This window comes from Paraburkholderia sp. XV, assembly GCF_020177535.1.
Classification (GTDB): Bacteria; Pseudomonadota; Gammaproteobacteria; order Burkholderiales; family Burkholderiaceae; genus Paraburkholderia; species Paraburkholderia caribensis.
This window is the reverse complement of the sequence record NZ_JAGUUD010000017.1, coordinates 1-57,671: the sequence shown is the minus strand read 5'-3', so window position 1 is coordinate 57,671 and position 57,671 is coordinate 1. Positions and strand designations below refer to the sequence as shown.

47 protein-coding genes and 4 pseudogenes are annotated in these 57,671 nt (G+C 59.8%); 17 read left to right on the top strand and 34 right to left on the bottom strand.

Annotation, left to right across the window (positions count from 1 at the left end; all coding sequences use genetic code 11):
• The first annotated feature begins 694 nt into the window (after window positions 1–694).
• Window positions 695–1,309, top strand: coding sequence for an NIPSNAP family protein (locus KFO72_RS11845; RefSeq protein WP_225032176.1), 615 nt, complete (start codon window positions 695–697; stop codon window positions 1,307–1,309).
• A gap of 69 nt (window positions 1,310–1,378) precedes the next feature.
• Here the strand turns inward: KFO72_RS11845 and KFO72_RS11840 are convergent, their stop codons facing one another.
• The 10 genes from KFO72_RS11840 to KFO72_RS11795 form a co-directional block, all read right to left on the bottom strand.
• On the bottom strand, window positions 1,379–1,633 hold the full coding sequence (locus KFO72_RS11840) for a hypothetical protein (protein WP_225032175.1): 255 nt from the start codon (window positions 1,631–1,633) through the stop codon (window positions 1,379–1,381).
• Between the two features lie 50 nt (window positions 1,634–1,683).
• Entirely contained in the window at window positions 1,684–3,114 is a 1,431-nt protein-coding gene (locus KFO72_RS11835) for a M20 family metallopeptidase (protein ID WP_225032174.1), read from the bottom strand.
• Window positions 3,115–3,145: 31 nt separating this feature from the next.
• The gene (locus tag KFO72_RS11830) at window positions 3,146–4,291 is read right to left on the bottom strand and encodes a porin (protein ID WP_225032173.1); all 1,146 of its coding nucleotides are present in this window, start codon (window positions 4,289–4,291) and stop codon (window positions 3,146–3,148) included.
• Window positions 4,292–4,364: 73 nt separating this feature from the next.
• Window positions 4,365–5,750, bottom strand: coding sequence for an MATE family efflux transporter (locus KFO72_RS11825; RefSeq protein WP_225032172.1), 1,386 nt, complete (start codon window positions 5,748–5,750; stop codon window positions 4,365–4,367).
• Window positions 5,747–6,388 (bottom strand): cysteine hydrolase family protein, encoded by a 642-nt coding sequence (locus KFO72_RS11820; RefSeq protein ID WP_225032171.1) that lies wholly within the window; start codon window positions 6,386–6,388, stop codon window positions 5,747–5,749. The genes KFO72_RS11825 and KFO72_RS11820 overlap by 4 nt, the downstream gene beginning before the upstream one ends.
• A gap of 78 nt (window positions 6,389–6,466) precedes the next feature.
• Window positions 6,467–7,264, bottom strand: coding sequence for an ABC transporter permease (locus KFO72_RS11815; protein WP_225032170.1), 798 nt, complete (start codon window positions 7,262–7,264; stop codon window positions 6,467–6,469).
• Window positions 7,261–8,151, bottom strand: a complete 891-nt coding sequence (locus KFO72_RS11810) for an ABC transporter permease (protein WP_225032169.1) — start codon at window positions 8,149–8,151, stop codon at window positions 7,261–7,263. Before KFO72_RS11810 ends, KFO72_RS11815 begins: the two co-directional genes overlap by 4 nt.
• A 5-nt stretch (window positions 8,152–8,156) precedes the next feature.
• Window positions 8,157–9,233: an ABC transporter ATP-binding protein gene (locus KFO72_RS11805; protein WP_225032168.1), complete on the bottom strand. Its 1,077-nt coding sequence runs from the start codon at window positions 9,231–9,233 to the stop codon at window positions 8,157–8,159.
• A gap of 3 nt (window positions 9,234–9,236) precedes the next feature.
• The gene (locus KFO72_RS11800) at window positions 9,237–10,358 is read right to left on the bottom strand and encodes an extracellular solute-binding protein (protein ID WP_225032167.1); all 1,122 of its coding nucleotides are present in this window, start codon (window positions 10,356–10,358) and stop codon (window positions 9,237–9,239) included.
• Between the two features lie 153 nt (window positions 10,359–10,511).
• Window positions 10,512–11,438, bottom strand: a complete 927-nt coding sequence (locus KFO72_RS11795; RefSeq protein ID WP_225032166.1) for a LysR family transcriptional regulator — start codon at window positions 11,436–11,438, stop codon at window positions 10,512–10,514.
• A gap of 171 nt (window positions 11,439–11,609) precedes the next feature.
• Between KFO72_RS11795 and KFO72_RS42275 the strand changes: the two genes are divergently transcribed.
• Window positions 11,610–12,404, top strand: a complete 795-nt coding sequence (locus KFO72_RS42275) for a transposase (protein WP_225032165.1) — start codon at window positions 11,610–11,612, stop codon at window positions 12,402–12,404.
• On the opposite strand, the gene KFO72_RS11785 is transcribed toward KFO72_RS42275, so the two are convergent.
• From KFO72_RS11785 to KFO72_RS11765, 5 genes are all read right to left on the bottom strand, one after another.
• Window positions 12,401–12,844, bottom strand: a complete 444-nt coding sequence (locus KFO72_RS11785) for an aldehyde dehydrogenase family protein (RefSeq protein ID WP_225032164.1) — start codon at window positions 12,842–12,844, stop codon at window positions 12,401–12,403. The genes KFO72_RS42275 and KFO72_RS11785 overlap by 4 nt on opposite strands.
• Window positions 12,831–12,953, bottom strand: coding sequence for a hypothetical protein (locus KFO72_RS42055; RefSeq protein WP_263627380.1), 123 nt, complete (start codon window positions 12,951–12,953; stop codon window positions 12,831–12,833). The genes KFO72_RS11785 and KFO72_RS42055 overlap by 14 nt, the downstream gene beginning before the upstream one ends.
• 58 nt (window positions 12,954–13,011) lie before the next feature.
• Window positions 13,012–13,785 (bottom strand): SDR family oxidoreductase, encoded by a 774-nt coding sequence (locus KFO72_RS11780; RefSeq protein ID WP_225032163.1) that lies wholly within the window; start codon window positions 13,783–13,785, stop codon window positions 13,012–13,014.
• Between the two features lie 1,014 nt (window positions 13,786–14,799).
• Window positions 14,800–15,123, bottom strand: a complete 324-nt coding sequence (locus KFO72_RS11770; protein ID WP_318248445.1) for a DMT family transporter — start codon at window positions 15,121–15,123, stop codon at window positions 14,800–14,802.
• Window positions 15,124–15,623: 500 nt separating this feature from the next.
• Window positions 15,624–15,836, bottom strand: a complete 213-nt coding sequence (locus tag KFO72_RS11765; RefSeq protein ID WP_225032162.1) for a hypothetical protein — start codon at window positions 15,834–15,836, stop codon at window positions 15,624–15,626.
• A 1,491-nt stretch (window positions 15,837–17,327) separates the two neighbouring features.
• Here KFO72_RS11765 and KFO72_RS11760 point away from each other — a divergent pair.
• Window positions 17,328–18,257, top strand: coding sequence for a LysR family transcriptional regulator (locus KFO72_RS11760; RefSeq protein WP_225032161.1), 930 nt, complete (start codon window positions 17,328–17,330; stop codon window positions 18,255–18,257).
• A 461-nt stretch (window positions 18,258–18,718) separates the two neighbouring features.
• Window positions 18,719–20,100: pseudogene (locus KFO72_RS11755) on the top strand (HdeD family acid-resistance protein).
• 275 nt (window positions 20,101–20,375) lie between these two features.
• Here the strand turns inward: KFO72_RS11755 and KFO72_RS11750 are convergent.
• The 4 genes from KFO72_RS11750 to KFO72_RS11735 all read right to left on the bottom strand — a co-directional run bounded on the left by KFO72_RS11750 (window position 20,376) and on the right by KFO72_RS11735 (window position 26,881).
• A complete protein-coding gene (locus KFO72_RS11750) occupies window positions 20,376–23,633 on the bottom strand; it encodes an efflux RND transporter permease subunit (RefSeq protein WP_225032160.1) in 3,258 nt (1,085 codons plus the stop codon).
• Between the two features lie 12 nt (window positions 23,634–23,645).
• The gene (locus tag KFO72_RS11745) at window positions 23,646–24,857 is read right to left on the bottom strand and encodes an efflux RND transporter periplasmic adaptor subunit (protein ID WP_225032159.1); all 1,212 of its coding nucleotides are present in this window, start codon (window positions 24,855–24,857) and stop codon (window positions 23,646–23,648) included.
• A 92-nt stretch (window positions 24,858–24,949) separates the two neighbouring features.
• A complete protein-coding gene (locus tag KFO72_RS11740; RefSeq protein WP_225032158.1) occupies window positions 24,950–26,494 on the bottom strand; it encodes an efflux transporter outer membrane subunit in 1,545 nt (514 codons plus the stop codon).
• A gap of 237 nt (window positions 26,495–26,731) precedes the next feature.
• A complete protein-coding gene (locus KFO72_RS11735) occupies window positions 26,732–26,881 on the bottom strand; it encodes a hypothetical protein (protein ID WP_225032157.1) in 150 nt (49 codons plus the stop codon).
• 556 nt (window positions 26,882–27,437) lie between these two features.
• Between KFO72_RS11735 and KFO72_RS42500 the strand changes: the two genes are divergently transcribed.
• The 3 genes from KFO72_RS42500 (at window position 27,438) to KFO72_RS11720 (ending at window position 30,626) form a co-directional block, all read left to right on the top strand.
• Entirely contained in the window at window positions 27,438–28,139 is a 702-nt protein-coding gene (locus tag KFO72_RS42500) for a winged helix-turn-helix domain-containing protein (protein ID WP_412101775.1), read from the top strand.
• 436 nt (window positions 28,140–28,575) lie between these two features.
• Window positions 28,576–29,343, top strand: a complete 768-nt coding sequence (locus KFO72_RS11725) for a response regulator (RefSeq protein WP_225032156.1) — start codon at window positions 28,576–28,578, stop codon at window positions 29,341–29,343.
• On the top strand, window positions 29,340–30,626 hold the full coding sequence (locus KFO72_RS11720; protein ID WP_225032155.1) for an ATP-binding protein: 1,287 nt from the start codon (window positions 29,340–29,342) through the stop codon (window positions 30,624–30,626). Before KFO72_RS11725 ends, KFO72_RS11720 begins: the two co-directional genes overlap by 4 nt.
• Window positions 30,627–30,795: 169 nt before the next feature.
• On the opposite strand, the gene KFO72_RS11715 is transcribed toward KFO72_RS11720, so the two are convergent.
• Together KFO72_RS11715 and KFO72_RS11710 are read right to left on the bottom strand one after the other, a co-directional pair.
• Window positions 30,796–31,683, bottom strand: a complete 888-nt coding sequence (locus KFO72_RS11715) for an alpha/beta fold hydrolase (protein ID WP_225032154.1) — start codon at window positions 31,681–31,683, stop codon at window positions 30,796–30,798.
• Window positions 31,684–31,756: 73 nt separating this feature from the next.
• On the bottom strand, window positions 31,757–32,530 hold the full coding sequence (locus tag KFO72_RS11710; protein ID WP_225032153.1) for an SDR family oxidoreductase: 774 nt from the start codon (window positions 32,528–32,530) through the stop codon (window positions 31,757–31,759).
• A 106-nt stretch (window positions 32,531–32,636) separates the two neighbouring features.
• Between KFO72_RS11710 and KFO72_RS11705 the strand changes: the two genes are divergently transcribed.
• Window positions 32,637–33,071: a winged helix-turn-helix transcriptional regulator gene (locus KFO72_RS11705; RefSeq protein WP_225032152.1), complete on the top strand. Its 435-nt coding sequence runs from the start codon at window positions 32,637–32,639 to the stop codon at window positions 33,069–33,071.
• Between the two features lie 694 nt (window positions 33,072–33,765).
• Here the strand turns inward: KFO72_RS11705 and KFO72_RS11700 are convergent.
• From KFO72_RS11700 to KFO72_RS11680, 5 genes are all read right to left on the bottom strand, one after another.
• Window positions 33,766–34,866: a zinc-binding dehydrogenase gene (locus KFO72_RS11700; protein WP_225032151.1), complete on the bottom strand. Its 1,101-nt coding sequence runs from the start codon at window positions 34,864–34,866 to the stop codon at window positions 33,766–33,768.
• Between the two features lie 733 nt (window positions 34,867–35,599).
• Window positions 35,600–36,955, bottom strand: coding sequence for a sensor histidine kinase (locus tag KFO72_RS11695; protein ID WP_225032150.1), 1,356 nt, complete (start codon window positions 36,953–36,955; stop codon window positions 35,600–35,602).
• A gap of 1,119 nt (window positions 36,956–38,074) precedes the next feature.
• Window positions 38,075–38,806, bottom strand: a complete 732-nt coding sequence (locus tag KFO72_RS11690) for a response regulator transcription factor (RefSeq protein WP_225032149.1) — start codon at window positions 38,804–38,806, stop codon at window positions 38,075–38,077.
• Window positions 38,807–38,816: 10 nt separating this feature from the next.
• Window positions 38,817–39,611 carry a MipA/OmpV family protein gene (locus tag KFO72_RS11685; protein ID WP_225032148.1) on the bottom strand — a complete coding sequence of 265 codons (795 nt, stop codon included), beginning with the start codon at window positions 39,609–39,611 and terminating at the stop codon, window positions 38,817–38,819.
• 330 nt (window positions 39,612–39,941) lie between these two features.
• The gene (locus KFO72_RS11680) at window positions 39,942–40,523 is read right to left on the bottom strand and encodes a methyltransferase (protein ID WP_225032147.1); all 582 of its coding nucleotides are present in this window, start codon (window positions 40,521–40,523) and stop codon (window positions 39,942–39,944) included.
• A gap of 1,073 nt (window positions 40,524–41,596) precedes the next feature.
• Between KFO72_RS11680 and KFO72_RS11675 the strand changes: the two genes are divergently transcribed.
• A complete protein-coding gene (locus KFO72_RS11675) occupies window positions 41,597–42,388 on the top strand; it encodes an alpha/beta fold hydrolase (RefSeq protein WP_225032146.1) in 792 nt (263 codons plus the stop codon).
• A 143-nt stretch (window positions 42,389–42,531) separates the two neighbouring features.
• A complete protein-coding gene (locus KFO72_RS11670) occupies window positions 42,532–43,632 on the top strand; it encodes an NADH:flavin oxidoreductase/NADH oxidase (protein WP_225032145.1) in 1,101 nt (366 codons plus the stop codon).
• A 140-nt stretch (window positions 43,633–43,772) separates the two neighbouring features.
• Here KFO72_RS11670 and KFO72_RS11665 read toward each other — a convergent pair whose 3' ends face one another.
• Window positions 43,773–44,681, bottom strand: a complete 909-nt coding sequence (locus KFO72_RS11665; protein WP_225032144.1) for a polysaccharide deacetylase family protein — start codon at window positions 44,679–44,681, stop codon at window positions 43,773–43,775.
• Window positions 44,682–44,890: 209 nt separating this feature from the next.
• Between KFO72_RS11665 and KFO72_RS11660 the strand changes: the two genes are divergently transcribed.
• From KFO72_RS11660 to KFO72_RS42270, 3 genes and pseudogenes are all read left to right on the top strand, one after another.
• Window positions 44,891–45,895 (top strand): AraC family transcriptional regulator, encoded by a 1,005-nt coding sequence (locus KFO72_RS11660; RefSeq protein ID WP_225032143.1) that lies wholly within the window; start codon window positions 44,891–44,893, stop codon window positions 45,893–45,895.
• Window positions 45,896–46,097: 202 nt separating this feature from the next.
• A pseudogene (locus KFO72_RS11655) lies at window positions 46,098–46,451 on the top strand (carboxymuconolactone decarboxylase family protein); the annotation flags it as partial.
• Window positions 46,409–47,341, top strand: coding sequence for an NAD(P)-dependent oxidoreductase (locus KFO72_RS42270; RefSeq protein WP_225032205.1), 933 nt, complete (start codon window positions 46,409–46,411; stop codon window positions 47,339–47,341). The pseudogene KFO72_RS11655 and the gene KFO72_RS42270, both read left to right, overlap by 43 nt.
• A gap of 88 nt (window positions 47,342–47,429) precedes the next feature.
• Here KFO72_RS42270 and KFO72_RS11645 read toward each other — a convergent pair whose 3' ends face one another.
• The 6 genes and pseudogenes from KFO72_RS11645 to KFO72_RS11620 all read right to left on the bottom strand — a co-directional run bounded on the left by KFO72_RS11645 (window position 47,430) and on the right by KFO72_RS11620 (window position 54,502).
• Window positions 47,430–48,926, bottom strand: a complete 1,497-nt coding sequence (locus KFO72_RS11645) for a M81 family metallopeptidase (RefSeq protein WP_225032142.1) — start codon at window positions 48,924–48,926, stop codon at window positions 47,430–47,432.
• A gap of 72 nt (window positions 48,927–48,998) precedes the next feature.
• On the bottom strand, window positions 48,999–50,156 hold the full coding sequence (locus tag KFO72_RS11640) for a porin (RefSeq protein ID WP_225032141.1): 1,158 nt from the start codon (window positions 50,154–50,156) through the stop codon (window positions 48,999–49,001).
• 37 nt (window positions 50,157–50,193) lie between these two features.
• On the bottom strand, window positions 50,194–51,540 hold the full coding sequence (locus KFO72_RS11635; protein WP_225032140.1) for an MFS transporter: 1,347 nt from the start codon (window positions 51,538–51,540) through the stop codon (window positions 50,194–50,196).
• A 403-nt stretch (window positions 51,541–51,943) separates the two neighbouring features.
• Window positions 51,944–53,088: pseudogene (locus KFO72_RS11630) on the bottom strand (M20 aminoacylase family protein).
• 341 nt (window positions 53,089–53,429) lie between these two features.
• Window positions 53,430–53,905, bottom strand: a pseudogene (locus KFO72_RS11625) (integrase core domain-containing protein); the annotation flags it as partial.
• Between the two features lie 429 nt (window positions 53,906–54,334).
• Window positions 54,335–54,502 (bottom strand): hypothetical protein, encoded by a 168-nt coding sequence (locus tag KFO72_RS11620; RefSeq protein WP_225032139.1) that lies wholly within the window; start codon window positions 54,500–54,502, stop codon window positions 54,335–54,337.
• Between the two features lie 16 nt (window positions 54,503–54,518).
• On the opposite strand from KFO72_RS11620, the gene KFO72_RS11615 reads away from it, so the two are divergent.
• The 4 genes from KFO72_RS11615 (at window position 54,519) to KFO72_RS11600 (ending at window position 57,327) form a co-directional block, all read left to right on the top strand.
• Window positions 54,519–54,950 carry a MarR family winged helix-turn-helix transcriptional regulator gene (locus KFO72_RS11615; RefSeq protein ID WP_225032138.1) on the top strand — a complete coding sequence of 144 codons (432 nt, stop codon included), beginning with the start codon at window positions 54,519–54,521 and terminating at the stop codon, window positions 54,948–54,950.
• 67 nt (window positions 54,951–55,017) lie between these two features.
• Window positions 55,018–55,581: an isochorismatase family protein gene (locus KFO72_RS11610; RefSeq protein ID WP_225032137.1), complete on the top strand. Its 564-nt coding sequence runs from the start codon at window positions 55,018–55,020 to the stop codon at window positions 55,579–55,581.
• 2 nt (window positions 55,582–55,583) lie between these two features.
• A complete protein-coding gene (locus KFO72_RS11605; protein ID WP_225032136.1) occupies window positions 55,584–55,913 on the top strand; it encodes a hypothetical protein in 330 nt (109 codons plus the stop codon).
• Window positions 55,894–57,327, top strand: a complete 1,434-nt coding sequence (locus KFO72_RS11600; RefSeq protein WP_225032135.1) for a DHA2 family efflux MFS transporter permease subunit — start codon at window positions 55,894–55,896, stop codon at window positions 57,325–57,327. The genes KFO72_RS11605 and KFO72_RS11600 overlap by 20 nt, the downstream gene beginning before the upstream one ends.
• Here the strand turns inward: KFO72_RS11600 and KFO72_RS11595 are convergent.
• The coding region (locus KFO72_RS11595) for a hypothetical protein (protein WP_225032134.1) at window positions 57,285–57,671 on the bottom strand (387 nt) is incomplete at its 5' end. The two genes, KFO72_RS11600 and KFO72_RS11595, sit on opposite strands and share 43 nt — an antisense overlap.

Below are 57,671 nucleotides of genomic sequence, written 5' to 3'. Positions count from 1 at the left end.
ACGATCAACGCGCTGCCAGTGGGTCATCGGTGGACTCGTACGCCAGGCGTGACGCTGATCGGCAACGCGGCTCATCGGTCGCCGCCGGCCGGCGACGGCGCGACTCTGGCGATGCTCGAGGGGCCAAGCTTGGCGAAGCCATCGCCGCTCGTCCTGGAGACATCGACCATGCGCTGACCAGGCGGCGATGTTCTCACGCAGCGAAGTCGCTGACGCGGGCGCAAAGCGGGTCCTGGACCTTTGCCTGGGTGAGCGCGCGCCCCTTCAGCCTCATCAGGTTTCTCAGCGCGGAACGATGAATTCGTGAGGTTATGTTTGCTGAGAACCCGGGGTCGCGGGCGCAGATCTCCCGATATCTGTCAGCCTGTGTCGGCCGCACGCCGGTTTCTGTGAAGTCCAGCATTTTTCGGTAAAGTCGCTTGGCAGTGTTCCCAACGGCGAGAAAGCTAAATCACCGTTTGCCCTGTGCGATCGTGCACTGTAGCTCCGCCGCCCATGCCCACGCTTCGAGGGAAGGCTTCTCGTAGCCATCGCGGTGCAATTCATGTGGCTGAGAGAACTCAGTCGGTGCGATTTCAGCCTGCAATCGGCAACCGGTGCGGTTTGAAAATGTGCTCCCGTCGCACTGTATCGTTCGCTATTCAATTGAGGCAAGCCGCAGGAACGCCTTGCCGGACCGATCAAGGAGATTGAGATGTTGTATGAGCTAATCACACTTTCGTGCTCTCTTCTGGAACAGGACGCCACATCCGATGGCGCGCGACGCTGGATATCTGACGCCGGTGCGACGGGTACCCTCCTTGGATCATGGCGAACGGAAATTGGCGAGCTCGGGCAAATCATCGTCCTGCGCAAGTTCGGGACCATCGACGAACTCCGGCATGAGCGCGAGCGGACTTATATGGACGAGCGGCCATTTCGTACACAGAACCCGCACGTCCGGATGGACATGGAAACCTATAGATTGTTTCCTTTTTTGCCAGAAGTCGAACCGACGAATTTAGGCAGATTTTATGAGTTTCGCCGCTATTGGCTGAAATCCGGGGGAATCCCGCCAACCATTACCGCCTGGGAGAAGGCCATTGGCCCAGCCAAGGCCTACACTTCTCATCTGGTCGCGAACATGTACGCACTCGACGGTCCACCTCGCATTGCCCACATCTGGGGATTTTCCAGCCTGGAGGAGCGTATGGCGTTACGGGCACATCACTATTCAGCAGGGCTATGGCCGCCGGTCGGCGGCCCTCAGCAGATCGAGAAGGCGACCTCAACGATCTGCCTGCCTGAAGCGTGGTCGCCGATGTGCTGAAGTAGCAAGCGCAAGCGATATGCCTATCATCAGTGAGCAGACGGACCGAGCAAATTTGATGTGGGTTCTTCATTTCTCGATCGGCGCGCGCAAGCAGCGAGCGTAGTCCGGCTCTTGTGCATCGGTGCAATAGGCACGCTGTTCGGGCCGATGACGCCACGATTCTGCTAGCGAACCGGCCTCGGACGTGTCGAATCCGAGTGCCTCGACAAGCGCGGATTTACTTTGATCGGCCAGCCCCGATGCGCTCTGCCAGGCGGGGATCACAGATTCCCAGAGTGGCTCGTCGATGGGCGCGAGTTCGCCATGGATACCTGACGACATGAACGACTCCTTGAAGCAGAGAAAATATCTGACAAATGACCCGACGAAGCTCAGGCTGTGCGATGCGTAACGCCGGACTTCAACGCAGGGGCGACGCCGTCCGGAATCGGCGATTGGTACCCAGGCCCGCCACCTCGCGCGATCAGTTCGGCTTTTGCTTCGGCAAGCCGCTGCGGCTTCGACAGCAGATCAATCGCAGTGAGGGCGAGTACTTTCGCGGCCGCTTCGAGGCCTTTGTGTGCAAGCGCAGACTTCCCCTGCGCAACCATTTGCCAGGAATGAAACGCGGTTCCATAGGCGTAACACGCCGTGACACACTGTGCGGTAGGTACGACCCAGCTTACGTCGCCGACATCGCTCGATGCAAAACTCAGCCTCGTCTGCTCTGGCCGATAAGCAAGCAGTGGTCCGATCGCGGGCATCTCTGCCGTGCCCGCTTCGGCGAGCAGCGCCTGACGTTCGTCGTCCGAAAACGTGCGCTGCACCGCACGCGCGGCGTCGACTTCATGCTGTTCGAACGTGGGCTCGCCGATTTGGATCAGACTGTCGTGCATGGCATCGGCGAGCGTGCGATTGAAGACCAGGTTCGAACAGGCCTTCTCGAACTCGATGTCGACCCGGCAGCCCGTCATCAGCGCAGCGCCGCGCGCGACGTCGCATACGCGCTCGTACAACCGGCGCGTGGTTTCATTCGACGGCGACCGGATCAGATACAGCACGGCCGCCTGCGCCGGCACAATATTCGGCGATGCGCCGCCGCTGTTGGTGATTGCGTAATGCACGCGCGCGTCGCCTGGCATGTGCTCGCGAAGATAGTTCACGCCGACGTTCATCAATTCGACGGCGTCGAGCGCGCTGCGCCCGAGATGCGGCGCGAGCGCAGCATGCGACGCAACACCGTTGAAGCGGAACTGCACCTGCAGGTTCGCGAGTGTGACCGCCGTCACGACGCCGGTTTCGTAGTCGGGATGCCAACTGAGCGCGGCGTCGAGGCGGTCGAACGCGCCGGCTTTCGCCATGAACGTCTTGCCGGAGCCGCCCTCCTCGGCCGGGCATCCATAGAAGCGGATCTGACCCGGCAGGCCATGCCGCGCCAGATAGCGCTTCACGGCCACCGCAGCCCAGTGCGCCCCGGCACCGAGCAGATGATGGCCGCAGCCGTGGCCATTATCGCCCGTCTCCGGAGCCGCAACCCGGGCAAGCGCGCCGGATTGCTGGCTCAACCCGGGCAGCGCGTCAAACTCGCCGAGAATCGCAATCACCGGGCCGCCGTCGCCGGCCTCCGCATGGAACGCCGTGGGCATGCCGGCCAGATCCGGCGTGATCCTGAAGCCCTCATCCTCCAGCATCTTGCGGTGGTAGCGCGCTGAGTCCCACTCCTCGTAACGCAGCTCGGCATACCGCCAGATTTCGTCGCTCAGTTCGATGAAACGTGCGCGCGTCTCGTCGAAAAACGGCGCCAACTCTTTCGTCAAATCCATGTAATCGCTCCCGCACCGCTCACCGGTCGACTCAGAAGTTGTGCTTGATCCCCAACAGAACGGCGGTTTGCCTGTCGCCGGCCGCTTCCGAGAAATTGTTGATCTCCGCATTTGCGAACTGGCTGCCATCGCTGTGCAGCCTTTGATATATGCCCGCAGCGTAGAGGCTGGTACGCTTCGACAGAGCATAGTTCGCGATCACGCCGATCTGGTTCCAGTGCGGTGCCTTCCCGCTCACCGTCGCGCGCGTGTAGGTGTACGCGCCCGACAGATCGAACATGGGCGTGATGTGATACACCGCGTTGATTTCGTAGTTGGTGAAGGCCAGTGAATTAGCGCCGGTAAATTCCACGTTCGACCACAGACTGGTCGGCTGATCGAGCGTGGTGCGTGTGATGTTCGCCCCGAGCGTGACCTTCGTGAAGTTGTAGAGCACACCTGCGCCGAACAGCGACTGCGAGCGCGTCGTAAAGTTGGCGTCATCGGTGTCGATTGCGCCCCTGGTACCACCGGTCACGTCGTCGCCGGGATTGTCGAGGTGTTCGTAGGCGAGCGCGATGCGCAGCGAGCCGTTCGTATAACGCGCGCCCGCGCCCCACATGCGGTTATCAGCAAACCCGGAGCCGTCTCCGCTGCTCGGCGAGCTCTTGTTGCTGAACGCGTACGTGCCGCCGACGGAAAGACCGTGGTACTCGGGGCTACGATACTTGACGGCGTTGTTGACGAGGAATGCACCCCAGATGTTGTCGTTGTCGTACGGATGTGCGAAATGCGAGCCGCCCCAGTCACCGCCCGAGGAAAACGCCCACAGATAATCTCCCATCGGATCGATCATCCGGCCCATCAGGAGCGTGCCCCATTGCCTGTTGGTCAGGCCTATCTGCGCCTGACTACCCCACATCGAACCGCTCGGCCACTGCGATCCGTTGACGATCGAAAACGAGTTGCGGAACTGGAACACGACGCTGGTGCCACCACTGATGTCCTCCGTGCCGCGCAAGCCCCAGCGCGTCGATTGTGTCGACCCGCTCGCCGCCATGAACGCGTGCGAGCCGCCGACGTCCGACACATAAGCGAGACCCGCGTCGATCTGGCCAAATAGCGTGACGCTCGATTGCGCGTGCGCTGCTGCGATCGGCAACGTTGCCAGCAAACCTGCGGAAATTGCCTTTTTCACGTAACCCCCTTTCATTTATATAGCAATCCGAATTAATATCAACCGTGTGACCCGCGCCTGCGTGCCATTCCTGTTATTCGTTCACCCAACCCGTGCGCGGCTGAGGGTGCTGGAAAATCTCGCTGCGCCATAGCAGCCATAACATCACCGAGGCCACGCACAGAGCCGCGAGCGCAATGCCTGTCCAGATTCCGACCACGGCGGGCGTGATCCAGCGCGACAACCCCCATGCCAGCGGCAGACCCACGCCCCAGTACCCACCGACCACGATCAGCATTGGCACCCGAGTCTTGTGCGTGCCGCGCAGCGCACCCGCGGCGATGGCTTGCAGCGCATCGCAGCCGATGTATAGCGCACCGAGCAGGAACAGTTCGTTCGCCAGTCGATCGATTGCCGCATAGCGCGCATCCGTGCGTTCGACGAACAGCCGCACCACGGCGTCCGGACATGCCACAAGCAACGTTGCGCACAAGGCGGCGTAAGCCGCGCCGGTCGCGAGCATGAAACCCGCCGTGTGCGCCGCATCCCGACGCTGGTCGCCGCCCCAGTGCTGGGCCACCCGCACGGTGGCTGTCTGGGCAAGGGCCAGCGGCACCATGAAGGCGGCGTTGACGATATTCAGCGCCAGTTGGTGCGCACTCAATGAGGCAGTGCCGAACCGGGCCACCATCGTCGAGAACAGCAGGAACAGCCAGATCTCGCTCGCGTAGCCGACCGCGATGGGCCAGCCCACGCGCACGATGCCGCGGATCCGTCCCAGCACTGCGCTGCGTGCGTCAGGAAGCCGCGCAACCACGATCAGAGGACACAGACGCACGCGAATCGCGTAGCTGGCCAGGCCGACAAGCATCGCCGCCCATGTAAGCGACCACGCGATGCCCGCGCCGTACACCCCCCAGATCGGAGCGCCCAACATCCCATACGCCAACATCGAACTCAGCACACCATTGCAGAGCGTGGCACCGACAGCGATCGCCATTACCGCACCCGTGCGCCGCACCGCGACGAGGAAATAGCGCAAGCTCGCCACACACAACGCGAACGGCGCCCCCCACGCGCAGGCACTGCAGTAGTCGAGCGCGGCCTTGACCACAGCAGGGGGCATGCCGAACAGCGCCAAAACAGGCGACACGTTGCTCAGCGCGAGCGCCACCGGCACACTACACGTGAGCGCAACCAGTATTGCGGCAATCAGGATTTGCGCACGCTCGGAGGCCCTTGCGGCTTGCGCCGCGAACGGCTGCAGTCCTGCAATCACGCCTTGCGCCACCAGCAGCAGCGCGGCGGCAACCGCCGCGCCTAATCCGCCGCCTGCCAGCGCCGTGCTGCCGAGATGCCCGAGCACGGCCGTTGAGATCGCCGTCATCGCCATCTGGCAGATCTGTACCAGTGCGAGCGGACCGCATAGCGTCACCAGCGCGCGCCATTCGCCGGACACGCCGGAGGCTCGACCTCTCATCCCCGGTCTCGCCGCTCGCCGTATTCACGAATCGCGTCGATCATCGCCGCCGCCGGCTGGATCGCGCCCGTCTGCAGATACTCCATTGCACGCAATGCGGCATCGTGTGCGCCGACGCTCGAACCGTGCACGCAGTCACCAGCAACACGGCACACATAGTCGCCCTGATGGGCATCGACGAAGGTGTAATGCACGCAGACATCGGTAAAGCCACCGACCAACAGCAGCGTTTCCGCCTTCAGCCCTTTCAGCAGAATCTCGAGATCGGTGCCGTAGAACGCCGAATAACGACGCTTCGGGACCTTGTAATCGCCAGGCACCATGCCCATCTCTTCGAACGCGAACTCGCTGCGCGGGTCGTCCTCGATGCAATGCACGCCTTCCATTCCGTCCAGTTCACGACCGAAGTCAATGCGGTCGGAGCGATGCACCTCCTTGACGAAGACAAGCGGGACCCTGGCGGTGCGCGCGGCATCGACGATGCCGCGCGTGCGGTGCAAACGCTCCATCCGGTCCGGCATGAACTCGAGTCGCGAGCCCGCTGGCACCTCCATATAACTGCCCTTCTGGATGTCGATCACCACCACCGCGGGCCGTCCGACGATCATCCTGAACGGCTTCCTGTCTGGCTTGTTCATTCGTATTCCTACTTAACTATTTTGTTGTTTCGTTTCTTAAACAGCATCGCAAACGCGTTCGCGATGCCGACCGCCGGCTTATTCGCGCCCGCCCATCAGGTTCGGGAGGTTGCCGCATGCGCCGATCGCACCGAAGCAAACTACTCCGAGCAGCATGAACAGCACCGCCCCCACGCACATGGTCGGCTGAAAGCCCATGCGCAGACTGTCGAACACCTTGATTGGCAAGGTCGTCACCGTGAAGCCGGATGTCATATACGCAATGATGTATTCGTTGATGCTGGAGATGAACACGAACACGCCAGCCGAACACAGATACGGCCACACCACGGGCAACACGATGGTGCTGAAGATATCGCGTTCGCGCGCGCCCAGCGTCCGGGCCGCCTCAACGATCGAGCGCGGGATCGTACCGAAGCCAAGCGTGATGATGGCGAGCGGCATCGGCAAGAACACGATCGCCTGGCTCAGGACCGTGTTCTCGACGTGACCGGGATGCCCCACCGCCCTCCAGAACACCATGAACACGACCGCCAGGACGACCGCGGGCAGCATGAGCGGCATGGCAGCGAGCGCGCTGACCAGACGCGTCAACCATGTCTGACGCCTCCATGCGGAGAACGCGATTGGCAGCGCGAGCGCGATGCACAGGACGGCAACCGCAACGCCGATTGCGAGAGACGTCATCAACGCGTCGCGCCACCCGTCGTCGGCGAGAAACGCGGCGTACCAGCGCAGACCAGGCTGACGGGGCGGGAACGTCATCAGCGGCTGCCGGTTCAGGCTGACGCCGGCGACGATGGCGACAGGCAGAACCATGAAGCCGGCCACCAATGTCAGGAATCCGTGGCGCAGTAATCGGGCGGCCGATGTCATGCCAGCCTCCGTGCACGGGTGAGCTTCCACACTACCACCGCGAGTGCGCCGGTCACCGCCAGCATCAGGACGGACAGCGCGGCCGCTCCGGGCAGGTTGTCCGTGTTGAGCGCGGCATCGCTGATCAGCACCGCCAGCGTCCAGTCGCGCGGCCGGCCGAGCACCAGCGGCATCACGTACGCGCCGAACGTCAGCATGCAGTCAAGAATCAGTGTGATGCCGATCGCGGAGCTGGTACACGGAATCACGACGCTCACGAACACACGCCACGGTTTCGCGCCCATCGTACGCGCGGCTTCGACCCATTGCCGGTCGAGCCGTGACAGTGCCGGATAAAGAATCATCACCGAAAACGGAATTGCCACGTACAGCACGCAACACACTGCTGCGCCGAATGACGGCACGAGCGAAGCGCTCGCACCGGTCATGCCTGCGGCGCGCAGCATGCGATATAGCCAAAGATTACGCGACAGCAGCACCTGCCACGAGAACGTGACGAGCACATCGGAAAGCGACAGTGTGGTCAGAATCAGGATCAGCCACAGCGTTTGTGCGCGGCGACCCATCTGCGCGAGAAGCCATGCGAGCGGGTAGGCAATCACGAGCGCGGCGAACGAAACGACGATCGCGAGATAGACGGCGTTCCAGGTGGCGCGAATGACGACCGACGCACCGAGCGCGTGATACTGATCCAGCGTAAAACCGACCCATAACTGCGGCGCGTCGCTCGGCGCGAAACTCGCTCGCAGCAACAGCACCAAGGGGATCACAAAAGCGACCAGCAACACGAGCCCCGGCAACACGATCGATGCAGAAGGCAGCCGCACCGGGTTCGCGCCGACGCGTATGGACGTCGGACGCAAGCTGAATAACGAGTCCGTTTCCATCGGCATCAGTTCGCGAGAATCGCCGCGCTGTCAGCGGGCAAACGCACCCGCACGCGCTCGGCGTGCTGGATGCCCGGCCATTGGCCCGGCGCGCCGACGCTGATCAGCTCGATGCCCTGGCACACGACGCGCAGTTCGACCAGATCGCCCAGATCGCGTACGAAGGTCACTTCGCCGGGCAGCGTACCGTGCGAAGCAGCGCCACCGTCTGCATCGGCGCGCTCGATCCGGGTATCTTCGGGGCGCACCGACACCGTCACGCGCGTGTTGCGCGAAGTACCGCGCGGAATCTTCGCCATCGGCAACGCCTGGCCGAGCACGCGTACATGCGTATCGTCGAGCACTTCGGCATCGAGCAGATTGCTCTGTCCGACAAAGCTCGCGACGAAGCGATTGGCCGGATTGCGATACACGTCGATTGGGGCGCCGACCTGCTGGATCTTGCCGTGCGCCATCACGACAATTGTATCGGCGATGGTCATCGCTTCGCGTTGATCGTGCGTGACGAGGATGGTCGTGATCTTCAGTTTCTGTTGCAGCATCCGCAGCTCAACCTGCATGTGGTCGCGCAGCCTGGCGTCGAGTGCGGAAAGCGGTTCGTCGAGCAGGAACAGCAGCGGCTCCTGGGCGATCGCGCGCGCGATCGCGACGCGCTGACGCTGGCCGCCCGACAGCTTCTCCACCGACTGATGCCCGATCCCCGGCAGCTTGATCAGCTCAAGCAGTTCGGCGACGCGCGCCGCGCGGTTCGCGCGATCAACGCCGCGCAGGCGCAGGCTGTACGCAATGTTCTCGGCGACGCTCAGATGCGGAAACAGCGCGAGCGACTGAAACACCATCGCAAAATTGCGCTGCTCGACCGGAACGTTTGTAATGTCACGACCGTCGACAAGGAGCCTGCCGGACGACGCCGATTCCAGCCCAGCGATAATCCGCAGCAAGGTGGTCTTACCGCAACCTGACGGCCCGAGGAAACACACCAGTTGCCCCTGGGGGACTTTGAGCGACACGTTGTCCACGGCGATGCCGCTTCGAAACACCCTGGTGACGTCGCGTACTTCGAGTCCAAAAAACGCGCTCATCGATCAGCCCATCAACATCTGGTTAAAAGCCTGGGCCATATACTGCCCGTTGGCGACGCGCGCTTCCGTGGCGATAAAGATAGGCTTGCGATCCGACGAAACCAGATTGAATTCCGCGTCAGTCAGCTTCAATCGGCTCCGTTCGATCACCGGCGCGCCGTGAACATGACGCGCGACGATTTCCTGCGCAGTCGGCGAGCAACTGAAATTGAGAAACGCGGCCGCTTCGTCGAGCTTCTTCGATGCGGACGGCTGACACCAGTAGTTGACGCCCTGCACACCGCCCTCGCGCGGAAACAAAGAGCGGATCGGAAAGCCTGCTTTGCCCAGCGAAATCGCGACGTCGTGAACGAACGCGCCGCCCGCCACTTCGCCGTTCTGCAGCGCCGTCTGCATCGTGCCTTCATCCTGCCACCAGAGCTTCACATTGCCTTTGAGCTCGGCGATCTTCGCCATCACCCTGTCGATGCCGGGCCGTGTTGAAAGGATCTGTGTCCCGCCGAAATACAGCGCCGATGCGATCTCGAACAGCGGCGACTGGCCGCCGCTTTGCAATCCCCATGTGTTGGGCCGCCTGCTCCACAGCACGCTCCACGTGTCCGGCAGCGAAGCGATTTCTGTCGGATTGAACGCGAGCGTGAAGTACCAGCCCATTGCGCCGACACCGTCGATGCCCGATGCACCATGCCCGAGATAATGCGGGTCCAGTCCCGTGACCGCCGGCAACGCATTCGCCGAGAACTGACGCCAGAGATTCTTCGCGCGACCGCGAATCATCTGCGGTCCCACTGCCATGCAGATGTCGAACGGCACGGTGCCCGCCTGGTTGGCCTGAGCGAGCTGCAGCATGAACTGCGGGCCCTCGGGTTGTTCGACTGCTTCCACCTTGATGCCTGTTTGCTGCGTGAACACTGGAAAAAAGTGCTGCTTGTAGGCCTCGAGAAAATCGCCGCCATACGTCGAAACGCGCAGCGTGCCGGACGTGGCGGGCGCTGCCGCAAAGCTCGCGCCGGCCACCCCACCCAATGCGGGCGCGCATGCGATCGCCGCGAACCGTTTGAGCGCGGCGCGCCGCGGCAGGTTCGCGCGAACGGCACCCTGGTCCCTGTTCTTCATATCGGTCATTGAGTCCTCGCTGATATGGCATTCTTCACGTTAGGCCGCGCTTCGCAGGCGGCACGGTGAGAAATTAACCGAGCAATTTTTTGAGAAACATGATGATGTGGACAACGTTAGTTACCAAGTCAGGCAACCAACGCTGCAACGACAGGGACAGGTCTACGCAACGGCGCAATCCGGTGCGATGTCCACGTATTCAAGAAAGGAGGAGACAGCAGGCGGGTTGCCATTGCGGCGAACGATGAGTTCGATCTCGCTGGACAGATCGAACTCATCGCTCAACACCTTGACGAAGCGCTTGCCCGTCAAGGCAGCGCGCGCGTAGTGATCAGGAAGATAACCGAAGAACAGGTCGGTGGAAATCAATGCGGCCACCGCTTCGACATGGTTGACATCGGCGGTCCGAAGAAAGCACTTACGCGCGTTCTCCAGCGCGCCGGGGCCCAGCAGCGAATAGCACGCGAACTCATACGGATGAAGATGTTCGCGTGTCAACGTATTGCCATGAAGTTTGTACGCCGGATGTTCTTCGGAACAGTACAGTCCGCACGTTTCGACGTAGAGGCGCCGGTGCACGAGCATCGGCAAATGACGTCGGCCGGCAATCACGCCAATGTCGAGCTCGCCATCGATCACCCCCTGCTCGATCGCGTAGGTCGGGATCATCCGCAGATCGATATGGACCGCCGGATGGCGCGTCTTGAACTGCTTGAGAACGTGCGGCACGCGAAAATTGGGGTCTGTGATCAACGTGTCGAGTACGCCGATCTTCAGATCGCCTGACAGTTCGCCGCTCAGCGCCTGAATGCGATCGTCGAAACGCCTCAGGTCAGCAAGCAATTCGCAGGCGGCCTCGTAGACGCGACGGCCTTCGTCCGTCAATGCGAAGCCACCTCGTCCGCGCTCGCAAACGCGGATCTTCATCCGTATTTCGAGGTCCTTCACGGCGCGGCTGATCGCGGGAAGACCCAGCCGTAGTTGTGACTCAGCACGTGCAAAGCCGCCGCAATCCACGATCGTGCAAAAGATCCACAGCAGTCTGAAATCCCCGTCCTTCAGCCGCGATCCAAACCAGTTCCTGCCCACGTTATTTCCGGCTCAGTAAATGATGGGGCCGGGGCTGGATGATCCGCGCCGGCTAGAGCGATGTAGAGGAAAGCAAAAACCGCACCAATGTTCGACGCCATGAAAAATCCGTTAAACGCACCTGGTGGGTGCGAGCATCATCCGAATTGGTGCACACAACGAGGGAAGGGAGTGCTTGATATCGCGATACAAATATGGTCATTGTCACAGAGCCTTCTGGCTGGATTGCCTGGTACGCTGGGGATGGCCGCCCAGTTCGACGCAGCCAGCATCGATACCCCGAGCGTTGCCTATATGCAAGCGTCGCCTGGCTCGCACCTGCCCTCCCCGACCGACAGTCGATGTCCCCGCAGCGGTCCGCCGATTGATCCGTCCAGTGTTCGGTCCCGGAAACTATTCTGCCTGGCGGAGTCAGCGGTTGAAGCCATCCGAGACCTGGTTCGTGCCTGCGAGGATGCGGTCAACGACCAGCGTAGGGTGCGACAGAGGCCGAAGTCTTTGCTGCTCCGTCACGGCCATGCCTTTACCGGCACGCGCTGGGGACCGAAGCGCGAGCTCAATCTTTCAAAGATCAGGTTCGAGAATGCCGCCCAACACATTGTCTTTACCGAGTATCGCGTGGCTGCTGCCCGGTTTGCCACCGAACTCGTCGATCGTCTCACTAAGTCGCTGCGCGCCCAAGCCGAAATGTGGCGCTGGTTGTCGACGGTTAAAGGCCTGATGACCCTGCGCAGTATCGACTTCATCTCCGCGCTTGTCATCGTCGCTGAACTCGGTGACTTGCGCCGCCTCCCCCACCCACGCAAACTCATGGGCTACCTTGGGCTTGTTCCGGTCCGAACATTCCAGCGGGACGTCAAAGCAACGAGGCAGGCTGACAAAGACGGGAAATACAACCTGCGCAGGACACTCGTCGAAGCGGCGTGGAATTACTGGTTACCGGCAAGGATCGGTGAATCGCTCTAACCGCGGCTGGAAGGGCAATCTCGGCACATCATCGACATCGCGTGGAAAGCGCAACTTCGGCTCGGCCCGAAATACCGCGGCACGAGATTGGCCAGCAGCGCCGCGGTACGCGGCGTGGTGTTGGCCGGCTTCAGGACCACTGTGTTGCCGGCAGCAAGTGCCGCGATTGCCGGATCGAGGAGGAGCAGGATCGGTGCGTTGAAGGGGGCGATCACCAGCGCGACGCCGTAGGGTTCCTTGTAGATGACGCCTCGATTGCCGGTCGCTTCCAGCCCATCCGGAATCTTCACCGGCTCCGGCGCCATCAGCGCCTTCAGGTTCTCGCGGTAATAGCGGATCACGCCCATCGGCACATTGAGTTCGAACAGTTGCTCGAAGGCAGGCTTGCCGAAATCCTCGTGAAGCGCCGCACAGAGCGCTTGCCTGTTATCGCAGAGCATACGGTTTCATGCTGTCGAGCTGACCAATCCGCCAATCGTAGCGTTTGGTCGCATCGGTCAGGAAATGCTCGCGTTGGGCGTCGAGGATCGACTGGAATGGATTGGTCATGGCGCCCTGCCGAAATGAAGCGTCGGCTGCTCGCATGGAGCAGCCGACGCGTGACAGCTTACTTCGTGGTATAGCCGCCGTTGACGAGGATGGTCTGGCCGGTCATCCACCAGCCTTCAGACACCATGAAGCGGATGCAGGGGACGATATCCTCGATGTCGGTCAGGCCGGTCCTGGAGAACTTCGACAGCGCAGCGGCCGTCTTGTGATAGGCCACTGCGTCGGCGCCCTCGGCCGGATAGAAGAACGGGGTGTCCATCGGGCCGGGACCGATGGCGGTCACCGAGATGCCACGTTCGCCGAACTCCTTGGACGCAGCCCGCGTGAAATGCTCGACCGGCGCCTTGGTGCCGGCATAGGCCGCATAGAACGGCGTAAAGGCGCCGAGCAGCGAAGTGACAACCGTGCAGATCTTGCCGTTGTCATTGAGATGCTTGCCGGCCTCCTTGATGAAGAAGAAGGCCGACTTGGAATTGACCCCGCTCATTTCGTCATATTCGGCTTCCGAGATCTCGACCATCGGCTTCTTGAGCACCTTGCCGACGGTGTTGATAGCGATGTCGGGCTTGCCGATCGCAGCGACCGCATCGGCGAAGAGTTTCTCCATCGCGCCCGCGGTGGTGAGGTTCGCCTGGAAGGCGATGGCCTCGGCGCCAGCCGCCTTCACCGCAGAAACGGTCGCATCCGCATCCGCCTTGCTGGCGGCGCTGTTGTAGTGGACCGCGATCGCCTTTGCGCCATGGCCGGCGAGATCACGGGCGATCAGACCGCCCAGGTTCTTCGCGCCGCCGGCGATAATGACGGTTTTGCCCTTGATGCTGTGATCGGTCATCGGATTTGCTTCCTTTGCTAATGCGGCGGCGCCCGTGCGCCTGCTTCCATCCGGATAATTATATCGACCAGAATTGGACGATTAAGTCGGTCATTCTGACATCACCTGTCAGAGGCTCCGGACAATCGGGGTTCCGATTTCCGTGCATCAACTGGATTAGCATGACTGGCTCCCAAATCAGTTCGATTACTAACTACTCTCAAGCGGGCGTGCAGCCCGTTCCCGCGGCGGACGGTTTGGGGGCCGTGCGCCGGAAGGCCAATCAGGAGCCGCGTATAGCCGACGAAAATCACGCCCTCGACGAAACGCATGGCCGCCGGCGCGGCGGGGCCGGCGGTCGGTGAACCCGAGGCGGCAATTTCCCTGCGACTGCCGCCCTCCACCCTCGATCGCCGGTGGGCAGACGGTCCGGGGTGGCAGATGCCTGACCGAAGTATTGAGCAGGACAGCGACGTAATCGACCATACCGGTCCGGGCCGCCGGGTGACGGCCAAGTTGACGGCGGCGTTCGCTCCGGTTTCGACACCCCGAGGAGTGGCCGACCAACCGTTCACTGCGGGCACCTCGATCGGGCCTGCTCCATCAGGTGCAACGGTTCTTCCTGGCCCGCCGTTGCGGGCGCCTCATCGACCAAGGGCATGCAGCTTCAGGCACCGGGTCGCCGACGGCAAAGCGCCTCACACTGCCCGACCCAGCATCCCATGCGGGCACGGTCGAGCGTTACGCCCTCGCGGCCGTCGAATCTCTCGAGACACCACTACACCGGTACTGTCGCAACGAGCTGCCGCCCTCGTCGGTGCTCGATGACCAGCTTCCATGGCATCGGACTAAATTCCGTTCCGTCATCGAGGACGGCGTAGCGCCGCTGGCAAGCATGACGGAGCAGCCGTGAAAGGCGATGGCTGCCGAGACGGTATTGGCGATGGAAACGGCGGTGCCTGATAGTGTTCACGTTGACATCGGCCCGCCAATGAGCGTCGCTGCGCAATCACCACTGCCTGGCGCCTAGAACCGTTAGTGGGAGGTTGACGAGGAAAAGAGATTGAGCGTGACCACGCCGATGACAATCAAAGCCATGCCGGTCGGGGCCGGAATATCGAGCTTCTGACCTTGGAATCTCCAGGCAATGATGGTGATAAGCACGACGCCGACGCCCGACCATATGGCATAGGCGACTCCGGTTGGCACCGTGCGAAGCGTGAGGGAAAGAAAGTAGAAAGACGTGACGTAACCGGCGCCGGTGACTAACGATGGGATCAGTTTGGTGAATCCGTAGGACTGCTTCATGAAAGATGTCGCTGTGACCTCATCGCAAATCGCGAGGATCGATAGAGATATGGCAAGGAGCGCTCCCTTGGTTTGTGGGGGAAGCGTGCGATTGTCGAATGATCGACAAGCTGCCGGTCGCCCCCGGAACGTTGAACCGGTCAGCGCCGTGGCGGGGCAGAACCTGTCACAAGACAGGTGCAGGGGATACCAACCTGCAACTCTATTTTCGGCTGCCATGAGCATAGCCGCTTGATCGAAATCTTCCAAGTCCTTGACAGTATTGGAATTCTGCGCGCTAAGCCGGAGCATGGGAAAGCACTGATCGCAACCTAAGCGTCCATCGCGGCAAGGTAGAACTGCATCTTGACGACGAACTCCGGCTCGAACTTTCCAATCTTTCGATCGCCATCAGCGCGCGATCATAGGTGGAACAGCAGACCGGTACGTTCGGACTGAATTTCCGGATCTTCATCTCAAGCGATCGCTTCGGAAAACCACTGCGCGATAATCCCGCCTTCGTGGTTCCGGAAAAGCATTTGGACCGGTAGGTGGTCGCCGCCGCTTACCCTTCACGTCTTCGGGTGTCGAGCTACCTCGAATCGCCAGCCTACGACCAGATCCGTGTCGCAAACAAACTCCTCAAACAACATGCCCTGTCCGTTTCGCTCAGGCATGCGTAGCATCTGGTTGCGCCGCGATCTGGAGACCATGTCGAAGTGCCTGAAGACCTTGGCAAGACCAAGTACGCCAACAATGACCAGCAGGACGCCCAGGAAGGACATGGTGGCCATCCGAGGCCATTGGGCGATGGACCAGTGACACGCACGCGCCCGCATTTGGGAACGCACCGACCATGCTGCGAACGGTTTGTTCGTTGCAGCCGCCATACCTGCGGCTCACCAGCTCGAACGGCAGATGCGCATGGCGGTTTGAGTATGACGGGTACGCGCGCCCGACCTTGAAGCGCGCTTTGCGCTGCAGATTGACGAAGCGGTGGCGGCAGCACTTCGCCAGTGTGCGCCATCTCAGACGTCGCTTCGCTGCACGTGGAGCGCAGCGGCGTGTCGCGCGGGAATCACGGATCTTACGAAACCGGTCACCCAGGTCTGGGCCGCATCCTTGCACTCGCCCATGAAAGACTTGGCCGAAGCTGAGCACACGCTCCGGCCGAAAGCGTTACGCGCCCTTCGCCCACTTCCTGTTCGCGAGCGGCTACTGATCGATGTTCCAGGATGCGGTTGGTCGAAGCAACGCGCTCGCCCGGGTTACCGATGCACGACGACGTGAGTGCACGCGGCATGCGCGCAGGATCGTTTTGCTCTCGCGAGTTCTGAAGCGCTCCCATGTCGTCAACTTGACCTATCCGCACGCCATAAGTTTCGGTATGTCAAGGCTATCGATCAGCCGTATCGCCTCGCGTCTCGCCATATCTGCCATTTCATGGAATGCCCCCGGGCAGGAAGTGTGGCAGCCGACAAGGGCAGGCAACCTGACCAGACAAGGTTATCCTGGCGATAGCCCATCGTGCGCCGAAGGTGCCTCCGTCCGCATCGAAAGGGAGTGAAGCCGATTATGTAGCCCTTGTACCGGACCAGACAGTTTTCCATTGTGTCGTGATTGAAAATTAAGGTCCGTTACGCTCCAGACAATTCGCTCCTGCTGCCCGTCCCCATGATGTCATCCAGCCACGCAAACGGGTGAAAACCCGCCGCGCGGCATCAAGGCATAGCTTGATAGACCGGGCTTATCGCAATATTCGGACGGCCAACGAGCGAGACGACATTGGAGAAGATGTTTTTCTATGCGGGCCGCCGAAGTCAAGTCGGTCTTGAGAGTAACCGCCTTTGCGCCCGCCGCCTTGCTGGCGACGACGGGTGCATTCGCCGCACCCCTTGTGCTTGCGCCTCTGCAGCGGATCGCCATTGCCCTGGCCCCTGCGCCGTGCAATCCGTTGCAGCCCGGCCGCCGCGGTTCCTGGCCCCGCCCGCGATTACGGTGATTTTCCTTCAATGGCTTGTATTGTCATGGTTCATCCTCAATGTCAAAGCAGCCCGCCGCAGGTTCCCTGCTGCAAGATGATATATTCCAGAGCACCCATTTAAAGTCACCATTTCTGAACATCACCGGTCATGATAATCGAACAATGGCGAAGGGCTCCGTGCATGATAGCTGTCGAAACCGACGACCTGCCTGCCTCGTGGGAGGCTGTGAACCTTCGGCGCCCAGGATGCAAGGACTAACGAATTTCGCATCTGCGAAAGGTGACCGCAAAAGTGGATCGCATTGACCTGTTCCGCGTCTTTACCCGAGTAGTCGAATGCGCGAATTTTACGCGCGCAGCGGACACGCTCGGCATGCCCCGTTCCTCCGTCTCTGCAGCGATCCAGGAACTGGAGGGGCGCATAGGTGCCCAACTGCTGCATCGGACAACGCGCAGAGTATCCCCGACCCAGGACGGTGCGGCGTTATACGAGCGCTGTTTGCGCCTGATTGCCGATTTCGAAGAGACCGAGAACCTGTTCCGGCCAACGTCGGTTGGACCGGGCGGCGCGCTGCGCGTCGATGTCCCGAGCCGGATAGGCCGGTTGATTGTCGCGCCAGCTCTACCCGAATTTCTCGCCACTTATCCCAGGATCGACATCACGCTTGGCATGACCGATCGTGCCATCGACCTTGTCGAGGAGCGTGTCGACTGCGTATTGCGCGTAGGCAAACTTCGCGATTCCGGCATGATCGCGCGTCCCATTGGTAGCCTGCCGCTGATCAACGTCGCCAGTTCCGTCTATCTGGGTCGCCACGGCGCGCCTCGCACGCCCGGCGACCTGGCGACACATCAGGTCATTCAATACGCGTCGCCGTCCAGCGGTCGTATTGCGCCCTGGGAATGGCTCGACGGCGAGACTCTGAAAACATTCACGACACAGGGCCGCGTGACCGTCAACAGCGCCGAAGCTTATATCGCTTGCTGCCTTTCAGGACTGGGCTTGATCCAGATTCCCGCTTATGATGTCCAGCAGCATCTGCGTGCCGGCGAACTTGTCGAGGTGATGCCCGAATTCCCGGCACCGCCGATGCCCATGAGCCTGATCTATCCTCAACGCCGCCATCTGTCGCGCCGGGTCCAGGTGTTTGCTGACTGGCTCGATGCAGTCTTAAAGAAGCAGTTCGTTTGCGTTTCAGATAGAGCAAGTGCAGTTCACTGAAAGACAGGTAACTGAACGTGCTATCCAGGGGGCGTTTGTAGAACTAACCGAAGCTCGGGAACGTGTCGCGAACGCCCAGCAGTAGGCGCAGCCTGCCGGTCATCCGGGTCAAGGGGCCGGCGCCCGAAGCTATCGCGCACGCATTCTGCGCAGTGGCTCGCAAACAAGGCATCATGACCCGATCCAAACGGGGCAGTTTGAGACGCCGGCCAGGGCGGATATCGGAGGACTCTTTCGAAGACATGTCATGATAACCTTTGTTCGGGCGAGGCAACGGAGTGAGCCTTGTACGTGCCTGGTGTCGCGCTTTCGCCGAAATGCAGGCCAGACGTTTTGCGGCCGGTGATCCGGGCGATGCAATGGAAACCTTTGGTGCGCGCTCCGCACAAGCCAGCTTTCGCCTGAGGGGGCGTCGCTTGTACGGGGTGTCGAGACCGCTGATCGGAAGAACCCAAAGCGTCATGGTCAAACTGGTGCTGCTTCTGCTTGGTGTCGATTACCTGCGCGAACGCTTCCGTGTGATTTTCGGGATCGGCGTACTCTGGATCGCGGCCGGTCTCGTGATTTTCACTGACGCGGTAGACAATGCGCTTTACTTCCCCATCACCTTCTTTGCCTGGCTATTTTTGGCGGAAGGTCTTGCTACGCTCGCTGTTGCGTGGACCGGTATGGGCGGTCAACGCATGCTGCGGTATATCAAGGGCTGGGCAGTCGTCGGCGCATCCGCATTGATTTTTGCCGGACATCATCACGGCAACATGATCCTGTCAATCATCTTCGGCTCGCTCTTTTTGGTCGACGGGCTACTTCAGTGCGTGTCTGCCTGGACGGTCCGCTATCGTCGCTGGAAAACCGCTTTCACATGGGGTACCGTCGAAGTCATTATTGCGGTATTTTTCTACCAGCCGTATCCGACGCATTACGTCGGCACGTTGCCCTATTGTCTGGGTCTGTTCCTGATCTTTGGCGGCCTGAACATGCTCTCGCTCGCCGGGCGCGTGCGCCGCCTCGACGGCAACCCCGCCCTGTCAGGTTCGCAGCGACCAGGTCTACATCCCGATCTAGACGTGGCGCGAGACGTGCAGCCGTTCGGACGCAAGGAATGGGACGGTCCGCCCACAGACAACGAGTGCGCACTGACCGTACATGTGTGGACGCCGACCGGTTCATCGAAGTCACCGGCCCGGCATCACCGATCATAGACCGCTATATCGCCGCCGTTGATGCGAACGGCAGGATATCGACTGGCCATGCTGCGCTCGAGAGCCCGGAAGGGATCTATATCAGCCTTTATCCCGCCGCTGAGCTAGACCGCTCGCCTGCCGACTTCAGCCGTATCCTGCGCGCGACGCCCGATAATGACGTGCCTGGCTTATTTCAGCCCGACTACGCGACCGAATCCAGTGCCTGGTGTCCGTCGACTGTACGCGTACGCATTCGCAACTACGATCCGGGCAAGTTGCAGGTTTTCTGGGAGCATTACCGCACGAACCCGACCTACAACCTGACGCACCGGAATTGCTCGAGTACCGTCAGTCAAGCACTGGAGGCCGCGCTGGATGGCGCAATCGCCAGGCTGCACGGCGGTCGCGTCGGCAGGACCGGCGTCGTGCGCCTACTGGTTAGCCCCGAACTCTGGATCGCTGCGCAGATACGAAAGCGGGCAGTAACGATGGCGTGGACCCCCGGTTTGACGCTGGATTATGCCCGCGCATTGAGCATGCTCGCAGACCCGCGCCCATTTGCGTGGTGGGCCGCAGCCCGCATCACGATCGGTCGCCTGCTGCGTCAGCATAGGGCATGGCGTGAGCAGGACGCCAGCTCCCAACGACGCGTCGAGTGACGTCGGCGTCTTCTGCGAAGAAATACGGGCTCGCAGACGTGTCCGTCCGGACAACTCGTATGTACCCTTCCATCCAACCATGAGGCCGCCCCGTGCTCCCGCCTTTGTAAGTTGAACGGCGGGAACGTACGGTGCGACGTCGGCGCATTGTCACTTTTACGCGGACCCTCACGGGGCAGTCAGGTACTCATCGACCACAACGGAATTCTTCCAGGCCGTATTTGCACGGCGGCGCGTTGACGCCATCGTTATCGCGCCCGCGTATACACCTGACATCAGGAACCTGAGCCGCTCTGGCCGCCCTCTCCGTTACGCAGCAAATTGGGCGGAACCTCATCAAGCCTGTCACCGAGAATACGTCGCACGACCACGTAGAACACCGGGATCAGCAGCAGACCGAGGATCGTCGCGAACACCATCCCGCCTATCACCCCTGTACCGATTTCGTGCCGGGATGACGCTCCCGCTCCGGTAGAAATCACGAGTGGGAAAACCCCGAGGATGAAGGCCATCGATGTCATCAGGATCGGGCGCAGCCGCAACTTTCCGGCCGTCAACACAGCGTCGTATAAAGTCATGCCCCTGGCCTGCCCGTCGACGGCGAATTCGACGATGAGAATCGCATTCTTTGCCGCAAGACCGATCACGGTCACCAGACCAATCTTGAAGTAAATGTCATTTGGAATGCCACGTAGCAGACAGAAAGTCAGCATGCCGAGCATACCGAGCGGAACCACGAGCAGAACGGCCACCGGTATCGACCAGCTCTCATAGAGCGCCGCGAGGCACAGGAATACCACGACGATCGACAGAATCATCAGCAATGTCGCCGAATTGCCAGAGAGAACTTCCTGATAGGACTGACCGGTCCAGTCCGCGGCGAAGCCCGGTGGCAGCTGGGTATCGACAATATGCTGCAGTGCCTGCATGGCCTGCCCGGTCGAATAGCCTGGCGCGGGGTTGCCCACAATCTCAATGGCCGAATAGCCGTTATAACGCGGCAATGCGACGGGACCAACATCCCAATGTGTTTTCACCACGCTCGACAACGGAACCATGTTGTACGGACTCAGCGAACTATTGGTCGCCGTCGGGTTGACCTGGGTCAGGTACCCGCTGGTGTTGGTGGTTTCGCCCGAAGTACTGGTGGCACCGGTTGACGCGCTGCTGATCCCGCTGGGCGTGTAGATATGCTGGAACGCGTCGATCCCCATCCGGTACGGTGCGTCGGCCTGCAGATACACGCGCTTGACACGACCCGCATACGTGAACTGGTTCACATAGTACGGAGCCAGCTCCATCTGGATGGCGTTATAGACATCGGTCAGGGAGAGCCCCATTGCTTGCGCCTGCACGCGATCGACGGACATCGCCAGTTGCTGTGCATCGGGAAGCGAATTAGGCCGAATGCCAAACAGCGTTGTATTTTTTGCGGCATGACCAAGCAGTATGCGTCCGGCCTGCGCCAGTTCCGCGCGCGACTGACCCGCACGGGCCTGCAGGTACATGTCGATTCCCCCGAACTGGCTCAACCCGCGGATGGTGGGAAGATCGACGACGAACACGCGCGCGTCCTGGAGTCCATGCAATATGCGGTTCGCCTGCGGAATGAGCTGCATCGCGCTCTCGGAGCGCTTGTCCCAGTCGGTCAACTGGATAAACGCCATCCCCACGTTCTCGCTACTGCCCACGAAGCTGTAGCCCTCCACCTGGTAAACACCAGCGATGTCGCTGCCAATCGGGCTATGTTTGAGCCTGTCCGATATCTCGTCCATGACCTCTTCGGTACGCTGGAGCGTGGCGCCGGTTGGCAGATTGACAAGTGCGAGTATGAAACCCTGATCCTCGTCCGGCACGAAGCTGGTCGGCAGATGCACGTACAGAAACCCGGCCAGCACGGAGAGCAATACAAACACCACCATCCAGCGCGGCGCGTGACGTACAGCACCGCCGATCTGGCGCGCGTAACGCTCGTTGATCCCTGCAAGCCATTTGTCGAACCAGCGGAAAATGAAGTTCTTTTTCTCTTCATGCGTAGGCTTGAGAATCGCCGCGCAGAGCGCCGGCGTGAACGACATGGCAAGGAACGCCGACACCAACATCGAAACCGCAATAGTTAACGCAAACTGGGCGTAGATGATGCCGGTGGCACCCGGCTGTAACGCCGACGGAATGAACACAGCGGCCAACACCACGGTAATCGCGAGAATGGCACCGGTAATCTGCCCCATCGCCTTGCGGGTCGCCTCTTTGGGTTCGAGATGTTCCTCGCTCATGATGCGCTCGACGTTCTCGATCACGACGATCGCATCGTCCACCACAATGCCGATTGCCAGCACCATCCCGAACAGGGTCAGCTGATTGAGTGTGAAGTGCAGTACCGCGAGGCCGATAAAGGTGCCCAGCAGCGCCACAGGGATCACGAGCGTTGGAATAATGGTGGCGCGCAGGTTCTGCAGGAAGATCAGCATCACCACAAAGACGAGCGCAATCGCCTCCAGCAGCGTGCGCACCACATCGGCGATCGAAGCCGAAATAAACGGCGTCGTGTCATAAGGCACATTCCAGGTGACGCCGGCCGGAAGATCCCTGGCGAGGACAGCCATTTCGGCCTTCACCTCTTTGGCCACCGCAAGCGCATTGGCGCCCGGCAGCAGATAGACACCCAACCCGCCTGCCGCTTTTCCCTTATAGACAGAGGCTGAGCCGTAGCTTTGCGCACCGAAGGTGATGCGTGCAACATCGCTTAACCTGACCACGGTGCCGTTGCTGTTGGTCAACAGGATGATGTCGCGAAACTGCTTCAGTGAAGAGAAAAGCGTGTCACCGGATATCGAAGCAGTAAATACTTGTCCCTTCACGGCCGGATCGGCACCGAGCGAACCTGTTGCAAACTGCGCATTCTGGGCGCTCACAGCATGGAGCACCTGGGTGGTCGACAGACCATACCCTTGGAGCTTGTCCGGATTCAGCCAGATGCGCACTGCGTATTCAGAGCCAAGCGACAACGTGTTACCCACACCATTGACCCGTGCGATCACCGGCTGGATCTGCGACGCGATGATATCGTTCAGTCGCGCTGCATCGATGGCGGGGTTGCTCGACTGCAGGGAAAGGAACATCAGAATGTCAGGACTCGCCTTGGCGACAACCACACCCTGCTGTGTCACCTGGGCTGGCAACAGCGGCTGGGCCAGATTGACCTTGTTCTGCACCTGCACTTCCGCGATATCCGGATTGGTGCCGGTCTGGAAACTGAGCGTGATTGTGACGGTGCCGTTGGAGTTGGATGCAGAACTGAAATACAGCAGGTTGTCGATGCCAGTGAGCTGCTGCTCGATCACCTGGGTCACTGTCGATTCCATGGTAGCTGCGTTCGCACCAGGATACGTGGCCGTAATGGTAACTTGAGGCGGCGCGACGTCCGGGTACGAATCGATGCCAAGATGCATCATCGATATCACACCGATGATACAGATCAGGATCGGGATCACCCACGCAAAGACGGGGCGATCGATAAAAAATCGAGGCATGGGACAGCTTCCTTAGTGTGCGTTGACGGCAGTCCGGCTGCCTGCAGCCATTGTTGATCCGTCTTGCGGCGCGGCCGCCGACGGCGCATGCCATGGATGAGACTTGACAGGATCGCCCTCATGCAGGCCTTGCAGACCGGAGACGATCACCTGATCGCCGGCTGTAAGGCCTCTGGTAACGATCCAGTTGGTGCCGAAGCTGTCGTTGGCGGCCACATCCTCGCGCGCCACCTTGCCGCTTGCATCGGCAACGAATACGTAAGCGCCCACGGTGTCGCGCTGAAGCGACTCCTGTGGCACCAGGAACACGTTGCGCTGCTGGCCCAATGTCACATTCAACGTCACGTACATGCCCGGGAGCAGCATGCGCTGGGGGTTCGGTACCAGTGCACGCAGATTGACGGCACCTGTGGTGGCATTCACGGAGACGTCGGAAAAGTCGAGGGTGCCCGGTTGGGCGTACGCGCTGCCGTCGGGCAGAGTGATCTGCACCGTCGTCCTGTCTGGCTCGGAGAGTGCGACGTCGCCGCGGGCGCTTGCTTCTCGCAGCATCAGCAGATCCGCCGCGCTCATGGTGAAGTTCACGTAGAGCTGATCGATGTCGTTCACGGTGGTAAGCAAGGTGCCGCCGGAGCCAGCATCGGCGGTACTGCTACCCACCACGGCGCCGACGGTCACCTGCTGCTGACCGGCAATGCCGCTGATCGGGGAGCTCACCCTGGTGTAGCCGAGGTTGACCTTCGCGCTTTCCACCATCGCCTCATCGGCCTTGACTTTAGCGGCGTCGCTGCGCACTGTTGCATCGGCATTGTCGACTGTTTGTTGCGACACGGAGCCGACCGGCAGCAGCTTGTGATAACGCGCCGCGTTGGCCCTGTCGTTCATCCAGGTAGCCTGATCTTCGCCGAGGACGCCGAGGTCGTTGTTGAGCTGCGCCTGATAGTACGCGGGATCGATCTCGAAGAGTACCTGGCCGGCCTTGACATCGCTACCTTCCTTATAGACCCGTTTGGTCAGGACACCGGACACCCGCGCCGTGACGTTGGCGCTGAGATACGGCGCAAGACGTCCGACCAGATTGCGCGTCACCGCAACACTCTGCGGCTGGACAATGATCACGCCGACCTGCGGCAGCCGAGCTGCCGGGCCGTGACTGGATTTTCCGCAGCCGGAAAGCGCTGACAGTATGAAAAGGGCAACGCACAGCAACACTAGTGACTTCATGAAGACTCCAATTTTTTCCGATTCCCGACGCAACCGGCTATCGCTGGACTCGACGCTTCGCCCCCCAAAGCGGCTATGAACAAGGCGATCTGTCATTGCGACCTCTCTCCCGATTTTTGATCCGCAGATTGCTGCGCAGCGTTTGCACTGATGCTGACTGCCGCACCCCTTGCGTCATCCCACTGCCATCCGCCGCCAAGATTCCTGACCAGCGTGACGCTGCTCTCAGTCAGTGCCGCCTGCGTATCTTTCAGGCTCTGTCCGGCCTGCAGCAACGTGATCTGTTGGGTCAACAGGGCCTGTTCGCTTGTCGTGCCGGCCCGCATCTGGGCCTGCTGGCTGGAGAAGAGCTGCTGGTTGCGCTCGTAGATGTTCGCGTACGCCTGCTCCTGCTTACGCAGGTGGTTGTAAGACGATAAGCTATCCTCAACGCTCTGGAACGCCGAGAGCACCGTTCCACGATAGGTGGCGACCTGTTCGTCGTAGGTGGCCTCGGCCTCGTGGACGGCCGCCGAGCGCGCGCCGCCGTCGAAGATCGTGGCGGCGAGATCCGGTCCGAGTGTCCAGAAGCGGTTCGGCACCGAAAACAGGTTCGCCAGCGCGTTATGCTCGAAGCCGCCTTGCGCCGATAGCGTCAGGGTCGGGAAGAACGCGGCCTTTGCTACACCGATCCTGGCGTTGGCCGCGGCGGCCGTGCGCTCCGCACTCACGACGTCGTAGCGCCGCTCCAGAAGTTGCGACGGGAATCCCAGTGGCACGGTGAGCGTCGCGAAGACATAGCGGGGCTGCGGCGGCAGGGTGAAGCTGGCCGGCGGCGTGCCCGTCAGCACAGCGATGGCATGCTCGTCCTGCTCGCGTGAAGTCTCCGTGGCTTGCAGGTCAGCGATCACGAGTTCGAGCTTGTCCTGCGCGTCGAGGACCTCGTCATTTGACACTGTTCCCTGTAGGAAGCCAGCGCGGTCCATCTCCAGAATCCGGGCGTCGATGCCCTGCTGCTGCTTCAGTGAAGCAACGTCGACATCGGCCTGACGCAACGCGAAATAGTCCACCGCGACGCTGGCGGCGATCGAGAGGCGTTCGCCGGCGAGCTGGGCGTCGCTTGCCTCAGCGCTGGCGTTGGCCGACTCGATCTGGCGCCGGACACTGCCCCACAGGTCGACCTCCCAGCTAGCGGAAGCGCTGATACTCGCGAGGTTGCTCGTGTACGGCTGACCCCTGACGCTCTCGACCGCGGCCGTGCGCGAGCGCGATCCGGAGGAGTCCACCCCGACTGTCGGGAAGAGGCTCGCGACATTGGCATCGATCGTCGCCCGGGCGAGCCGGTATGCGGCTTCCGCAGAGGCGATCGACTGGTTGGCCTTGAGCGCCTGATTCACGAGGCCCGACAGCGTGTCGTCGCGGTAGTCGAGCCACCAGGTGCTAGAAATGGCGCCCTGCAGGTTAACCTGAGCCCGCTGCCAGTTTGTGCCTTCCTTAAAGGTAGCGGGGATGTCCTGGGCTGGCTTGTGATAGTTGGGACCGACAGTGCAGGCTGCCACGCATAGCGTGGCAGCGAACAAGCTGCTGAGCCGCAGGGTCAGTGCTGTCCACGGCACGCCCCGGCGACTCGCCTCGGAATCGATAAACGGCATCCTCATGTCACCCTTCCTTCTCTCTTTACAATGCAACTGCAAGGTATCGCGCTCAGTCGATACAGTCGTAACCCATCAGTTCGAGATGCAGCTGAACAAACCACCTATGCTCGCAGTCGAGCTCGATCGATGTCCCGTCTTCTCCCGGGCCCTGCAGCCGGACATGACCAGTCGCATAGGCAGCCCGGAATGCCCATAGGCCGAACAACCGTAGCGTGAGTGTGACCGCCAGCGCGAGCAGCACTAACGCGGCCTGAACGTTCGTCGGGGTTCGCCTGCGTCGAACAGATCGAACATCACGTAGAGAGCACATCCGGGAACGGCCGCGATCAGCAGAGAAACAGAGAGCAGCACGAAATGCGCACGCAGGCTCGTCGGAAGACTCCGCTTCATCGGGAACGCTGCAGAGGCTGACTGATGGCACAGGGGATGATTGTCCGGCGCATTGCAGTCAACGCAGTCGCCAGTGCAATGCCATGTGACAGGAAAGGAATTGCCTTCAAGACGGTTCCTAGATCGGGCGCAAAGTGGCACGAGTTTAGGAGCACTCGACTTACCGCTTACTTACCAGGATGCCAGTCCGCCTGACCGAGATCAGGCCGGTAAGTGTCGGGTAAGCCTCTCGAACTGATAATCGAATGGTCGTCGTGGATTTGTCCGGTTTCCCGAACCAGACTGATTGGTCTATTGAAGCCGTGCCAACGGAGCCACACGTCCCCTCCCCGCTCGCATTTTTGTCGCCGACGCGGAAGCCGGACTGCGCAATCCGCCCCGCTATCTCGCCGACCAGAGCTTCGAGATCTCCATGTTGCACGACGAGGGTCCTTCACAACATCGACTCAGGCGCAATCGCCGCGACTTCATTGTGCTGGATGTGATGATGCCCGGATGGGCGCCTTGACAGCACCGAGTAACCTGGCGCGCAGCGGACGACGGGACTCCTGTCGTTATGCCGACCGCTCTTGTAGACATAGAGGAGAATCGTGGGACTCGAATTCGGTGCGGACGATTACTTCGGCAAACACTGGAATCCCCCGAACTGCTGGCGCGCCAGTCTGTGCCAGGTCGCTGCACGAGACAACCATCTGCCATGAAGCTTCATACGCAGGCACGCATGATTTTCGGTCACTTCGTGCTGGATCTCCTGTCGCGCACGCCAAGTCACGAAGACAGGTTATTCAGACTGTCGGAGCGCGAGGTCACGTTGATCACTATCTTCGCGGCCGCGCCAATGCACGTGTTCACTCGACAAAACCTCATCAGGCTGCCGCGACTTCGGGAAGACTCTGGCGTCGCGTCCGGAGCCGACGTTCCTGAATGCCGAGTGCGCCACCTGTTTGAGACCGAACCGTCCTTGCCGCGGCTCATTCAGACGGTACGCGGCCGAGGTTATGTGTTCGTGCTAGAGGAGAAACAAATGCCAAGTTTCCGTCGAACCGTCCATCGAGACGATTGTTCAGTCGGTAACTCAATATCGACCATCCGACGCACCCCACCGGTACCTTTTGTGATCCGGAATGTTCCTGCTACCAGGCGTTGGCGCGCGAGAAGGCAGCAGACGAGACATCTGAGACAATTTTTAAACAGACAGGAGCGCGTCGCATTTTTACACTGGCGTTGTCGTGTCCACACTACTTTGACACCGCTCTAACCTGGAGGAACACTCATGAAAATCCGGCTTTTTGCCTTGTCTGCCGCAGCAACCGTACTGGTTTGTGCCGACTGTCCGGCATTTGCGGGCGTAGCCGTCGGCGTTTCCGTTGGAGCACCCGCTGCCGTAGTTCCGGCTTATGTGCCACCGCCCCCTGCCGTGGTAGTGGCGGCGCCAGCTTACACGCCGCCACCTCTCGCCGTCGTGGTTGCAGCACCTGTCGCTGTAGCGCCAGCAGTCGCGCCAACCCAGGTAGCGGTGGTGGCTGCGCCCGCACGGGTAGCAGTAGTCGCCGGGCGCCCAAGGGTGTCGGTAGTGGCCGTACACAGTGGGTACCATCACGGCGGGAACTAGCAGTTGCGATACGCTTCGCACCCGCGCTTCCATGCACGCGCAATTTGGGCTTCACAATGTACCTGCGAATGGTGTCCACATCATGCCAGATGTCGTTTTCGGGGTTACCGATGCCCGGCAAGGCCGCATCATTGTTCTAGACGACGAAGCGGTCATCCGTAACATGCTCCAGCGCTACCTCATCTCACATGGCTTCGAGGTGCGTACGGTGCGCAACGGCATGCAGCTCGCGACGTCGCTCGAACGCCACTCATATGACCTGCTGATCCTCGACATAATGATGCCCGACGAGGATGGATTGTCGATATGCAGGCGACTGCGCGCACAGGGCGAGACATTGCCGATCCTGATGCTAACTGCTCGCGGGGACCCTGTCGATCGAGTGATCGGCCTTGAGCTCGGGGCGGACGATTATCTGACGAAGCCATTTCTGCCGAACGAATTGCTGGCGCGAGTGCGTGCGATACTGCGCCGCCGTGATCTGTTGATGCGCCGGTTAAACGAAATCGATGGAGCGATGCGGGGAAGCGAGACAGCCGTACTGCGCTTCGGTCCGTTCAGGCTCGATGTCGGGCGGAAGACGCTACATCGCGATGACAATCTCAAGGTTGAGATCGGCAACGCGGAAATGCGCCTGCTGTGCGCACTCGCGCTCACTCCCAATCGCCCGGTGAGCCGCGCGAAGCTGATCGAACGGGCCAGGGGGCCGGACTCCGACGCGTCCGGACGCATCGTCGATATGCAGGTGTGGCGAATCCGTCAGATTGTCGAAACCGATGTGTCAACGCCGCGCAATATCCGAACGATATGGGGCGTCGGATATATGCTTGTTGCAGGGTTCGATGCATGACCAGAATGTGGCCGCGCTCGATGCTCGGACGCAACCTCCTGCTGCTTGTGCTCCTCGTCGTCGCCAGCGACATTTCGACGTTCACGATATTTTTTGTTTTCATCGAGACTCCTCGCATCGATGAGGCCGCATCGCTGTTTGCATCCCAGACGAGACAGGTCGAGCGTTTGCTGAGCGCGCTGCCACCTGGGGTCCGATACAACGAGCTCGTCGCCATCAACGGGGGGGAACAGGCACCGCCGGCCAATGCGGACACGCATGCCCACAGCTTTTCGGCTCACCGGTTCTTGCAGACCCTCACGCAGCACTTGCCATCCGGTACGCTCGTTAGCCTGGAAGGCGACAAGGACAATCGCCGGATATGGATTCAGCTTCGGATCGGCGGGGAGAGCAAGTGGGTAATGTTGCCGGTCCCGGCCGAAATCAGCCACCAGTTGCCGTGGAGTCTGATTGCGCAACTGTTGACCATCGCCGCATTCCCCGCACTCGGCGCGTGGCTCATCCAGCGGTACACTGTGGTGCGACTGCAACGCCTCGCGCGTGCGGCGACAACGGTCACACATGGTGGGTGGCCTGAACCGGTGCCCGTCGACGGACCAGCCGAGTTTATTACCGTTGCCAGCACATTCAACCAGATGGTCGCGTCACTTGCGGAGATGGACGCGACGCGCACAGAGATGCTTGCCGGCATTTCGCACGACATCCGCACGCCGCTCACAAAACTGCGGATGGCGATTGCGGCGCCGGAGGCGTTTGAGACCCCTTCTGCGAGCGCAGAGCACTTCCTCGCGGAGATTGACGCGATCGTGGAACAGTTCATCGATTTCGCGCGAAGCTGGGACAGTGAGCCAGTTGTGCCTGGGGATCTCAACGCGCTGGTCGATCAGCTCGCAGCGGATTACGTCGGCCTCGGATACGTCTTCCAGACATCGCTGGCACCATTGCCACTGGTCGCCTTCCGGCCAATCGGCATGCAAAGGGTACTGATGAATTTGATGCACAACGCAGTCATACACGGTCGAATCGGCCTCGCCGTACGCACATGGACCGAGGCGGGGTATGTCGTGCTCAGCGTGGAAGACGAGGGGCCGGGAGTGCCAGAAGCGCAGCTGCCATTCCTCAAACAGCCGTTCCGGCGTATTCCCTCACCGGATAGAGCGGGCGGTACCGGACTTGGCCTTGCGATTGCCGAGCGCATAATCCGTTGGCACGGAGGCAGGCTGGATCTGAGCCTGCGTGCAGACGGTGGGCTAGCGGCGACGCTGCGCCTTCCCCTTAAATGACCTGTGTCCGGGGACGGACTCCGTTCGGGCTTGTACCCGCTGGAACTCCACCTCTTCACGGCGCGCGTCAACTACCGTTATCACGCTGTCGGGGCACAACGGTTTAATTCGCAGGCGTGGCAACCACAACTTATAGTAGAAAAGCGTTGGATCAACGTAGCAACTTTGTCTATGGAGTCTTGCGGGCCTGATTCGTCGCAAAGAATTGAACCAGGACGCTCGCCAGCAGCTTTGGCTTTCCATTCAGATCTTCGTTCCATGGCGATGAGTGGTCGGCTCCAGCGAGTTCGATACATTCGCAATACGGTAATGTCGCCCTCAATGCGACGAGTGCCTTCTTAAGATAGTCCGGACTCCTGCTTCCACCGATCAGTAGCACTGGGGTACTCACTGCGCGAAGATCGTGTAGATGCTCATTCATACCTGACACGACATTGAAGTCGTAACGCATCGCGGGGATCAACTCCCTTAACGAGGCATACGAAGTCGACCGACGATCATCGACGCGCAACGCGCTTGCCGCAACGAGCCGAAGAAGCCGATGAGGCACAAACTGCAAAATCCGGGGTCCCAAACCGACGATTCGCATCGCCGTGGCGAGCGCGTCGTCCAGTCGTTCGCGTTCAACCTGCGTATTAAAGCGCGCGACGAGGTGTGTCGCCATCCCACCAAGATAGAACGGTGGCTCGTACACTGCTGCGCGTTCGACCGGTATGCCTCTTCGGAGGCTTTCAAGAACTATCACCGCTCCGGAACTCAACCCGAAGAGGAATTGCGCGCCCGTATGCTTGAGAAGGACGCGAATGTCGTCGACATCTTTTTGAATCGAGTGTTGAGCGTCGTACGGACGCGGGCTCAATCCCCGTCCGCGCCGATCAGGGACATGGACGGTGAATCTGTCGGACATCGCGAGAGCGAGCTGATGGTAATTCCGTGCGGTCCCCATCGCACCCTGAACAAGGACGACACCGGGTCCATCACCAAATGACTCGTATCCGATTGACGTACCGTCGGACGACGTCAGCCGCCCATTTACAATCGATGTTTCTAATTGCATGGCTGCTTTTCATATATCCGACGCGAATCACATGCCGGAGGGGTAGCACTGTAGCTTCCCGATATTTTCGTCTTCAGACGCTGGAGGATCGCGGACGGCCGAGCTTCACCATTTGCCGAAACATGAATTGCGGCGCAACGCGGCTGGCGATCTTCAGTACATTGCTCAGGCCCGGACGAATTTCTCGCTTTCCAGCTTCAACACCGTCGATCGTGTGTTTAACGAGGACACAGACATCCATACCTTTCTCCCCCTTCATTTCCTCGGCGAACTCGCCCCGGAACAACGGTGTCTCGGTGGCGGGAGGAGCCAATTCGACGATCGACACGAACGAGCCTTCCAGTTGCGCCCTCAGACACCTTGTATATGCGTGGATCGCAGCTTTGGACGCACTGTAGATCGGAGCCGCGGGAAAAGGAACAAACGCGAGGCCAGACGATACATTCACTATCAAGCTGTCTTTCCGACGCAAGAGTAGAGGGAGAAACGTTTGGACCATCCAGATGGTGCCGAGCAGATTTCCGTTTATCTCGGCTGTCAGATCGTTCAATTGATATGGCTGATCAAGCTTGATATTGCGCATCGCGCCCGCGTTGTTCACAAGGGTATCTAACAGAGGAAAACTGACTGACACCTTTTGATACAGCAACTGGATACTCGTCGGATCGCTAACGTCGCTTTCGAAAACGTGTAGACCTGGTACGGCTTGTCGTGCAGCTTCCAGCCTGTCGCGATTGCGTCCGGTAACTATCACGCTGTTACCCCGCGCGATCAGCTGCTTCGCCAACTCGAGGCCTATTCCACTGCTTCCCCCCGTTATCAACACGGTGCGTCCAATCAGTTTCACCTGTCATCTCCAGTTGAATTGAGCATTGACGTAGTTTGACGTGCATACTTTCAAAGAGGAAGAAGGCACTCGAAAGTCAGATACTTACCAAAAGGAGAGTGTGAACATGGGACGAGTTCCCGCATTTACCAAGGAACAGGTTGCAGCCGCGCAGTACTACGCCAGCCTAACACCGCCGATTGACCTTGATCCGCGGATTGGTTCCCTGGTCAGAGATTTAATAGGTCGCGTCGCCGACAAATGGACGATGTTGATTCTCGACGTCCTTGCGGAAAAGTCGCCGCTTCGTTTCAGCCGGCTCGGCGAACTGGTCGAAGGTATCAGTCAGAAGATGCTCACCCAGACCTTGCGCACGATGGAGCGCGATGGGCTAGTCGTGCGCACTGTGTATCCGGTCGTGCCGCCGAAGGTGGAGTACAAGCTTACAGACCTGGGAATTACTTTGGGCGCGGCGTTTTGCGGCGTATGGGTTTGGGCGGCCAATAATCTGGATGCGGTCGAAAAGGCACGCAACGCCTTCGACGCTGGAACGACACAATGAACGGTACGCGTCGATGACCGATCACCGCTTCTTTGCGTACCGTTGATCTAAATTTATTTGGTGAGCGTCGGCCCGCCTGCTCGAAGGAGAACGCGAAGACGCAGGAAGTGGTGGAGTCTCGTACACGTTGGTCGCGCGAGGACGTTGACGCCCCTGCCGGCCTGCCGTCTTTGGCAATCGTCCCGAGCGGCTCGCCCCTCTCTGGGATTATCGACCTACCGACCAACCTCACTTCGCGAGTTGCTGCGCGATGAAGAACGCTGCCCCGGCGGAGCGTAGTCGGCTCCGTCGGGCATGCCAGTGAACGCCAGGAGGACATGGGCACATCGGCGGCCACGTCGAGGATCACGTCGACCTCAGCGTTGCCGACGCATGCCGCGAGACGCACTGAGTCGTCGGACAGAAGCTCGTTCGTGCCAACCTGAAGCAAGCTCCGCGTAAAGCCGCTCGGGTGGGCGTGTACGGCTGGGCGAGCAATGGACTTTTCGTATTCCGGCCCACGAGGCGCATGGTGCACATGGCATCGGCGTGTCCCATACCTTCGCGCGTGACGAATGGCTCAGTACCTTCCTTTGTAATCATCGTCGCTCCGTGTCGGGTATGGTATCCGGCCCCGGAGAAAACGCGACGGGCGCGGCAGGTAGCGGCACTCCGGCGTCGCGGGCAAACGGCGCACCGTAAGAGTGCTGATCGACTAGCCATGAGTATATTTTCGCCTGTAAGGTCTTATCACGACCAGCGAGAGCGGACCAGCGTTATCGGCCGCGAAGGCAATCGCTTCGTTGGCATCGTCCAAAGAAAATTCGGTCACGTTGAACTTTGTCAGGCTGACCAGCCCGGCACGAATCATTGAAACCATTTGTGGGATCGCCACACGCGGGTACATCCATTGACCTCGAAGCGTGACTTCATTGTGCATAAGCCAGGCATATGGCAGTGCAGGCTCGTCCTCTCCGGTTTTCCGGACGCCCCCCATAAGCACGAGGCGGCCACCACGCCTCAGTGCCTTCGCACCCGCCAGTACCTGCGACGCGGACGCCCCACGGGGCAGTATGTCCAACACGAGGTCTACCTCCCCCTCCGCGAGTTCGCGGATTCGTTGTGTATCGTCCACGTCTCCCGTCATGCGTGCGCAACTCACTCGCGGACCGAGCTGACGAGCCAGTTCATCGAGCTTCTGCTGATTGCGACCAGCGGCCACAACTTTTGCCGCACCCATAGCGAGCGCCGCGACGACTCCGGCGCTGCCGAACCCCCCGGTCGCCCCGTTAACGAGCACAGTGTCGCCAGGCTGCAGCTCTCCAGCGACCAGACCGCCGAAGGGCACCAGCAATTGGCTCAACGCGCACCATTTCCCCGCATCGCGCTCTTCCAGATCGCCAATAGCAGTGACATTCTCGGTCGGCACCAGCATCTGCGTCGCAAAGGAACCGTGGTGATAGAAGCGATGCAGAGAAAGGGCCGACGCATTACGTGCGGTCCATCCTTGCAGGATGGTGTCCGGGTTAATGGCATTGTCACGCGCGCGAATTGTCGGGTCACAGTAGACCCAGTCGCCAACTGCGAGCCGTGTGGAATCCCGACCCACCGCACGAACCAGGCCTATGGCGCCCGCACCCGGTACGAGCGGAGGCTCCAGCAGGTAATTCCGGGCGCCGGAGAAGACGCCGTGTGCATAGCTCGCCACTCCTGTCGCGACGACGTCAACGATGATTTCGCCGGTTCCGATAACCGGATCGGGTAATGTTTCGATGGAGAGCCGAGTACCGAATGCGTTGAGAACGGCAGCTTTCATTGGAGCCTCGCTGTATGTCAGGTTAAGTTCACGAGAGTTGTTTGAGGGTCAACGTGAATTTCGGAAATACGTCCGCTCGCAAGTGTCGTCTGCGCCCCAGCCGCGAATCAGTCTGGCGTAAAGACGCAAACTCGTGCTGGAAATGAATCCGCTGCCCCGATTGGCATTCGCGCAAACGACTCCATTCGTCATCACTTCGGTAGCACGTCAGGCAATGTGCCGGGCATCACCTGAAACAGCGTTCCAGGGAGCTTCGTCAGTTGGCGGGGCATCAATGCCTGCATCACCACTTCCTACGACTTACCCAATATCTTCGACCATGTCACGGCGCTACTCATATCCCACCGGCTTCTGCGACTCCGGGAATCACGACTGCTTCCCACGGCTCGATTCCCAACAGTCTCACGGCTGCCTTGATGAGGCGATGCGCATCGAGGTTCTGCAGACAATCGCTGCTGATACGGATGCTTTTCCCACAACCCTCACGCTGGCATGGCACACACGCAGCGGTCCCCTGCACCAGATAAACATTCCCCTTCTGCCCGGAACCGACGAGCTTCCATGGGGGTACATCCCGACCGTCCTTTCGTCCAGGGCCCCGTCGAACCGGATTCGGCAACGGGCCCTGCAGCTTTAATGAATGTACCGCGGAGGTGCTCAGTAATACATCACCTATCCGGCCCGTGCATATGACGAGAATGGCGCGAGGAGCCAGCGGTTCGACAAAAGGCGGTCATAACCAGATAGTGAACCGAGTTCCAATCGAAAGCGGGCTCACTGTCAGGCGCCAATCGTGCACCGTTGCAATTTCCTTGCAAATTGCCAATCCCAGGCCCGCGCCATCGTGCCTTGCATCGGGCGCGCGCCAGAATCGCTTGAACAGAAACGGAAGATGATCCTTAGGGATGCCAGGCCCTTCGTCGGAAATTTCGATCGATATCCCGTCAATCGTCAACAACACGATGCCGTGGGCTGGGGAGACGTTGATCGCGTTTTCGACGATATTCTTGAGGAGGATGAACAACGCGCTTCTGTCCGCCCAGATTGACGGTGCCGTGTCGCGCTCGTCCACACTTAACGTCACCTGCTTTGCATCGGCCTTGCGAGCCAGATACGCGATGACATCGTGCGCTATGTCGACAATGTTGACTTCGCCGAATTCGAAGTTCTGTGCTTCGCTGACTTCGGCCAGATGTAGCAGCTGTCGAACCTGCCTCGACATCAGGTCGATTTCGCGGAACAAAAGATCTCTTTCCTTGATCTCCGGCTGCAACTCGATCTGCCCGCGGATCAACGTCAGCGGCGTTTGAAACTCATGCGCGGCAGCCGCAAGAAATTGCTGCTGAACCAGAAAGCCGTTCTCGAGCCGTCCGAGCGCCTCGTTGAAGGCATTGATCAACGGCTTGAGCTCACTTGGAATTCGATGGGTCGAAAGGCGCGTCTTCAGATGACGCGGCGTTATCTGCGCCGCGGCGTCAGACGCGTCCCGCAACGGCTTGAGCATGCGGCGGATCGTAAGCAACAGCACAATGCCGAATATAGCGATTGCAACAAAAAAAATGACCCTGACCGTCGACGGAATCGGTTTGACCTTTGCACTGACGAGTACTTCTATGAACCTGGCACTCGTCGCGGTCTGCACGTAGAACTCGGACTGTCCCCGCAATACCCGGCGCGTCGCGATCGAAAACCGCCGTCCATCGACGTCCGCGTGGGCTATCTTGCCAACGTCCGCAGAAAGGTTGCCCGTCGACCACGGACCGTCTTTTTCTGCTCCAGCCGATGCCAGCAGGACGTGCCCCTGCCCGTCCAGTACACGATATTTGAGCTCGGTGGGTGCAACCTGAAACAGCCACGCTTCCTGATCGGGAAGCTCCACATCGCGGGGAAAGCCCGAATCGTCGAACCGAATTCCATCAATCACCCTGGCGAGACTCTCCATCTCTTCACGCCGACCTAGAGTCTGCTCCGGGTAGTGATCGAGAACATAGATCACCATCCCGGCAAGCACGGTCAGGCTGGCTGCAAGCGCGACGACGGTCGTCACCCACAGCCGGGCCGACAGACTTTGAATCCAGTGATTGAACATGACGGCTCCGTGGTTGAAGCGGGATAGATTGCTGCACGATGCGAGAAAACTCATTTCGGATGACTCGTAGGCGACATGGACCGGTCGCTCTTGCGTGCCAAGGATACGAGCACGCCGCCAGCGTCCGGCCAGAAAACGGAAGCCGGTGCATGGCTTGTCCTGATCACCTTCGGTGCCGCGACCCGGGTTCCCAATCAGCCGGTAAACCCGATATATATTTAGGCATTCGAGACTCCGCAGCTCGCCCCGGCTAGCTGCGTCGGGCCAGACCCGGCGAGCAATTTCCACCGGACAGCACCTCGCCAGACGCACTCGTAAAAGTCGGGACATCGCGTAGCTATTTTTTCCGCGGGCGGCACAATCTTTCCCTCGAACGCAAGTGCGCGCAACGCATAGTCCAAATCGAAACCACGAAAGTGAAATGACGCTCCAGTTCCGCCTGCCCATACAGGGCCGCCCGGCGCGCTCAAGCACACTCCTTGTTCCTGGCCGCACTTCGGTTGCATTCCTTTCAGCCATAAGCCTCGTACAGCGACTCTCCGACGCAGACACCCCACCAAGCTCCAGTGGGTCAATTCGGTCGAATTGGTCGGGATCGTAAAACCGGGATTCCCGGTTCCGGTCTGATCGGTGTACGCCCCTTTTGCCCCGTAAAAAACGCGCATGCAAACTTGCCGACAAAAACATGCGGCGAGCAGGCAAAGATTGTTACAGTCGCTTCCGGAAAGTCAGTGAACAGGATGGAGCTGACTTTATGGGAGTTTGACTTACCGGTTACTTACCGATCTGGGAATTACTGCAGGCTGATCTCCAGTCGGACGTGCAGCAAGTCGCGCATCTTCCCGAAAAATGGCGCCGTTGATGTGCTCAACTGCCGGACCCGGTGCGTCATCAGATCGATCTCGCAAAACAGCAGTTCATTGCCCTCGATCCCGGTTGCAACGCGATCTGACCTCGGATCAAGGTGAGCGGTGGTTGCAGTTCGTACGCAGTTGAGCCAAGAAACTGCTGCTGCACCGTGAAGCCGTTTTCAAGTCTGCCGAGCGTCTCTTTGAAGGCGATGAGATACGAGCACGTCGCGGCACGCGGCATCTCGCTCGACTACCAGAATCAGTTGTTTCATACGCCCCTCTTTCGCGATAGATGTTGGTCGGGCACACCATCCAGTCCATTTTCGTGATCGGCCTGCAGCGCGAAACCTGTGCCACGGATGTTCGCGAGCCGCGTTGCGGCGCCAAGCGCCGTCAGCTTCTTGCGCAGCCGGTGCAAGGTCACTTCCAGCGCATTCGGTGTGACCGCCTCCCCCAAGCCCCAGGCGGCATGCTCGAGTGCCGCGTGCCGCACGGTCCGGCCAGCGGCCTTGACAAGGCACAGCATGATCTGCAATTCGGCCTGCGCGAGCGTGACCGTCTCGGCGCCGCGGCGCATCGCGCGCTGCTGCGGGTCCACGGTGATGTCGGCGAACGACACGACCAGTTCCGCCAGCATGGGCGGCCGGCGCATCAGCGTGCGCACCCGGGCGACCAGTTCGCTCATCGCAAACGGCTTGGTCACGTAGTCGTCGGCGCCGCTCTCGAGGCCGTCCACGCGGTCATGCAGCGCATCGCGCGCCGTCAGCATCAGGCAGGGCGTCATCTGGCCTGCTGCGCGCAGCGCGCGCAGGAAGGTGAGCCCATCCCCGTCCGGCAATCCACGATCGATGATCAGCACCGCATAGTCGCCCCGGCTGACGCCATAGCTCGCCTCGGAGACAGTGGAGAACAGATCGGTTTCGATCCCCGCACCCAACAGGGCCTGGCGCACCATCGCGGCCAGGCGCTGGTGGTCTTCGATCAGTGCAACTCGCGACATGATGCAGCGCTCATTTGAATTGATACAGGTAGCCAATCTTGACCTGCGGAATGTACCGCCTTCCGACGATCGGGCTGTCGGTAATGCCGCTGCTGAGATGAGATACGCCGAGGTCGACACTCACTGTCTGATGGCGGGCCAACCTGTAGTCGACCCGCGTGCCGATCGACGTATTGTAGGCCGCCTTGCCAGTGTATTCGGGCCGTCCCGCCCGCACCTCGGATGGTCGCACGCCGTAATAGTAGTTAACGTACTTGCTGCTCAGCCAGTCAACACCGGCACGCGGCTCGATCGACCAGTTGCCCAGATCGAAGGATTTGCTGAACTCGAGGTTGGCCATCTGGCCTTTGTTACCGCCGAGCAGGTAATCGCCCGATAGTGTGCCGAATGCGGTTTTCCACGCGAGCGCCGGACCGTACCAGAACGCGCCGTTGCGATTCTCCATGCCGTTCAGGATCGGCGCGTCGGATCCCTTGTACCCACCGAAGACGTCGAACTTGCCGCGCAGCGCGAAGGACACCTCACTCCACTTGCCGACCTTCAGGTCCACCGTGGTGCCGAAGGCGTGTATCCATTTGTTGTCCAGGGAGATCAGCGGAATCGGCGACACCCGGCTGCTGTCGCCGCTATAAGGCGACGACTCGATGCCCACCGCCGCACCGAGGCCCCAATGTGTCACATTGGTCGCATTGCTCAGGATGGTGAAGCCGTTGTCTTCCTCGGGGGGGGCTGCGCTGACACCGTCCGCCCAGGCTGCGCCTGAATACAAAACGGCCGATGTGACAGCCAACAGCAGTGGATGCATACGACAAAGAGTTTTTATCACAGTCGTTTCTCAAAGTGGAGGGGTGGGACGGAGCCGACTTTAAGACCGACCGACTTACCGGTTACTTACTCATCAGAAGGCGGATGTTCCTGACGCGGAAGCTAAAATCCGCAGGCGTCAGCCATGCGGTTTCGAGCGCGTATGAGCGGGCGCTTCCGTTCTCTGTGGCATTCTCGCCTTCGCATTGATCGCGAGGTTCAATTGCGGCGTCGCCTGGACGACGTGTCGATCCGTGGCTGAAAAGTGGATGTCGCGCAGTGAAAGAAGATGACTGTGTTTTCGTCTTCCCTTGCCTCCTGAACATGAATCTCAGACCCGAGCGATGTCGTCGCCGTCCTTGACCGTCCAATGCCGACCGGGCCAGATGTAGAGGGCAACGGTCCCGCTTAATCCTCTCCGGCGAACGGCCGACGCCCGGTGCTCCCGGAACAGGAATGTGTTGGTCACGACGAAGGTTCCTGGCCTGATAGCCTTGTCAAGGAAGTCGCCCAGCTTCGCCATCACGCCCGGCATCAGATAACAGACGATCGCATCGGCGTTGCTGGGATCGCTACAAAAGAAATTCCCCCAAGTCAGCGACACGTTAGGCAGGTGGTGCGTTCTCAGGCGCGATACCAGATACGGAAATAACGATATCTCCATGCCCTGGACGGACGCCTCGGGGAATGCTTGAGCCAGCGCAACGACGAGCGCGCCCCATCCGCTTCCCAGATCAACGATCAACGCGTGCTTTGGCAGCTTCGCGTGCTCGAGCAACGCGATAATGTCGTCCACTTCCGATCCTCTTGATGACAGCGCCGGCACGCCTGTCAATACAGCTGGGATCAAAAGGGATGCGCCGACGAGCAGGGTCAGAAGAACGGCAAAATACGGAACAAATGAGGCCGTCATGATATTGACTCAACTGCGAGGCGGGACGCGAGGCAACGACAAGTACGATGCATGCTGGCTCCCCGTCACGGCCGTGCCCGATCCACCGTATAGAGCGGAATCGCGATTGGGATGAGCAGCGAAGTGGGCGACAGCTGACTGCCACCCGCTCCGGTAGCCGGAGGAAGCACCAATGAAGTGAGCATCAGTGACGCCGTGGCAACACCGTGTGCCGAAATCCGCAGCAGGCTAGCATCGGCAGCTACAGCCGATGCTAGCAGCCCGCTACATGGCCGGGACCCCTCAACACCCATATTGGGATCGGGCCTACTCTGTTCCCCAGACGGAATGTCCGAGACGATAGCCCTGTCGCTTTCGGGGATCGGCGACGTTGTCGAAATATTTGCCGGAAACGCCCCCAAAGGGCTCCCGCGATGCGCTATTGAAGTTGGCTCTTGATCGGGCGAAAAGTAGCACAAGTTTAGGAGCACTCGACTTACCGCTTACTTACCAGGATGACAATCTGCCCAGCAGACGGAGATCAGGCCGGTAAGTGTAAGTGGCGCCTCCTGTCTCAGGAGTCTTGCAGGCCTGAATCATCACAAAAGAATCCGAGCCGGAATGCTCGTTACCACCTTCGGCTTTGCTTTCAGTTCTCGTTCCTTGGCGACGAGTGGTCGGCTCCAGCGCACTCGATTCATTCGCAAAAAGGTAACGTCGTCCTCAACGCAACGAGTGCCTTCTCAAGATAATCAGGACGTCACCTGTGTTTCCGTCGTGCTGGAGTGTGCCGACGCCATGTGAGAACCGATGCATCGGAGGTGCCCGCCGTCACCGAGATGACATCGACGATTGCGACGTGTCAAGTTTGTCCCGAAATGCAAAATCAATGTCCCAAAATATCAATCGAAAGAAAGCGGGGACGGTAGACTGAGCCGCGTCCCATCAGCCGGGACAGCAATAGAATTGGAACAGCCGGGGGCAGGTTCGTCTTTGGCAGCACACCGGACTTCGCGTTGGTGAAGTCGCGTCGATGCCGGTTGGTCATATTCGCGAGTCTGTATCGGCGCAGATCCGCGGGGAACGCGGATCGGATGTCCGAGAAATATGGCGCAATGTATTGCCTGCACGCCGGTGCGTTCCGAATGGTTAACGCTAGAGGTCTATCCAGCATGACAAATTTCGTCTTCGTTCACGGTGCTTTCCACGGGGGTTGGTGCTTCGATAAACTCCGCCCTTCTCTGGAAGCTGCCGGTCATCGCGTGCTGACACCCACGCTAACGGGCGTCGGGGAACGCTCTCATCTTTCGGCGTTGGGGCCGATTAATCTGGACACCCACATCCTCGATATCGTCAACCTCATCAAGTGGCGAGACCTCGACAATATTGTGCTCTGCGGCCACTCGTACGGTTGTCTCGTCATTACCGCGGTTGCCGACCAGTTGCACGACCGGATCGCCTCGCTCGTTTATCTCGACGGCCCGCTCCCGGAAAAAAGCGGCGACTCGCTCTTTTCATTGTTGCCCAATCTGCTATTGCCGTTCACAGAACTCAGCGCGTCGCTCGGCGGTACGCAGGTTGCAAACTGGCCTTCGAAAGTATTCGGTGTCGGCGAGGAACATCAGGCGTGGGCCGACTCGAAACTAACGTCGCACCCTTTGGCTTGCTTTACGCAGCAACTGTCTCTCACCGGCAAATTCAGGAAAGTACCGAAGAAGGTATTCATCTACAACTCGAAAGACATCGGCATCCCAAGCCCTATCCCGGAGTGGTACGAGTCCCAGCGCGATCTTCCTGAAACCCACGTCTATTCATTGGACGGCGGGCACGACCTGATGATCGACAAGGCAAGCGAGGTTGCGGAGATATTGCTGAAGCATGCGTGAGGCCGTCGAGCGGCGACCGCTCTTGCAAGGAGTTCCGGTTCAACGGGATTTGTCTCGCCGCCGTCCGTCCTGAAGCGCTTCTTCGAAATCAACCCCACCCCACGGATATGGACGGCGCCCAGCAGGCGCCACACGGAGCTCTTATGAGTCGCCCCCTCCTGTTTACACCGACCCAGATCGATAACCTGAAACTAGACAACCGCATCGTGATCGCCCCAATGGCCCAATATTCGGCCGAAAACGGGCAGATGAACGAATGGCACTTGATTCATCTTGGGCAACTGGCGTGCTCGGGTGCGGGACTGCTGACGATCGAGGCGACAGCGGTCACGCCCGACGGGCGCAACACCCGCGGCGACGTAGGGCTCTATTCCGACGACTGCGAGGCTGCCATGGCGCGAGTGCTGCGCGGCGTCCGACGCTGGTCAGACATGCCGATCGGCATTCAGCTCAATCATGCCGGGCGAAAAGCGTCGCGGCAAAAGTCGTGGGAAGGCGGTGCACAGGTTCCGCCTGGGCAGCCGGACGGCTGGACGACCTATGCGCCGTCACCGCTCGCGTTTACGTCCGGCGAGATGCCGCCGACTGCCCTGGACCGCGACGGTCTCGCGGCAATCCGCAACGCGTTCGCTAGCGCAGCGCGACGCGCATCGCGGCTTGGCCTCGATTTCATCCAGATTCTTGGCGCGCATGGCTATCTGCTCCATGAGTTTCTCTCGCCTCTCTCGAATCAGAGAACGGACGAGTACGGCGGCTCACTGGAAAACAGAATGCGGTTTCCGCTGGAAGTCTTCGAGGCGGTGCGGGATGTGTTTGCGCATGACCGCCCCGTGACGATGCGGGTGTCCGCAACCGATTGGGTGGAAGGCGGTTGGTCCGTCGAGGATACGATCGCCTTTGTCGACGCATTACAGGTGAGAGGCTGCGCCGCTATCAATGTCTCGAGCGGCGGATCGAGCCCCGCACAGCGAATCCCGATCGGACCCGGCTATCAGGTTCCTCTTGCACGCGCGGTAAAACAGGCGACCACACTGCCGGTTATCGCCGTTGGCCTGATCACCGACTTCGAGCACGCCGAAGCTATCCTCAGCACCGGAGACGCTGATCTTATTGCGCTCGCGAGAGCCGTGCTGTACGACCCGCGATGGCCCTGGCATGCCGCCGCTCACTTCGGGGTTCAAAGCAAGGCACCGAAACAGTATCTCCGCTCTCAACCCACCCGGTTGCGCAATCTGTTCGTCTGAGTCGTCTAGCGGGGAGACTGCCCCGATGCAGCAACTGGCATCCTCAGTTGCATCGGCGGTCCGCTTCAGTCTTCGTGCCGCAGGCCCTCCAGCTGCGGCACGTACAACCGTACAACGCTACCTGAGCTCACCTCCGGTCTTCAACGAAGCTTCGCATTCTGCAGCGCGTAGTTCACTACTTCATCGTGACGGGCAAACCATACGCCGTCAGGCAAGCTCTTCGCGTACCTGATCAGTTCCTCGACAATCCAGATGCGCGAGCGATTCGTGATCACGTGCGGATGCATGGTGAGCTCGAACAGTCCCCCCTCCGCATACGCGGCGTCCAGTTCCCGCCTGAAGATGTCGAATACGTCCGAAGGCGGCGTATAGGGACGTAGCCCCTGAAATCGATGCATCAGGAAATAAACGGCATCGTCGCGCACCCAGTCGAACGGGATTTCGACCAGCCCGGTAGGCTCGCCATCCATCTCCAGTTCATAGCAGTCATCGTCGGCGCCCAAGGAGGAGTCGTAGGAAAACCCAAGCTCCCGAAGAATCTGCAGCGTATTTTTTGAAAAATCGCCCGACGGCGAGCGAAAGCCCGTCGGACGCTTGCCGGTAATCTCTTCAAGGGTGTCCATCGAGCGCCTGAGCAGGTCCCGTTCGTCGGCAAACTCCAGCTTCGAGTTGAGCTCGTGGATCCAGCCGTGCACGCCGATCTCGTGTCCAGCGTCCACGATGCGACGCTGCTCGTCTGGATACAGTAGCGCCGAGACGGCAGGCACATAGAAGCTGACAGGAACGCTGTACTTTTCGAGGAGCGACAGGATGCGCGGTACACCGACCCGATTTCCATACTGCCCCCACGAAAGACGGTTAATCGAACCGCCTCCATCACGCAGCTCATTTGTTTCGTGATCCGAATCGAATGACAGGGCGACAGCAACCCGGGCACCGCCTTTCCATTTATCCGGACGCAGACTGCGCCCCGCACGAACGTGGGTCACGATTCGTCGCCACTCCTGCTCGGGCCATTGCCAAGGTTGCATCGTATTTTGATCGCTCATCACGGACTCTCTATCTGCGTGTCGCGCAGTTTGTTGTTAAAAAATCCCATCAATGTAGGACGTTTCTCGCGTGTGACGCGGCAATTCGCGCAAAGCTTTGAAACGCCGTCAGCCATCACCATTGTGGAACCTGGGGATTTTGTTCAGTTGACATTGCGTGTCTCACACTTTTCAATATGAGACACCCCCCCTTCCGAGGAACAGTGGTTATGCGCAAGCGAGTTGTCAGAAGCGCCACCTTGCATGGCTATTTGCGGGCCGCCTGCGACGTCGGCATTGACGGCAAAGCGCTAATGGCTCGGGTTGGATTGAGCAGCGACATCGCTGAAAGCCCGGACAGCCTGATTCCGTTGGATGCGTGGATCAGGCTCCTGGATTTGTCGGTTGCCGCGTCGGCTCGCACCGATTTCGGCGCGCGCGTCGCGATCGCCCGCGGCGTTCCCGACTACGGACTCGTAAGTCTTATGTTGAGAGAAGAGGAAACGCTACGGGATGCGCTGCACACGTATTCGACGCAGTTGCATCACCACTGCGACGGCATCTTCATTGATCTCGACGAACGCTTCGACAAACCGCTGCTGACGTTCAAAATCGAGTCCGAGATTCCTTCGATACACGTCATGGAATACTGCGCCTGCGGCATCGTCCAGATGATTCGCTGGCTCGTCGGACCCGACTGGCAACCCGATGCGGTCTGTCAGGAACATTCGCGTCCCGCCCATACGCTGGTGCAAAGCAACTTCATGCGATGCGAGCTCCGCTATGACCAGATGATCAGCGGGATCCTGCTCTCACGCGATGCGTTGTCCCTGAAGGTGATCGCTTCATCCGCCGTACTCCGGCGTCACGCTAAAACCCTGCTCGGGCAAACCTTCAATCGTTCGCCGGAAGACTTCGAAGCACGCGTGGAGTGGCTCATGCATCAGCAGTTGCGCGACTCGCGATGCAGCGTCGAGACTCTAGCGTCCAGTCTGGGAATGAATCGACGCACCCTCCACAGACGACTCGCGGACAAGGGACTGTCCTACTCCGCGCTTTTGCAGCAAGTGCGGTGCGACACGGCCAGGCGGTTGCTCAGCATGCAGACCGTGTCATTGACAGAGGCAGCCGAAGCACTGGGGTTTGGTAGTCTGAGCGCGTTCTCCAGATGGTTCCAGACCAGCTTCGGCTGCAGCGCCTCGAGATGGAAACGAAACCTGGAAGCATCCGGTTAAGGCCTTCGTAAATTCGCGGTTCGGCTTGTGCTTGGACGGCGTCGCGCGTCCCATGTTGTCAAATACCTGTCCCGTCAAGTCAAATATAACGACGTCCTTGGGCTAAAGTAGGCCGACCTGTGCCATCGATTCGGGACCCGGAATGGGATGCCGATTCGTGCCAGCTAATACGACCTTTCTTTACCGACGAGGAACTCCAGCCATGTCAGATGACAACGCTCTTTTCGAAAAGGGCTTGCCTATCCGTCGCTCCGTACTTGGGGCGGAATACGTAGATGCTTCGATGCAGAAAGCCGACTCCTTCATGATGTCTTTTCAGCGGGCCACCACCGCGTGGGCATGGGGATGGGCGTGGGGAGACGAAACACTCGACCGCAGGACCAGAAGTCTGCTGAATCTCGCCATGCTCACGATCGCTGGCCACACGGACGAACTGAAGCTGCACGTCAAGGGCGCCCTGAACAATGGCATCACGGTGGAGGAAATCAAGGCCACGCTGCTGCATGCCACTGCATACTCAGGAATTCCTTCAGGCCTCAGCGCGTTCAAAGCAGCTCAACGTTCAGGAAAGTCGCGTTTATCGGTATCGGTCACATGGGGTGGCCTATGGCCGCGCGACTCGTCAATGCCGGCTTCCACGTCGCGGTTTTCGATCTGGACCGCGAACGCGCGGCAGCGTTCTCGAGCGGGATCGGCGGCGAATCGCCGGATACTATCGAGGCGACCGTAGAGTCGGCAGATGCGGTCATCACCATGCTCCCGAAAAGCCAACATGTGGCACAGGTCATTACGGCCGTTCGGCCCATGCTCAGGGCTGGTGCGCTGGTCATCGACATGACATCGGGAATTCCCAGAATCACGCAGGAGATCGCGGCCAGCCTCGAATCGGGCGGTATTCTGATGATCGACGCGCCTGTCTCAGGCGGCGTTTCGCGGGCTCGAACCGGCGAACTCGCCATTATGGTTGGGGGCCCCGCGACGGCTGTCGAACAGGCCAAGCCCTTGCTGCTTGCCATCGGAACTACGGTTACCGAAGTAGGCAAGATCGGGGCGGGCCAGGCGATGAAAGCGCTAAACAACCTCGTGTCGGCCGGCGGGTTTCTGATTGGTGTAGAAGCGCTGATCATCGGCCGGAAATTTGGACTCGACGCCGGAAAAATGGTCGACGTACTCAATGCTTCCACCGGTACCAATAACAGTACGCAGAAGAAGTTCCGTCAATTTGTCCTGTCCCGGACTTTCGACAGCAATTTCGGTCTCGACCTGATGGTCAAAGACCTGGGCATCGCCCTTGAAGTCGCACAGGACGAAGGCGTTACAGTTCCGTTTGCCGCGCTGTGCAGCGAACTGTGGGCGAATGCGGCGCAAGCGCTGGGGCGAGGTAAAGACCACACCGAAATGGCGCGGTTCTGCGAGGAGACCTCCGGCGTCCCGCTCGCGCATTGAATGAGGCGTTACCCGAGGGCTCGCCGGATGGTCATTTCGCCCATCCGGCAAACCTCCCTGCAAGTCCGGGCCGAAAGCGTACGTCTGCTCAAGGACGGCGCCGGATGGAATCCGGCAACTTCCGCCACGGCAGATCGCCTGGGTCAGCCGCGGCTGCGCCCCGCGCCTTCGCGATCACGACGTCGGTCTGTTCATTTTCGACAAGCGGTGCGAAGTCAGCTCTGAAATGGTTACTGCTTTTGACGACGATGATTTTCATCTGCTCCGGATGCACGCCAACGAAACGAAACAGTTCACGGTCCTGCGCTCCGATCTTTCCACTTGCGACCACTACCAGCACGCCGCCAGTCTCGACGCATGCGCTTGGCCCCAATCCGGCAACGAACCCCGTCATCTTTGGGCCCTTGAAAGTGACCCGCCCATCGCTGACTGCTCTCACGGTGAATTCGGCGGTCACCGGCGGATCGGTGGGACCGTCCCAAAGCTCAGTGGCATGGCCCAGACTGGCGCGAAACGTTGCACCGACGCCGGCCTGTACCGCCGCGGCCGCAAATCGAGCGTCGTACATCACACCTAGCGTCACCCGATGGGGGAAACGTTCGCCGGCTCGGGCATTCAGCAGTGCGTGCAGCATGCCGGTGGTCGATGCCGTACCGCCGGCGCCGGGGTTGTCCTGAGTGTCCGCGATCACAACCGGAGCGTTGCTTTCGGCGGCGCGCACCATCGCTTCCTGCACCGCATCGTCCGCGCAAAGTATTTCAAGCCGCCATTGAGCGGGCTCGCCCGCAAGCGATGCGAGCTCCTCGACGGCAGTCGAAGCGTTCTCTCCCACGCTCCAGATCATGGGCGCACATTCGGCGAAGTCGGCCGCCGGAAAGGCCATGCAAAAGCTCGACATCGTTCCATGCTCCGTATCGAGTGCACGCAGCCGTTCATAGATCCGCTTCGCCGGTCCCGTTGTCGTATTCTGCGAATTCAGCGGAATAAGGAATGGGAGCCGCTTCCAGACAACCGGTTCACGACGTCCATGCGCAATACGGCGTGACAGGAGCTCACCGGCCAGTTCGCCTGTCTCTACGTAATCGACGTGCGGATAGGTGCGGAACGAAACCATGCCATCCGCACTTCGGAGCATCCTCTCGGTGACATTTGCATGCAGATCCAGACTCACCACAATCGGCATGTTCTCGCCCACCAGTTGGCGAACACGGCCGATCAGTTCCCCCTCGGTATCGTCTTCGTTCTCGGCAACGCCGGCGCCGTGGAGATCCAGGAATACGGCGTCGAACCCGCCGGCTTTCACGTCATTGCATATCTCATCGCAAATTCGCTCAAAGGCGTCCTCGGTCACATACGAAGACGGGACAGCGCCGCACCACAAACTCGGTACGATCGACCATCCCTTCGATCGCGCGTAGTGCAAAAATCCCGTAGCCGGCATCGCGACCGCGTCCATCGTTTCGAGCATCTGTTGGCCTCGAACGGGTGCGGGAAACGCTTCGCCTTTTTCGAAAGCCGACCAGTCGGCCTTATCGAGCGCAAACGTATTGGTTTCATGTTTATAACCGGCGACCAGAACCTTCATAAGTCTCTCCTTGCTGATTTCCTGAAACGTATGTCTCTCGACTGTCGTGTGCAAACAAGATGTCGGGCTGCTTTAAAAGAAGTGAAAGATGCCTATACTGGCACCGGACTGACCCGCTCCCTGCAAAGTTTGGGTCTGAAGGTCCAGCCCCATATTGCTGAGACGGGTATTCCAGACTTTACCGACGTTGCCGTACACGCCCGTCGATTTTGATAACCGGTACTGCGTCTGAAGCGCGACCATCGTGGGCCGGGCATCCATACCAGCAACCCGCTGGTGATACACGCCGACAGTCCCCGTCCACGCAGGCGTAAACTGCTCGGTAACGCCTCCCCAGTACAGATTCGAGTTTTCGTTGCCGGCCTGCGCGACCGTCCTTAGATGGCGGTAGCCTGCGAACAGCGACGTGCCGTCCCACTTATATCTGAGGGCCGCGGCGATGCGCTCAGCCCGTTGCGGTGTACCGGAAGACGCTGCCGGGACCGCCGAAGGCACAAACAACCCCAAGCCGTATTGCGCTGAAGTCATGGGGCCATGGATGTTGTCGTACACGATCCCGACCATCAATTGCCGGGCGGTGTAGTCAGCAGACGCGGCGAATTCCTTGGAGCGAGAGCCTGATCCGGCCTTTCCGTTGATCGTGCTTTCCACGCTGGCGCTGCCAAAGCTGTATTGGACATTTTCGTGGAACGGGCCATCCGAGCGCGTGTATCTGACCGCATTGTCCATGCGCGACACCATTCCGCCATCCATGGTCCACAGGCTTACGTTTGAGCCTTGCAGCGGATCCAGATAGCCGATTACGTCGTAAAGAGGCGTATAGACCCGGCCGAAAATGATCCTGTTATTGCTGTTCTGAATCCCTACCCACGCCTGTCTCCCGAAGAGACGCCCCCCTTGTATCGACGTACCGTTGTAGGGATTGAAGCCGCCTTCAAGCCTGAAAATAGCCTTGACGTCGCCGCCCAGTCCCTCAGAACCCATCAAACCGAACGAATTGGAGTAAATCTCCGCAGGCCCTGACTGCACCACCGAATGCGATGTCTTGTTCGCGTTCGTCAGATACTCGATACCTTCGTCCAGTGTTCCGAACAAGGTAACACTGCTCTGGGCGTTCGAAACAGCCGGAACTACCGAAAAGATCGACAGGCACAGGTGCGCCAGCCATTTTTTTGATTTTCCGTTGCACATCACATATGAGTAGCTGTACGAAATATATTGGTTAAGCATGTCTATCGCTCTGAATCTGGACTTCCGTTCGCGTGACCTAGATGTTTCCCGACACGGTCTGCTGCGGCAGAGAATCGACCGGATTCATCCGCGTCTTCCGGGTCGAAGAAAGGTAGATAGAGACCGCAGCGCCGGCCGCCGACACACCCAGTACCATCACGAATGCCGTGAGCAGGCCGTGTGGGTCTGCCTTCATCCGATCGCTCAACACGCCCACCAACCATGGTCCGATACTCGCGCCCAACATATAGTTGAAAGTCATGAACACGCCGGTCGCGCGACCTCGCATACGATTGGGAACCGCGAGTTGAATGGGAGCAACCATGAAGGTCGTGACGATGGAAAAAATGATGACCTGCGACGCGTAAAACCAATAGGCCAGGCTAGCCGTGTCGACGAAAATGAACGCTACGGCGAGCGGAATCTGGACAGCCCACATCGCCGACATTCGCTTGAGCAGGGAACTTAAGAGATCGCGATTTTCGAGCTTTCGCAAGAGAAGCTGTGATGCAGCACAGCCGCACAAGCCCACCGCCAGAAAGATGGCACCCAACGGGCGCCCAATCGTCGCCGCGGTCCCGAAGCCCTCGCGGATCATCAGACTTGGAAACCAGGTCAGAAGCACGAACAATCCGGACGTGCTGAAAACAAATGCAGCGAAGTAAAACAACAGCATTGGGCTACTGAAGATGAACTGCAAAGTCGCCCGGGTTGACGTATCAATTTCCTGCCCGGACTCGTGACGTTTCGGCTCATTTAGCGCAAGGATAAGTGCCGCCAGCAGGATACCGGGAAGTCCCAGAACGAGAAAAACCGACTGCCATGGCTCGAGATGCCCGATCAACGGCACGTCCATTCCGCCGGCAGTTGTGAAATGGCGCAGTGCCATACTGCCGAGGATAAGGGCCATCCCTCCTCCCACGTAAGGGCCGACGTTGTACACCGAAGTTGCTCTCAACAGCGATCGTCCGGACAGCATGTCTGAGAGAATCGAGTACGACGCTGGCGAGCAGCCCGCTTCACCAATCGCTGTACTTGTGCGTGCAACGAAAAGCTGAATAAAGTTTCCTGCCAGCCCGCACGCCGCCGTCGCGAGGCCCCAGAAAGCGACGCACGCGGCAGCAATCCCGACTCGGTGAAACCTGTCTACCAGCACGCCCAGGACGATACCGGAGCATGCGTAAAACGCGCCGAATGCCAGCCCCTGCAGCATGCCGATTTCTGAATCTGTTAATGAGAATGCATGTTTGATCGGTTCGAGAAGCAACGGCAAGATCTGCCGGTCCATGTAAGAGAGGGAAAAAGCCAATGCGAGCAAGATCGTCGTCAGTGCGGCGCGCCGCTTCGGAGTGGGACGCGTTTCGCCCCGCTTTACTGATTCCATTGATTACCTCCTGCGTCTATATTTTTGATACGTTTGAGTTAAATGGTTGTCGCCTCGACGGAGGGTGGTCGATGCACGTTTCCGTTCGGTTCACGATTCGCCTGATACGCGTTCGCCATGCATGGGGGCCATTGGCAGAAGCGCGGCGGGCGGATTGGAAGCTAAGTTAAAAGACCAAAATAGCCGTCAGTTCACTTCAAAGGACAATCTGTTTGCATTTTGGGACAGGCAGGGAAGTACCGAAGTACCGAGTGGGTCGCACGAAAACACGCAAGGTCTGTCCCGGCGTTCTTTCGTGGATACCGTCGACAGAAGTTCGGTGAAACCAGGGTATTCGGGCGATGCCGGATCGCGGCCGAAGCGCAAACCCGTTTGGCGAGCGCTTCAGCCGGAATGACGAGTCCTACTGCTGTAACGGAAGAAACCGCTCGACGAGCCGCGTCCAGTAGGCTGCGCCCACGGTGAGATTGTCGTCGTTGAAATCGTAGGATGCGTTGTGCAGAGTGCGCGAGTGTTCGCCGTTACCCAATCGCAGAAAGCAGCCCGGCTTTTCCTGAAGGTAGTAGGCGAAGTCTTCGCTGCCGGCAAACGGGGCAAAGTCGCTGATCACACGGTGTTCGCCGACCAGTTCGCGTGCAACCGCGAGCGCCAGGTCGGTTTCCTTCCTGCTATTCACAAGCACTGGATAACCTGGGACGTAGTCGATTTCAACGCGCGCGCTGTGGGCATCTGCATGGGCTTGTGCAAGCGTCCGTATGCGTGCATCTATCAGCTTGCGGGTTTGCGCATCGAAAGAGCGAACGCTGATCTGCAGATGAGCACTACCGGGAATCACATTGGCCACCGCTCCCCCGTTGAACGAACCGACCGTCACCACTGCAGCCTGCATCGGGTCTACGCTGCGCGACACTACGGTCTGCAGCGCCATCACCAGTTGCGGGCCAATTTCGATCGGATCGACCGCAAGATGCGGGCGCGCAGCGTGGCCACCGTAACCATCGATCACGATGTCCACCGTGTCACACGCCGCCTTGAACGGGCCGCCACAAAACATGAAGTTACCGGCCGGATAACCGGCTGGTTATGTAGTCCAAAAATCGCCTCGGAGGGAAAACGCTCGAACAGGCCGTCCTCGATCATCCGCTTTGCTCCGCTGTCCGAGAGAATCTCCTCCGCCGGCTCGAAAACCAGATGCACCGTTCCGTCGAAACGACGAGTGCGGGCAAGATGGCGCGCGGCACCGAGGAGTATGGCCGTGTGGCCGTCGTGTCCGCATGCATGCATCTTTCCGGGTTCGGCACTAGCGTAGGGCAGACCGGTTTCCTCGACGATCGGAAGCGCATCCATGTCGGCGCGCAACGCGACGGCACGTGGACTGTTCCCCGCCTTGAGCGTAGCCACCATGCCCGTTCCGCCAATGCCGCGGGTCAGCCTGTAACCCCAGTGCTCCAGACGCTCCGCCACGAGCTCCGACGTACCGGTTTCCTCGTATGCCAGTTCCGGATGCCGATGCAGGCGGCGGCGAATCCTACTCAGCTCGTCATGCAGATCGAGCGTGTCGTCGAGAAGACAAAGGGGCTGCGTCGATGTCGTAAGTGAAGTGTGATGTAAGTTGTGCGAGGTCCGCGATGACGAAGCGGCGGTACCGGTGCAAGCGTTACCAGGAATGCCATCTTCACGATGGCCGTTCAATCTAAACGCGTCGATGATTTCGCAATTGACGATCTGAGACATACAGTTGTCCGTACGGGACAACGGCGACGGAGTGTTGCCCCCTTGTACGGGGGAACTTGTTGAGGTACGCGGCGTAAGCCCCCAGGACGCCTCGCATCGGGCCTACGAACGCAATCCGGCGAGCTTCCGCGTCGCGAAGCGTGCCCATGCTGGCGTCAAGACCTGCCGCAGAGTGACCGGTCCGGCAGCGAGTCTCCGTCGATATTATCGGGCTCCAGCCAGGCTCGCCGGACCGTGGCCGGAGGTTGGTAGCAATGCGCGCTGTCGAGTCGCCGCTCGTTGTAGAACTACCGGCAGCATTCGATGAGCATCCTGGCCCCGGCGCGATGGCGAACCATTCGCGGTTTAGCAATCCGTCGCGCAGCCTGCCGTTTAAGCCTTCAATAACCCGCTTTGCCATGGACTGTTAGACGCAATGACGGTCTGGCCGATTGCGGCGTCTCGCAACCAGCGCACGACCTTGGCGGCGGTGAATTCGGCGCCGTTGTCCGGCCGTATGAATGCGAGAGTTTATTGTACAGCTGCATGATCGACAGCATTAGGATCACATCTGCCAATACAGGCAGGCACCGACCTCGATCGCTCGGCACTCATCGATTACGCATAGCATCTTCTACGCGCGGCCATCCACCGGGAGGTTCCCGGCCTCGCGATCGGCGGTGAGCGTGGCGTTTCGTGCAAGCGGCGTCGCCTGGACGACGCGTCGATCCGTGCCTGAAAAATGGATGTCGCGCAGTGAGAGAGGCGAAGATGATGGTGTCTTCACTATCCCTCTGCCTTGACATGCATCTCAGACTCGAGCGCTGATGTCGTTGTCCTTGACCGTCCAATGACGACCGGGCCAAACGTAGAGCGCGACAGTCCCGCGTAATGCTCTCAGGCAAACGGCCCACGCCCGGCGCTTCCGAAACAGGGATGTGTTGGTCAAGATGACGGTTCCTGGCTTGAGAGTCTCGTCAGGAAAGTCACCCACCGTCGCCATAAACCCGGGCATCCAATTCATGACCACCTTGCCAGCAAACGCCAATCTGACTGTCGAGGACCTGCGGCACTAACAGATCTATTTGGTCGACCGCGGCACATCGGCCGTGCCGCTTAACCGTATGTGCACCGCGTTACCATCGCCAAACCGGGCCTCGAGGCCTTCGATGTCGCGGTCGGCATCCAGTACTACTTCAGAGCAGAGCGGCGCTGCAATGAAAGATAAACTTGCAAGTTTATCTTTCATATAATATAGTGCGGCTATGACAGTCGATTCCTCCCTGGACATTGTTGCGAAGGATCTCACGGCAGCGATCAGTCGATTGCTGCGGCGACTACGCGCTGAATCCAACCCGACCGAGTTGGCCCTTTCGCAAATGGGCGTCCTGGCTCGTCTGGAACAAGGCGGCCCCATGACCACTGCGGATCTGGCTCGTGCAGAACTGATGAAGCCGCAGTCGATGGGCGTCATTCTGGCAAGTCTTGAGCAGGAAGGACTGATCGAGCGTCGATCTCACCCGACGAATCGTCGCCAGATCCTTTTTGCGTTGACCGAGACTGGCATGGCGGTGAGAACCAGCCACCGCGCCATGAAGCGAAACTGGTTGGTCAGTGCCCTCGGCCAACTCGATCCCGCGGACCTGAAGGCGCTTGTCGCGGCAACGGCGATCATCCGGAAGATCGGCGATTCCTGACGTTCGCTCGTACCATCGCCGTTGGCGGTGCAGAGCCAGATCCACCTCAATTTCTTAGGATACCTACATGGCCGCAACTCAACTGGACCTCAAAACTGCGCTGATCGCCATCGACCTGCAGAAGATCGTGGCATCGATTCCCACTGCCCATCCCTTCGCGAACGTACTGGAAAACGCCAGTTATCTGGCGGCAACTTTCCGCCAGCACGGTCTTCCCGTCGTGCTGGTAAACGTCGTTGGAATGGCGCCGGGCCGGACTGAGCAGCATCACACGGGCGGCGCGCTTCCGCCGGACTGGTCCGAGCTGCTGCCGGAGCTGGATCGGCAACCGCAGGATCATCTCGTATCCAAGAGAACCTGGGGGGCGTTCACCAGCACTGGCCTTGAGGCGCACCTCAAATCCGCCGGGGTCACCCAGGTGGTGATCTGCGGCGTTGCGACAAGCGTCGGTGTGGAGTCAACCGCGCGGCAAGCCCATGAACTCGGCTTCAACGTCACTCTCGCAGTGGACGCCATGACGGATATTAGTGCGGAAGCACACACCAATAGCCTTGAGCGGATCTTTCCACAACTCGGCGAAACGGGCACAAGCAGGGAGATTGCCAATCTCCTTTCGAAGAGGAGCACCTGAAAATGTCCTGGCTTTTCCTGCCTGCGTATTTCTTCGGCGGTTTCTTCCTGGCGAACGCTGTGCCGCACGTCGTGAGCGGCATGATGGGACGGCCATTTCAGAGCCCGTTCGCCAAGCCGCCCGGAGAAGGCCTGTCGTCATCGAGCATCAACGTGCTCTGGGGTTTCTTCAATATTGTTATCGGTTACCTGCTGCTCTGTCGCGTCGGCGATTTCCAGTTGAGGGATACGGCAGACATTCTCGCTCTGGGTGCCGGCGCATTCCTGATCTCACTGTTCTCGGCGCGGCATTTCGGCCGTTTCACTGGCGGCCATGTCACAACCCTCTCCTAGAAAAGCAGTTGATCCCGCGGACGCGCCTGCAACGGACCGGCTTGATCCGTCGGTTTGGAAAATTGCCGGCGTCGCTCTGTTCGGGGCATTGCTCGCCCAGCTCGACGCGACAATCGTCAACGTCTCACTGTCGAACCTCGCCGTGAAACTCAACAGCAGCCTTTCGACGATCCAGTGGGTCACGAGCGGCTATTTGCTGGCACTCACTATGGTTCTGCCGCTGAACGGATGGCTCGTCGATCGCATCGGCGCAAAGGCGCTCTACCTGTGGTGCTTCTCCGCATTTACGCTGTGCTCAGCGCTGTGTGGCGTTGCCTGGTCGGCGCCCTCGCTGATCGGGTTCCGCGTCCTCCAGGGCGTCAGCGGCGGGCTTCTCGCGCCTATGACGCAGATGATGATCGCTCGGGCCGCGGGCAAGCACATGGCCCGCGTAGCAGGCTATATGGCGCTTCCTGTCCTGCTGGCCCCGGTCCTGGGTCCCATCATCGCAGGCACCATCCTGCAATATGCGTCCTGGCGCTGGCTGTTTCTGGTCAATCTGCCGGTTGGCGGCATTGCACTTCTACTTGTGGTCCTGTTCCTCCCGAACGACCAAAGTGAGACGACGCGGCGAACGTTGGACTGGTCCGGTCTCGCGTTGCTCTCGCCCGGGCTGGCGATGTTTCTATATGGCTCCGGGCGCCTCGACCACATGGCGGGGCGCGTTATTCTGGCAGCCGGCATCGCGATGATGGCAGCGTTCCTTCATACGGCGCGGCGAAAAGGCGACGATGCGCTGATCGATCTGCGGCTTTTCGAGGGCAAGGTCTTCTCCGCCGCAGCCATCACGCAATTTCTATCGAACGGCGGCATGTTCGCCGGCCAGATGCTCATCCCTGCCTTTTTGATCCAGGCGTGCGACCGCGCGCCCGGTGAAATGGGCTGGATGCTCGCGCCGCTTGGCATTGGCATGATGCTCACCAACCCCTTCATGGGCGTGCTAACGGACAGATTCGGCATTCGGCGCGTGTCTGCGGGAGCCGCCCTCCTGACACTCGTCGCTACACTGCCCATGCTGTACTTCGCGGCCCACGGGCTGAACCTGCTGGTTCTCATACCCGCTCTGTTCTTACGGGGACTGGGCATGAGCGGCGTGGGCCTGCCATCGCTGAGCGCCGCCTATGCTTCGGTGCGCCGGGAGCAATTGCCCATGGCGACAACTTCGCTCAACATCGTCCAGCGCCTCGGTGGACCGACTATGACGACGCTGTGTGCGACGTTCCTCGCGTGGAAGCTAAAATCCCCCGGCGTTAGCCATGCGGTTTCGAACGCGTATGGGTGGGCGTTTCTGGTTCTCTGCGGTATTCACGCCCTTGCATTTATCGCGGCGGTTCAATTGCCGCGTCGCCTGGACGACGTGACGATCCGTGACTGAAAAGTGGATGTCGCGCAGTGAAAGAAGATGCCTGCGTTTTCGTCTCCCCTTGCCTCTTGAACTTGCATCTCAGACCGGGCGATGTCGTCGCCGTCCTTGACCGTCCAATGACGACCGGCCCAGATATCGAGGGCGATGGCCCCGCGTAATCCTCTCCGGCAAGCGGCCGACTCTTGGCGCTCCCGGAACAGGAATGTGTTGGTCACGACGAAGCTTCCTGGCCTGATAGCCTTGTCAAGAAAGTTGACCAGCTTCGCCATAACGCCCGGCATCAAATAACAGACGACTGCAAGACCACGCCGGAGGTAACGAGGAACGGGCGGTCCGATCCTTCGAGCGCCGCA

Bases quoted from the DNA above. Each gene is read 5' to 3' on its own strand.
- KFO72_RS11740 (WP_225032158.1), bottom strand. From the start codon at position 26,494: ATGAGGATGCCGTTTATCGATTCCGAGGCGAGTCGCCGGGGCGTGCCG.
- KFO72_RS42500 (WP_412101775.1), top strand. From the start codon at position 27,438: ATGCCGACCGCTCTTGTAGACATAGAGGAGAATCGTGGGACTCGAATT.
- KFO72_RS11600 (WP_225032135.1), top strand. From the start codon at position 55,894: ATGTCACAACCCTCTCCTAGAAAAGCAGTTGATCCCGCGGACGCGCCT.
- KFO72_RS11725 (WP_225032156.1), top strand. From the start codon at position 28,576: ATGCCAGATGTCGTTTTCGGGGTTACCGATGCCCGGCAAGGCCGCATC.
- KFO72_RS11785 (WP_225032164.1), bottom strand. From the start codon at position 12,844: ATGCTCTGCGATAACAGGCAAGCGCTCTGTGCGGCGCTTCACGAGGAT.
- KFO72_RS11810 (WP_225032169.1), bottom strand. From the start codon at position 8,151: ATGGAAACGGACTCGTTATTCAGCTTGCGTCCGACGTCCATACGCGTC.
- KFO72_RS11825 (WP_225032172.1), bottom strand. From the start codon at position 5,750: ATGAGAGGTCGAGCCTCCGGCGTGTCCGGCGAATGGCGCGCGCTGGTG.
- KFO72_RS11705 (WP_225032152.1), top strand. From the start codon at position 32,637: ATGGGACGAGTTCCCGCATTTACCAAGGAACAGGTTGCAGCCGCGCAG.
- KFO72_RS11690 (WP_225032149.1), bottom strand. From the start codon at position 38,806: ATGTCGCGAGTTGCACTGATCGAAGACCACCAGCGCCTGGCCGCGATG.
- KFO72_RS11660 (WP_225032143.1), top strand. From the start codon at position 44,891: ATGCGCAAGCGAGTTGTCAGAAGCGCCACCTTGCATGGCTATTTGCGG.
- KFO72_RS11675 (WP_225032146.1), top strand. From the start codon at position 41,597: ATGTCCGAGAAATATGGCGCAATGTATTGCCTGCACGCCGGTGCGTTC.
- KFO72_RS11620 (WP_225032139.1), bottom strand. From the start codon at position 54,502: ATGAAAGATAAACTTGCAAGTTTATCTTTCATTGCAGCGCCGCTCTGC.
- KFO72_RS11815 (WP_225032170.1), bottom strand. From the start codon at position 7,264: ATGACATCGGCCGCCCGATTACTGCGCCACGGATTCCTGACATTGGTG.
- KFO72_RS11605 (WP_225032136.1), top strand. From the start codon at position 55,584: ATGTCCTGGCTTTTCCTGCCTGCGTATTTCTTCGGCGGTTTCTTCCTG.
- KFO72_RS11820 (WP_225032171.1), bottom strand. From the start codon at position 6,388: ATGAACAAGCCAGACAGGAAGCCGTTCAGGATGATCGTCGGACGGCCC.
- KFO72_RS11715 (WP_225032154.1), bottom strand. From the start codon at position 31,683: ATGCAATTAGAAACATCGATTGTAAATGGGCGGCTGACGTCGTCCGAC.
- KFO72_RS11670 (WP_225032145.1), top strand. From the start codon at position 42,532: ATGAGTCGCCCCCTCCTGTTTACACCGACCCAGATCGATAACCTGAAA.
- KFO72_RS11840 (WP_225032175.1), bottom strand. From the start codon at position 1,633: ATGTCGTCAGGTATCCATGGCGAACTCGCGCCCATCGACGAGCCACTC.
- KFO72_RS11680 (WP_225032147.1), bottom strand. From the start codon at position 40,523: ATGACGGCCTCATTTGTTCCGTATTTTGCCGTTCTTCTGACCCTGCTC.
- KFO72_RS11835 (WP_225032174.1), bottom strand. From the start codon at position 3,114: ATGGATTTGACGAAAGAGTTGGCGCCGTTTTTCGACGAGACGCGCGCA.
- KFO72_RS11805 (WP_225032168.1), bottom strand. From the start codon at position 9,233: ATGAGCGCGTTTTTTGGACTCGAAGTACGCGACGTCACCAGGGTGTTT.
- KFO72_RS11780 (WP_225032163.1), bottom strand. From the start codon at position 13,785: ATGACCGATCACAGCATCAAGGGCAAAACCGTCATTATCGCCGGCGGC.
- KFO72_RS11765 (WP_225032162.1), bottom strand. From the start codon at position 15,836: ATGTCCTTCCTGGGCGTCCTGCTGGTCATTGTTGGCGTACTTGGTCTT.
- KFO72_RS11745 (WP_225032159.1), bottom strand. From the start codon at position 24,857: ATGAAGTCACTAGTGTTGCTGTGCGTTGCCCTTTTCATACTGTCAGCG.
- KFO72_RS11665 (WP_225032144.1), bottom strand. From the start codon at position 44,681: ATGAGCGATCAAAATACGATGCAACCTTGGCAATGGCCCGAGCAGGAG.
- KFO72_RS11750 (WP_225032160.1), bottom strand. From the start codon at position 23,633: ATGCCTCGATTTTTTATCGATCGCCCCGTCTTTGCGTGGGTGATCCCG.
- KFO72_RS11800 (WP_225032167.1), bottom strand. From the start codon at position 10,358: ATGACCGATATGAAGAACAGGGACCAGGGTGCCGTTCGCGCGAACCTG.
- KFO72_RS11685 (WP_225032148.1), bottom strand. From the start codon at position 39,611: ATGCATCCACTGCTGTTGGCTGTCACATCGGCCGTTTTGTATTCAGGC.
- KFO72_RS11735 (WP_225032157.1), bottom strand. From the start codon at position 26,881: ATGAAGCGGAGTCTTCCGACGAGCCTGCGTGCGCATTTCGTGCTGCTC.
- KFO72_RS11640 (WP_225032141.1), bottom strand. From the start codon at position 50,156: ATGCTTAACCAATATATTTCGTACAGCTACTCATATGTGATGTGCAAC.
- KFO72_RS11695 (WP_225032150.1), bottom strand. From the start codon at position 36,955: ATGTTCAATCACTGGATTCAAAGTCTGTCGGCCCGGCTGTGGGTGACG.
- KFO72_RS11615 (WP_225032138.1), top strand. From the start codon at position 54,519: ATGACAGTCGATTCCTCCCTGGACATTGTTGCGAAGGATCTCACGGCA.
- KFO72_RS11645 (WP_225032142.1), bottom strand. From the start codon at position 48,926: ATGAAGGTTCTGGTCGCCGGTTATAAACATGAAACCAATACGTTTGCG.
- KFO72_RS11720 (WP_225032155.1), top strand. From the start codon at position 29,340: ATGACCAGAATGTGGCCGCGCTCGATGCTCGGACGCAACCTCCTGCTG.
- KFO72_RS11635 (WP_225032140.1), bottom strand. From the start codon at position 51,540: ATGGAATCAGTAAAGCGGGGCGAAACGCGTCCCACTCCGAAGCGGCGC.
- KFO72_RS11610 (WP_225032137.1), top strand. From the start codon at position 55,018: ATGGCCGCAACTCAACTGGACCTCAAAACTGCGCTGATCGCCATCGAC.
- KFO72_RS11845 (WP_225032176.1), top strand. From the start codon at position 695: ATGTTGTATGAGCTAATCACACTTTCGTGCTCTCTTCTGGAACAGGAC.
- KFO72_RS42055 (WP_263627380.1), bottom strand. From the start codon at position 12,953: ATGACCAATCCATTCCAGTCGATCCTCGACGCCCAACGCGAGCATTTC.
- KFO72_RS11700 (WP_225032151.1), bottom strand. From the start codon at position 34,866: ATGAAAGCTGCCGTTCTCAACGCATTCGGTACTCGGCTCTCCATCGAA.